Annotated in this window: 51 protein-coding genes and 2 tRNA genes (2 of these 53 running past the window's edge); 21 read left to right on the top strand and 32 right to left on the bottom strand. The window is 63.7% G+C overall.

Going from position 1 to position 56,843, the window contains the following annotated elements; translation table 11 throughout:
* Together ureC and BTN82_RS02710 are read left to right on the top strand one after the other, a co-directional pair.
* Positions 1–936, top strand: partial view of an urease subunit alpha gene (gene ureC, locus BTN82_RS02715; protein WP_075117647.1) — the 3' portion only. Its footprint begins 765 nt before the window's first position; 936 of the gene's 1,701 nt are visible here — the last part of the coding sequence; its start codon lies beyond the left edge, outside the window; the stop codon is at positions 934–936.
* 125 nt (positions 937–1,061) lie between these two features.
* Positions 1,062–2,204: a sensor histidine kinase gene (locus BTN82_RS02710; protein ID WP_075117646.1), complete on the top strand. Its 1,143-nt coding sequence runs from the start codon at positions 1,062–1,064 to the stop codon at positions 2,202–2,204.
* 90 nt (positions 2,205–2,294) lie between these two features.
* On the opposite strand, the gene BTN82_RS02705 is transcribed toward BTN82_RS02710, so the two are convergent.
* Positions 2,295–2,597 (bottom strand): chaperone modulator CbpM, encoded by a 303-nt coding sequence (locus tag BTN82_RS02705; protein WP_075117645.1) that lies wholly within the window; start codon positions 2,595–2,597, stop codon positions 2,295–2,297.
* Positions 2,598–2,638: 41 nt separating this feature from the next.
* Positions 2,639–3,577, bottom strand: coding sequence for a DnaJ C-terminal domain-containing protein (locus BTN82_RS02700; RefSeq protein WP_075117644.1), 939 nt, complete (start codon positions 3,575–3,577; stop codon positions 2,639–2,641).
* Positions 3,578–3,876: 299 nt separating this feature from the next.
* Here BTN82_RS02700 and BTN82_RS02695 point away from each other — a divergent pair, with 299 nt between their 5' ends.
* Positions 3,877–5,142, top strand: coding sequence for an Hsp70 family protein (locus tag BTN82_RS02695; protein ID WP_075117643.1), 1,266 nt, complete (start codon positions 3,877–3,879; stop codon positions 5,140–5,142).
* A gap of 128 nt (positions 5,143–5,270) precedes the next feature.
* On the opposite strand, the gene BTN82_RS02690 is transcribed toward BTN82_RS02695, so the two are convergent.
* From BTN82_RS02690 to BTN82_RS02680, 3 genes are all read right to left on the bottom strand, one after another.
* Positions 5,271–6,281: an AI-2E family transporter gene (locus BTN82_RS02690; protein ID WP_075117642.1), complete on the bottom strand. Its 1,011-nt coding sequence runs from the start codon at positions 6,279–6,281 to the stop codon at positions 5,271–5,273.
* 173 nt (positions 6,282–6,454) lie between these two features.
* Entirely contained in the window at positions 6,455–6,766 is a 312-nt protein-coding gene (locus tag BTN82_RS02685; RefSeq protein ID WP_075117641.1) for a PsiF family protein, read from the bottom strand.
* Positions 6,767–6,837: 71 nt separating this feature from the next.
* Positions 6,838–7,626, bottom strand: coding sequence for an AraC family transcriptional regulator (locus BTN82_RS02680; protein ID WP_075117640.1), 789 nt, complete (start codon positions 7,624–7,626; stop codon positions 6,838–6,840).
* Between the two features lie 95 nt (positions 7,627–7,721).
* Here BTN82_RS02680 and BTN82_RS02675 point away from each other — a divergent pair, with 95 nt between their 5' ends.
* The gene (locus BTN82_RS02675; RefSeq protein WP_075117639.1) at positions 7,722–8,609 is read left to right on the top strand and encodes a DMT family transporter; all 888 of its coding nucleotides are present in this window, start codon (positions 7,722–7,724) and stop codon (positions 8,607–8,609) included.
* A gap of 91 nt (positions 8,610–8,700) precedes the next feature.
* Here BTN82_RS02675 and BTN82_RS02670 read toward each other — a convergent pair whose 3' ends face one another.
* The 3 genes from BTN82_RS02670 to BTN82_RS02660 all read right to left on the bottom strand — a co-directional run bounded on the left by BTN82_RS02670 (position 8,701) and on the right by BTN82_RS02660 (position 10,743).
* Positions 8,701–9,591, bottom strand: coding sequence for an esterase/lipase family protein (locus BTN82_RS02670; RefSeq protein WP_075117638.1), 891 nt, complete (start codon positions 9,589–9,591; stop codon positions 8,701–8,703).
* 198 nt (positions 9,592–9,789) lie between these two features.
* On the bottom strand, positions 9,790–10,095 hold the full coding sequence (locus BTN82_RS02665) for a DMT family transporter (protein ID WP_075117637.1): 306 nt from the start codon (positions 10,093–10,095) through the stop codon (positions 9,790–9,792).
* 9 nt (positions 10,096–10,104) lie between these two features.
* The gene (locus BTN82_RS02660; protein WP_075117636.1) at positions 10,105–10,743 is read right to left on the bottom strand and encodes an FMN-dependent NADH-azoreductase; all 639 of its coding nucleotides are present in this window, start codon (positions 10,741–10,743) and stop codon (positions 10,105–10,107) included.
* Positions 10,744–10,885: 142 nt separating this feature from the next.
* Between BTN82_RS02660 and BTN82_RS02655 the strand changes: the two genes are divergently transcribed.
* Entirely contained in the window at positions 10,886–11,797 is a 912-nt protein-coding gene (locus BTN82_RS02655; protein ID WP_075117635.1) for a LysR substrate-binding domain-containing protein, read from the top strand.
* A 169-nt stretch (positions 11,798–11,966) separates the two neighbouring features.
* Here BTN82_RS02655 and BTN82_RS02650 read toward each other — a convergent pair whose 3' ends face one another.
* On the bottom strand, positions 11,967–14,042 hold the full coding sequence (locus BTN82_RS02650) for an AsmA family protein (RefSeq protein WP_075117634.1): 2,076 nt from the start codon (positions 14,040–14,042) through the stop codon (positions 11,967–11,969).
* Positions 14,043–14,432: 390 nt separating this feature from the next.
* Here BTN82_RS02650 and BTN82_RS02645 point away from each other — a divergent pair, with 390 nt between their 5' ends.
* From BTN82_RS02645 to BTN82_RS02615, 7 genes are all read left to right on the top strand, one after another.
* Positions 14,433–14,813: a hypothetical protein gene (locus BTN82_RS02645; RefSeq protein ID WP_075117633.1), complete on the top strand. Its 381-nt coding sequence runs from the start codon at positions 14,433–14,435 to the stop codon at positions 14,811–14,813.
* Positions 14,814–15,029: 216 nt separating this feature from the next.
* A complete protein-coding gene (locus BTN82_RS02640; RefSeq protein WP_075117632.1) occupies positions 15,030–15,662 on the top strand; it encodes a TetR family transcriptional regulator in 633 nt (210 codons plus the stop codon).
* Between the two features lie 266 nt (positions 15,663–15,928).
* Positions 15,929–16,429: an urease accessory protein UreE gene (gene ureE / locus BTN82_RS02635; RefSeq protein ID WP_075117631.1), complete on the top strand. Its 501-nt coding sequence runs from the start codon at positions 15,929–15,931 to the stop codon at positions 16,427–16,429.
* Complete coding sequence (locus tag BTN82_RS02630; protein WP_075117630.1) at positions 16,426–17,100, top strand: urease accessory protein UreF; 675 nt, start codon at positions 16,426–16,428, stop codon at positions 17,098–17,100. The genes ureE and BTN82_RS02630 overlap by 4 nt, the downstream gene beginning before the upstream one ends.
* 36 nt (positions 17,101–17,136) lie before the next feature.
* Positions 17,137–17,751 (top strand): urease accessory protein UreG, encoded by a 615-nt coding sequence (gene ureG / locus BTN82_RS02625; protein WP_075117629.1) that lies wholly within the window; start codon positions 17,137–17,139, stop codon positions 17,749–17,751.
* A gap of 37 nt (positions 17,752–17,788) precedes the next feature.
* Positions 17,789–18,361 carry a HupE/UreJ family protein gene (locus BTN82_RS02620; protein ID WP_075117628.1) on the top strand — a complete coding sequence of 191 codons (573 nt, stop codon included), beginning with the start codon at positions 17,789–17,791 and terminating at the stop codon, positions 18,359–18,361.
* A 158-nt stretch (positions 18,362–18,519) separates the two neighbouring features.
* Positions 18,520–19,653 (top strand): AGE family epimerase/isomerase, encoded by a 1,134-nt coding sequence (locus BTN82_RS02615; protein ID WP_075117627.1) that lies wholly within the window; start codon positions 18,520–18,522, stop codon positions 19,651–19,653.
* A gap of 111 nt (positions 19,654–19,764) precedes the next feature.
* Here the strand turns inward: BTN82_RS02615 and BTN82_RS02610 are convergent, their stop codons facing one another.
* The 9 genes from BTN82_RS02610 to BTN82_RS02570 all read right to left on the bottom strand — a co-directional run bounded on the left by BTN82_RS02610 (position 19,765) and on the right by BTN82_RS02570 (position 30,885).
* Positions 19,765–20,670 (bottom strand): cation diffusion facilitator family transporter, encoded by a 906-nt coding sequence (locus BTN82_RS02610; protein ID WP_075117626.1) that lies wholly within the window; start codon positions 20,668–20,670, stop codon positions 19,765–19,767.
* A 174-nt stretch (positions 20,671–20,844) separates the two neighbouring features.
* A complete protein-coding gene (locus BTN82_RS02605; protein ID WP_075117625.1) occupies positions 20,845–21,609 on the bottom strand; it encodes an SDR family oxidoreductase in 765 nt (254 codons plus the stop codon).
* Between the two features lie 946 nt (positions 21,610–22,555).
* Entirely contained in the window at positions 22,556–23,275 is a 720-nt protein-coding gene (locus BTN82_RS02600; protein ID WP_075117624.1) for an ABC transporter ATP-binding protein, read from the bottom strand.
* A complete protein-coding gene (locus tag BTN82_RS02595) occupies positions 23,272–24,147 on the bottom strand; it encodes an ATP-binding cassette domain-containing protein (RefSeq protein ID WP_075117623.1) in 876 nt (291 codons plus the stop codon). Before BTN82_RS02595 ends, BTN82_RS02600 begins: the two co-directional genes overlap by 4 nt.
* Positions 24,144–25,439: a high-affinity branched-chain amino acid ABC transporter permease LivM gene (gene livM / locus BTN82_RS02590; protein ID WP_075117622.1), complete on the bottom strand. Its 1,296-nt coding sequence runs from the start codon at positions 25,437–25,439 to the stop codon at positions 24,144–24,146. The genes BTN82_RS02595 and livM overlap by 4 nt, the downstream gene beginning before the upstream one ends.
* Positions 25,440–25,441: 2 nt before the next feature.
* Complete coding sequence (locus BTN82_RS02585; RefSeq protein WP_053259441.1) at positions 25,442–26,356, bottom strand: ABC transporter permease subunit; 915 nt, start codon at positions 26,354–26,356, stop codon at positions 25,442–25,444.
* Between the two features lie 184 nt (positions 26,357–26,540).
* Entirely contained in the window at positions 26,541–27,677 is a 1,137-nt protein-coding gene (locus BTN82_RS02580; RefSeq protein WP_075117621.1) for a branched-chain amino acid ABC transporter substrate-binding protein, read from the bottom strand.
* A gap of 361 nt (positions 27,678–28,038) precedes the next feature.
* Complete coding sequence (locus tag BTN82_RS02575) at positions 28,039–29,322, bottom strand: NAD(P)/FAD-dependent oxidoreductase (protein WP_075117620.1); 1,284 nt, start codon at positions 29,320–29,322, stop codon at positions 28,039–28,041.
* 72 nt (positions 29,323–29,394) lie between these two features.
* Entirely contained in the window at positions 29,395–30,885 is a 1,491-nt protein-coding gene (locus tag BTN82_RS02570; RefSeq protein ID WP_075117619.1) for an aldehyde dehydrogenase family protein, read from the bottom strand.
* A 169-nt stretch (positions 30,886–31,054) separates the two neighbouring features.
* Here BTN82_RS02570 and BTN82_RS02565 point away from each other — a divergent pair, with 169 nt between their 5' ends.
* From BTN82_RS02565 to nadE, 3 genes are all read left to right on the top strand, one after another.
* A complete protein-coding gene (locus BTN82_RS02565; protein ID WP_075117618.1) occupies positions 31,055–31,960 on the top strand; it encodes a LysR family transcriptional regulator in 906 nt (301 codons plus the stop codon).
* 211 nt (positions 31,961–32,171) lie between these two features.
* Complete coding sequence (gene pncB / locus BTN82_RS02560) at positions 32,172–33,398, top strand: nicotinate phosphoribosyltransferase (protein WP_075117617.1); 1,227 nt, start codon at positions 32,172–32,174, stop codon at positions 33,396–33,398.
* 3 nt (positions 33,399–33,401) lie between these two features.
* Positions 33,402–34,229 carry an ammonia-dependent NAD(+) synthetase gene (gene nadE, locus BTN82_RS02555; protein WP_075117616.1) on the top strand — a complete coding sequence of 276 codons (828 nt, stop codon included), beginning with the start codon at positions 33,402–33,404 and terminating at the stop codon, positions 34,227–34,229.
* Between the two features lie 237 nt (positions 34,230–34,466).
* Here nadE and azu read toward each other — a convergent pair whose 3' ends face one another.
* Positions 34,467–34,913 carry an azurin gene (gene azu, locus BTN82_RS02550; protein WP_075117615.1) on the bottom strand — a complete coding sequence of 149 codons (447 nt, stop codon included), beginning with the start codon at positions 34,911–34,913 and terminating at the stop codon, positions 34,467–34,469.
* Positions 34,914–35,263: 350 nt separating this feature from the next.
* Between azu and BTN82_RS02545 the strand changes: the two genes are divergently transcribed.
* Together BTN82_RS02545 and BTN82_RS02540 are read left to right on the top strand one after the other, a co-directional pair.
* Positions 35,264–35,851 (top strand): TIGR00730 family Rossman fold protein, encoded by a 588-nt coding sequence (locus BTN82_RS02545; protein ID WP_075117614.1) that lies wholly within the window; start codon positions 35,264–35,266, stop codon positions 35,849–35,851.
* Positions 35,852–35,919: 68 nt separating this feature from the next.
* On the top strand, positions 35,920–36,099 hold the full coding sequence (locus tag BTN82_RS02540) for a hypothetical protein (RefSeq protein ID WP_075117613.1): 180 nt from the start codon (positions 35,920–35,922) through the stop codon (positions 36,097–36,099).
* A 71-nt stretch (positions 36,100–36,170) separates the two neighbouring features.
* Here BTN82_RS02540 and BTN82_RS02535 read toward each other — a convergent pair whose 3' ends face one another.
* The 13 genes from BTN82_RS02535 to rnr all read right to left on the bottom strand — a co-directional run bounded on the left by BTN82_RS02535 (position 36,171) and on the right by rnr (position 53,950).
* Complete coding sequence (locus tag BTN82_RS02535; RefSeq protein WP_075117612.1) at positions 36,171–36,548, bottom strand: NUDIX hydrolase; 378 nt, start codon at positions 36,546–36,548, stop codon at positions 36,171–36,173.
* Positions 36,549–36,667: 119 nt separating this feature from the next.
* Positions 36,668–37,573, bottom strand: coding sequence for a transglutaminase N-terminal domain-containing protein (locus BTN82_RS02530; protein ID WP_075117611.1), 906 nt, complete (start codon positions 37,571–37,573; stop codon positions 36,668–36,670).
* Positions 37,573–40,059 (bottom strand): circularly permuted type 2 ATP-grasp protein, encoded by a 2,487-nt coding sequence (locus BTN82_RS02525; protein ID WP_075117610.1) that lies wholly within the window; start codon positions 40,057–40,059, stop codon positions 37,573–37,575. The genes BTN82_RS02530 and BTN82_RS02525 overlap by 1 nt, the downstream gene beginning before the upstream one ends.
* 87 nt (positions 40,060–40,146) lie before the next feature.
* Positions 40,147–43,422 carry a DUF2126 domain-containing protein gene (locus BTN82_RS02520; RefSeq protein ID WP_075117609.1) on the bottom strand — a complete coding sequence of 1,092 codons (3,276 nt, stop codon included), beginning with the start codon at positions 43,420–43,422 and terminating at the stop codon, positions 40,147–40,149.
* 172 nt (positions 43,423–43,594) lie between these two features.
* Entirely contained in the window at positions 43,595–44,113 is a 519-nt protein-coding gene (locus BTN82_RS02515) for a hypothetical protein (protein ID WP_075117608.1), read from the bottom strand.
* Positions 44,114–44,224: 111 nt separating this feature from the next.
* Positions 44,225–46,525, bottom strand: coding sequence for a YgiQ family radical SAM protein (locus BTN82_RS02510; protein ID WP_075117607.1), 2,301 nt, complete (start codon positions 46,523–46,525; stop codon positions 44,225–44,227).
* A 225-nt stretch (positions 46,526–46,750) separates the two neighbouring features.
* On the bottom strand, positions 46,751–48,148 hold the full coding sequence (gene dnaB, locus BTN82_RS02505) for a replicative DNA helicase (protein ID WP_075117690.1): 1,398 nt from the start codon (positions 48,146–48,148) through the stop codon (positions 46,751–46,753).
* 122 nt (positions 48,149–48,270) lie between these two features.
* Entirely contained in the window at positions 48,271–48,717 is a 447-nt protein-coding gene (gene rplI / locus BTN82_RS02500) for a 50S ribosomal protein L9 (RefSeq protein WP_075117606.1), read from the bottom strand.
* Between the two features lie 19 nt (positions 48,718–48,736).
* Positions 48,737–49,630, bottom strand: a complete 894-nt coding sequence (locus BTN82_RS02495) for a hypothetical protein (protein WP_075117605.1) — start codon at positions 49,628–49,630, stop codon at positions 48,737–48,739.
* Positions 49,631–49,666: 36 nt separating this feature from the next.
* Positions 49,667–49,897: a 30S ribosomal protein S18 gene (gene rpsR, locus BTN82_RS02490; protein WP_002551829.1), complete on the bottom strand. Its 231-nt coding sequence runs from the start codon at positions 49,895–49,897 to the stop codon at positions 49,667–49,669.
* 28 nt (positions 49,898–49,925) lie between these two features.
* Positions 49,926–50,351 (bottom strand): 30S ribosomal protein S6, encoded by a 426-nt coding sequence (gene rpsF / locus BTN82_RS02485; RefSeq protein WP_075117604.1) that lies wholly within the window; start codon positions 50,349–50,351, stop codon positions 49,926–49,928.
* Between the two features lie 225 nt (positions 50,352–50,576).
* Positions 50,577–51,344, bottom strand: coding sequence for a 23S rRNA (guanosine(2251)-2'-O)-methyltransferase RlmB (gene rlmB / locus BTN82_RS02480; protein ID WP_075117603.1), 768 nt, complete (start codon positions 51,342–51,344; stop codon positions 50,577–50,579).
* Positions 51,341–53,950 carry a ribonuclease R gene (gene rnr, locus BTN82_RS02475; protein ID WP_075117602.1) on the bottom strand — a complete coding sequence of 870 codons (2,610 nt, stop codon included), beginning with the start codon at positions 53,948–53,950 and terminating at the stop codon, positions 51,341–51,343. The genes rlmB and rnr overlap by 4 nt, the downstream gene beginning before the upstream one ends.
* Positions 53,951–54,175: 225 nt before the next feature.
* Between rnr and BTN82_RS02470 the strand changes: the two genes are divergently transcribed.
* From BTN82_RS02470 to BTN82_RS02455, 4 genes are all read left to right on the top strand, one after another.
* A tRNA-Leu gene (locus BTN82_RS02470) sits at positions 54,176–54,262 on the top strand.
* A 166-nt stretch (positions 54,263–54,428) separates the two neighbouring features.
* Positions 54,429–54,515: transfer RNA gene (locus BTN82_RS02465), tRNA-Leu, on the top strand.
* A 206-nt stretch (positions 54,516–54,721) separates the two neighbouring features.
* Entirely contained in the window at positions 54,722–55,747 is a 1,026-nt protein-coding gene (locus tag BTN82_RS02460; RefSeq protein ID WP_075117601.1) for an extracellular solute-binding protein, read from the top strand.
* Positions 55,747–56,843 carry the 5' portion of an ABC transporter permease gene (locus BTN82_RS02455; protein ID WP_075117600.1) on the top strand. 469 nt of this gene lie beyond the right edge of the window, so only the first 1,097 of its 1,566 coding nucleotides appear in the window; it begins with the start codon at positions 55,747–55,749; its stop codon lies off the right edge, out of view. The genes BTN82_RS02460 and BTN82_RS02455 overlap by 1 nt, the downstream gene beginning before the upstream one ends.

The raw sequence follows: 56,843 nt of genomic DNA, 5'->3' as shown, positions 1-56,843 counted from the left end.
GAAACCACCCTCGGCGCGTTCAAGGGCCGCACCATCCACACCTACCACACCGAAGGCGCCGGCGGCGGCCACGCCCCCGACATCATCAAGGCCTGCGGCTTCGCCAACGTGCTGCCGAGCTCGACCAACCCGACCCGGCCGTTCACCCGCAACACCATCGACGAACACTTGGACATGCTGATGGTCTGCCATCACCTGGACCCGAGCATCGCCGAGGACGTGGCCTTCGCCGAAAGCCGCATCCGCCGCGAGACCATCGCCGCCGAAGACATCCTCCACGACCTGGGCGCCTTCAGCATGATCAGCTCCGACAGCCAGGCCATGGGCCGGGTCGGCGAGGTCATCACCCGCACCTGGCAGACCGCCGACAAGATGCACCGCCAACGCGGCCCGCTGCCGGGCGACGGCGCCGGCAACAGCAACTTCCGGGTCAAGCGCTACATCGCCAAGTACACCATCAACCCGGCGATCACCCACGGTATCAGCCATGAAGTGGGCTCCATCGAAATCGGCAAATGGGCCGACCTGGTGCTCTGGCGTCCGGCGTTCTTCGGGGTCAAGCCGACCCTGATCCTCAAGGGCGGTGCCATCGCCGCAAGCCTGATGGGCGACGCCAACGCCTCGATCCCGACCCCACAACCCGTGCATTACCGGCCGATGTTCGCAAGCTACGGCGGCAGCCGCCACGCCACCAGCCTGACCTTTATCAGCCAGGCGGCGCTGGCGGCCGGAGTGCCGCAGCAACTGGGGCTGAAAAAGCAGATCGCGGTGGTCAAGGGCTGTCGCGCCGTGCGCAAGACCGACCTGATCCACAACGACTACCTGCCCGAGATCGAGGTCGACCCGCAGACCTATCAGGTCAAGGCCGACGGCGTGCTGCTGTGGTGCGAACCGGCGGATGTGCTGCCCATGGCGCAGCGCTACTTCCTGTTCTAGCAACCCGGCCGCGAGGGCCGCCCGCCGGTCAGGAAGACCGGCTGCCGCCCCGTGTCGAAACGCCGGAGAGCGGCTAGAATTCGAAACGCGTTTCTCTCTCCAGCAGCCTGAAAGGGTTCCCGGCCATGCGTCTATCCGACTTCATCGTGCAACAGGTTGACCGCATCGTTGACGAGTGGGAGCAGTTCGCCAGGACCATCGCCCCGCACACCGATGCGCTGAGCCACTTGCAACTGCGCGACCACGCCAAGTCCATCCTGCTCGCCGCCGCGCAAGACATGCGCACCGCGCAGAGCGCCAGCGAACAGGAAGCCAAGGCCCGGGGCGAAGGCCCGGAAAACAGCCCGCGCCTCGACGAAGCCGCCGCCAGCCATGGCGCGTTGCGCCATGACGTCGGCTTCGACCTGGTCGAGACGATTGCCGAGTTCCGCCACCTGCGTGCCTGTGTGATCCGCCTCTGGGTCGCCAGCCTGGGGACGCCGGACCTGGGTTATTTCCAGGACATGGTCCGCTTCAACGAAGCCATCGACGAAGCCATGGCCGAATCCACCACGGCCTATGCCGAACAGGTCGCGCGCTCGCGGGATATCTTCCTGGCGATTCTCGGCCACGACCTGCGGGCGCCCTTACAGGCGGTGAGCATGTCCACCGAATTGCTGGCGCGCAAATTTGCCCTGGATACCGAGGCACTGGCGTATGTGGCGCGGATCAAGAGCGGTTCCCGGCATATGACGGCGATGGTCGGCGACCTGCTGGAGTTCGTGCGCAGCCGCCTGGGCAGCGGCCTGCCCATCGAGCCGGCGCCCATGGACCTGGCCAGCGCCGCCAAGGCCGCCATGGACGAAGCCTGCGCCGGCCATCCGGAGTGCACGCCGGTGCTGAGTTTCGAGGGCGACAGCCACGGCATCTGGGATCGCGGGCGCATCGAGCAGATGCTGCAGAACCTGATCGGCAACGCCCTGCAACACGGCGGCGCCAACCGCAGCGTGACCCTGAGCATTACCGGCGGTGCCGAGCAGGTGCTGCTGAGCATCCACAACCAGGGCCTGCCGATTCCCCAGGACGCCCTGGCCACGCTCTTCGACCCCTTGGTCCGCAGCTCCGGCGAAGAGCTCGGCGATACCTCCACCAGCCTCGGCCTGGGCCTGTTCATCGTCAAGGAAGTGATCGACGCCCACCAGGGCAGCATCGAGGTCAGCTCCAGCGAAAGCGCCGGCACCACCTTCAGCGTGACCCTGCCCCGGGTCTCCCGCGCCACGTCGTTGTAGCCCCCAAACCTGTAGGAGCGAGCTTGCTCGCGATGAACGATGACGCGGTGAGCCGGCAGAAACGCGGCGCCCGTGCCGACAGAAAACGGCTCAGTCGATTAGCAGGCGCCCCAGGCGTTGCCTGAGCATACGGTTTTCGCTGCGCAGTTCGCGCACTTCGTCGAGCAGTTCCAGCGCCAGGGCGACGCCTTCCCACTCCAGTTGCAGGTCACGCTGCAGCTTGGCGGCGCGCTTGGCGACCGCCAGTTCGTAGTCGGTGAAGCGCCAGTCCCGCGGCGCCGAGCCGTGGGGATCGAGGATCCCGTGCTCGACGATTTCGATCACGTAGGCGGCCGGCAAATTGGCCACCTCGCAGAACTCTTCCATATCCAGCTGAACGATCAGGGTGCTCATGGTCAGCGACTCCTAGGTTTCAGGTCAGAAGTGGTTGCGGATCAGAAATGCTCCCGCGGGTCGAAGGCGGCCTTCTTCGCCAGTTCCTGCCACAACGCCTTGACGTCATCGCTGGCCGCCTTGGGCATCACGGCCTTGAGCTGCACGAACAGGTAACCGCGCTGCCCCGCCTTGTTCGGCAAGCCATGGCCCTTGGCGCGCATGCGCTGACCGTTCTGGCTGCCGGCCGGAACCTTGAGGTTGATCTTGCCGGTCAGGGTCGGCACCGCGACCTCGGTCCCCAGCGCCAGCTCCCAGGGGGCTAGCGGCAAGGTGATGATCAGGTTCTCGCCCTCGATGTCGAACTTCGGGTGGGGCGCGAAACGAATGGTCAGGTACAGGTCGCCATTGGCCCCGCCGCCGATGCCCGGCGCGCCCTGGCCCTTGAGGCGGATGCGCTCGCCGTCGGTGACGCCGGCCGGGATCTTCACGTTCAGGCTCTTGCTGGTGTTGCTCACGTGCTGGCCCGCGGCGTTGTATTGCGGCACCTGGAAGCTGACCTTCTTCGACTCGGTCGACAGGGTTTCCTCCAGGAAGATCGGTAATTCCATTTCCACGTCCTGCCCTCGGCGCCCGGCGCTGCGAGATTGTCCACCGCCGAAACCCGGCCCACGGTTGCCGAAGATCGAACTGAAGAAGTCCGAAAAATCGCCGCCCTCGCCAAAACCGTCCGCCTGAGCGCGACCTTTCCAGCCCGGCGGGCCCTGGAAGGGTTGGCCGTGCTGGCCATAGCGGCGCAGGTCGTCGTACTCGGCCCGCTTGTCCGCGCTTTTCAGCGCTTCATAGGCTTCCGACGCGTCCTTGAACTTGGCTTCGGCGTCTTTTTCCTTGCTGACGTCCGGGTGGTATTTGCGCGCCAGCTTGCGATAGGCGGCCTTGATCGCCTTGTCGTCCGCGGTCGGCTCCACCCCGAGAATCTTGTAATAGTCTTTGAAGTCCATCTAAGGATCACCATCCGTTATCGATATCGCGCGGCGTGACGTACAGCATGCGCTCCTGGCCAGCCTGCGGGCTGACCGATCTCAATACTTGTGACTCACGCGACGCGGCAGAAGTTTATCGGCAGCTGGCGGCGGTTCTTGCGACCGCCCGATCGCTGCCCGGCCCATGCCTGCAAGTTTGGGGTGAAGAATAGTCTTTCAAGGCTGCCGGCTGCCGATTTAGCGGATAACCGGCCTTCGATTCTGCCAACGACTGGCATACACTGCGCGGCCGTTTTTTTAACCGGAACTCGAAAGACATGAAAAACGCATCTGCGGCCCGTGCCTGCGGTATCGACTTCGGCACGTCCAACTCCACCGTCGGCTGGCTGCGCCCCGGCATGGAAACGCTGATTGCGCTGGAAGACGACAAGATCACCCTGCCGTCGGTGGTCTTCTTCAACCTCGAAGAACGCCGTCCGGTGTATGGCCGCCTGGCCCTGCACGAGTACCTGGAAGGCTACGAAGGCCGGCTGATGCGCTCGCTGAAAAGCCTGCTGGGTTCCAAGCTGATCAAGCACGACACCAGCGTGCTGGGCACGGCGATGCCGTTCAAGGACCTGCTGGGCCTGTTCATCGGCCAGCTCAAGGGCCGCGCCGAAGCCGCCGCCGGTCGGGAATTCGAGGAAGTGGTGCTGGGCCGCCCGGTGTTTTTCGTCGACGACGACAGCGCCGCCGACCAGGAGGCCCAGGACACCCTGGCCGAGGTCGCACGCAAGCTGGGCTTCAAGGAAGTCTCCTTCCAGTACGAACCGATCGCCGCGGCCTTCGACTACGAGTCGACCCTGGAGCGCGAAGAGCTGGTCCTGATCGTCGACATCGGCGGTGGTACGTCCGACTTCTCCCTGGTGCGCCTGTCGCCGGAACGCCGCGACCAGGACAACCGCCACGACGACATCCTGGCCACCGGCGGCGTGCATATCGGCGGGACCGACTTCGACAAGCAACTGAGCTTGCAAGGCCTGATGCCGCTGTTCGGCTACGGCAGCCGGATGAAAAGCGGCGCCTACATGCCCACCAGCACCCACATGAACCTGGCGACCTGGCACACCATCAACTCGGTGTATTCGCAGAAGTCCCAGCTGGCCCTGGGCAGCATGCGCTACGACATCGAAGACACCGGCGGCATCGACCGCCTGTTCAAGCTGATCGAGCAACGCGCCGGGCACTGGCTGGCCATGGAGGTCGAAGAGACCAAGATCGAGCTGACCCACGCCGACCAGCGCACGGTGCCCCTGGACCGGATCGAGGCGGGCCTGAGCGTGGACCTGAGCCGGGCGCTGTTCGAGTCGTCCATCGACAGCCTGCTCGAACGCATCCGCACCAGCGTCACCCAACTGCTCGGCGACGCCAACGTCGGCGTCGGCCAGGTCGACACGGTGTTCTTCACCGGCGGCTCCAGCGGCATCCCGGCCCTGCGCCAGAGCGTCGCGGCGATGCTGCCTAACGCCCGCCACGTCGAAGGCAATATCTTCGGCAGCATCGGCAGCGGCCTGGCGATCGAAGCGAAGAAGCGTTACGGCTGAAAAAGCATTGCCTGTAGCCGCTGCCGCAGGCTGCGATAAGGTCCGCAGGACCTTCCGAGGCCCTCAAGAGCGCGTCCGCTACGCGGCCGATCGCAGCCTTCGGCAGCGGCTACAGGGATAGCGTCAGGTCAGACCAACCCCGCCTGCTTCAACTCGCTCTTCAGATAGGCGTAATAGATCGGCCCGGCCACCACCCCCGGGAGGCCGAACGCCGCCTCGAACACCAGCATCGCCAACAGCAGCTCCCACGACTTGGCGCTGATCTGCCCGCCGACGATCCGCGCGTTGAGGAAGTATTCCAGCTTGTGGATAAAGATCAGGTAGCCCAGCGCCGCCGCCGCAACCCAGATCGACAGCGACAGGCCGACGATGGTGATCAGGGTGTTGGAGATCAGGTTGCCGATCACCGGCAACAGGCCCAGCAGGAACGTCAGCACGATCAGGGTCTTGGTCAGCGGCAGCTTGACGCCGAACATCGGCAGGATCAGCGCGAGGAAGATCCCGGTGAAGAAGGTGTTGAGCAGGGAGATCTTGATCTGTGCGAAGACGATGTTGCGAAAGGCCTGGACCAGCAGGTGCAGGCGGTCGAACAGCGCGGCCGCCAGTGGCTTGCGCTTGGTCACGTCGGGCACGCGCTGCAAGGCGATGATCGCCCCGAGCACCATGCCGATCAGCAAGGTCACGAACATGTGCGCCGCGTCCTTGCCCACCAACTGCAATTCGCTCAGGTGCTTGCTGGCCCAGGCGCCAATGGCCACCTGGAACTCCGCCGCGCTGGCTGGCAAATAGGAATCGAGGAACGGCGGCAACTGGCCGCGCGCCTTGTCGACCACGGTCATGAATTTATCCAGGGACGCGCCCGGGTTTTCCGCTTCGTGCAGCAGGAAACTGATGGCGCCGGCGAACAGCAGCGTCAGCACGCTGACCACCAGGGTGCCGAGCAGGGCCACCGCCAACCAGCGCGCCCGCCGCCCTTCGATCAGCCGTTGCAGTTGCGGGGTGAGCATGTTGACCAGCTCGAACACCAGCAGGCCCGCCAGCAGGCTCGGCAACAACCGCAAGGGAAGTACCAGCAACAGGCCGCCGAAGATTATTACCCAACTGAACAACAACAGATGACGCTGAGAAAACGTTGGCATACAGCCTCAAAACAAACAGCGTGAAAGGATTGGCAGTCTGCCAGCGTTGCACTGGCGACGCGAGCGCACCCGGACCGACAGGCGCGGGTTTGCCGACGATCAACGATACAGGGTGTGTCAGGCAAACCGCCGCCACCGGATCGAAGGCAAACGCGCGCCCGCGAGGGGGATGGTTATTTCTTCTTCAGGCAGGTGCTCATGAAGGCTTTGCGCTCGTCGCCCTTGAGGGCCTTGGTGGTGGCGTCGGCGTTACAGGTCTTCATCTTTTCCTGTTGCGTGGCCGGAACGGCGGCCGCGGCCGGAGCTGCCTTCAGGCAGGTGCTCATGAAAGCCTTGCGCTCGTCACCCTTGAGGGCCTTGGTGGTGGCGTCGGCATTGCAGGACTTCATCTTGTCTTGCTGGGCCTGTTGGGCAGCCGTGGCGGCGAACCCCTGGGAGCAGAGCAGCAGACCGACCATCAACAAAGGGATACGCAGCATCTTCATGGAGTTTTCTCCTTGTTACCGCACCGATGGGTACGGCCTCCAGCGCAGTGTAGACAAACCCTGTTACAGGTTCACCTGTTCTGTAGGCTGGCGCGCCGGTACTGCTCCGGGGTGCAACCGGCCTGGCGCTGGAACATCGCGATAAACGCCGAAGCGCTGCTGTAGCCCATGTCGAACGCCACCTCCTGGATACTGCGCGCGCTGTCCAGGGCCTCGATGGACGCCAGGAAACGCAGGCGCTGGCGCCACTCGCCGAAACTCATGCCCAGCTCGCGCACGAATTGCCGGGCCAGGGTGCGCTCACTGACATGGATCTGCCGCGCCCAGTCGGCCAGCGCGCGGTTATCCCCCGGCGCGGCTTGCAACGCTTCCAGCACCGCGATCAGCGCCGGGCTGCTGGCATACGGCAGGTAGCCGTGGTGCACCGGCGCTTGTTGCAGTTGGTCGAGCATCACCTGGGCCAGGCGATTGTCCGCCGCCTGCTCGGGGATCTGCACGTCGCGCGCGGCGAAGTCCTTGAGGATCGCCTTGAGAATGTCGCTGATGGCCAGGGTGCAAGCCTGCGGCGGCAACGCCCGGCACAGCTCCGGGGCCAGGCACACGGCGCGGTACACGATCGGCTGCGGGCTGTAGAAGCTATGCTCGGTGTCCGGCGGAATCCAGATGGCGTACTGCGGCGGCGCCATGAAACGCTGGCCGGCGATCTCCATGTGCATCACGCCGTGGGCCGAGTACTCCAGGCAACCCCAGGGGTGACGGTGCTCCAGCGCATGGCTGTGGGCGTCGAAATCGGCGTAGCGGAAATACACCGGCGCCGGCAGACCGCTGAAGGGCAGCAGGTCGATGTGTTTTCTGCTCATGTGTCCGGATTCAAGGGCGGGTTGTCTGGTTCGGAGTATAGGCTTGCATCCAGACAGGCGGATAATCGGCGTTCATCAACCTTGTGGTTTTCCCCATGCAATACGCTTATCCATTACTGGCCATTTTTATCTGGGCCGGCAATACCGTCATCAACAAGCTGGCGGTCGGGGCGATCTTCCCCGCGGAGATCGGTTTCTATCGCTGGCTGCTGGCCGGCCTGCTGTTCACGCCCTTCATGCTCAAGCCGGTGCTCGCCCATTGGCCGACGATCCGCCCGAACCTGGGCAAGATCTTCGTCCTCGGCGTGCTGGGCATGGCGGTGTACCAGAGCCTGGCCTACTTCGCCGCGACCCTGACCTCGGCCACCAACATGGGCATCATTCTCTCGTTGATGCCGCTGATGTCGCTGGCCATGGCGATCGCCAGCCTCGGCCAGCGCCTGACCGCCGGGGCCCTGGTCGGGGCGGTACTGTCGTTCGCCGGGGTGCTGGTGGTGGTGTCGTCCGGCAGCCTCGGCGCACTGCTGGAACACGGCGTGAACCTGGGTGACGCGATGATGCTGGTCGCCACCCTGGCCTACGCGATCTACAGCACCCTGCTGAAAAAATGGCAGCTGCGCCTGCCGCCGCTGGTGCTTTTGTACCTGCAAGTGCTGGTGGCCGTGGTGGTGCTGTTCCCGCTGTTCCTGGCCTCGCCGAAAACCGGCCTGACCCTGCACAACATTCCCCTGGTGCTGTACGCCTGCCTGCTGGCGTCGATGCTCGCGCCGCTGGCGTGGATGCAGGCCGTGGTGCGCCTGGGCCCGAGCCGCACCACCTTGTTCTTCAACTTGCTGCCGCTGATTACCGCGCTGATCGCCGCGGTGGTGCTGCGCGAGCAACTGGCGCTGTATCACCTGGTGGGCGGCGTGCTGACCCTGGGCGGGGTGATTCTCTCGGAGCGCTGGACCACGGTGCTCGGGCGCAAGGCCGGTGTCGCCTGAATCGCGAGCGAGCTCGCTCCTACAGGTAGGGCGCTGTCTGTGTAGGAGCGAGCTTGCTCGCGATAAATCCCAAGACCGCCCCCCCTTCTGGCTACACCCCCGCCGCCTTCAACCGCCGCGCATGCTCGACGAACAGCCGGATCGGCTCGGCGCCCTTGCCCACCAGCCCCAGGGATTGGTTGACGATATCGAAGTGGTCCAGCGGGTAGTCGTCGCCGATCACCGTACCCAGGTGCGAGCTGTAGCGCCCGACCATGCCGTCGCATTGTCCGGCCTCGCGGACGAAGCTTTTAGCGAACAGCCGGCAACTGCGGTTGGTGCCGTCGAACAGATTGCGCCCGCGATCGGTCTTGCCCGGCTGCAAGGTGCCGGACCAGGAGTAATAGCGCACCCCATCGACCTCTTCCGGCCCCTGCCCGCCCCAGGTCAGCGGCAAGCCCTGGGGATACTGACGGTTGAACAGCGCCACGCCCTCGCTGGTCAGCGAACGGTGGGAGGCGTGGATATCCGCCGGCAGCTTCGGCCCGCGATAGCCGGTGTCAAGCCAGCCCATCAGCACCGCGATCATGCGCAGGACCAGGCTCAGCACCCGCCCGCGAAAGGTCTCGATGGAATGGTGGCGCTCGATGTAGTCGGCCAGCTCGGAGCCATGGTTGGGCCCGGCCACCGAGGTCACCGAGGCCACCCAGTCCGGGCGTTTGGCCGCGGCGTAGCGGGCGGTGAGCGAGCCCTGGCTGTGGCCGATCAGGTTGACCTTGTCGGCGCCGGTTTCGCGACGGATCTGCTCGATCCGCGCCAGCAGTTGCTCGCCACGGACCTCGGAGGAGTTGAGCGGCGAAACCTGCACCGCGATCACCGTGGCCCCGCCGCGGCGCAACGCCGCCTCGATGCCGAACCAGTAGGAATACAGCACCAGCCGGACAAACCCGAGCATACCGGGGACCAGGACCAGCGGATAACGCGTGGCGAGCTCTTGGGACATGTGGACATCCTTGTGGTCGGGCCGGTGTCGGGAAAACGCCCAAGGCTGGATGCAAGACAGCAGCCAAGAGCATCGACAGCCAAGGTGACAGCTTCGCGACAACTGTATGACATCGCGAGCAAGCTCGCTCCTACAGGCTCGTGAAGCCTCTGCAGGAGCGAGCGTGCTCGCGAAAAATCTCCCGGCCACCCCGACCGGCTACTTCAACCCCGCCACCCCGGCCACGATCAGCCCCACTGACACCAGCTTGACCAACGTCAGGCTCTCTCCCAGCAAGGCAAAGCCGAGAAACACCGTGCCCAGGGAGCCGATGGCCGTCCAGATCGGGTAGGCGACGCTTACCGGCAACTCGCGCATCGCCAGGGTCAGGAAATAGATGCCGCCCACCGCGGCCGCCACCGTCAGCAACGACGGCCACAGGCGGGTGAAGCCTTCGGCGTACTTCATGCCCATGGCGAAGGTGACTTCGAAGGCAGCGGCGATCAGCAAGAACAGCCAGGCCATGTCGCCTCCTCAGAACGTCCGCGCCAGCGTCAGCAGGCGTTGCTCGGCCTCGGCGCATGACACCTCGAAGGTACGCTCGGCCGACTCCTCGCCCTCGGCGGCGACCACCGTCACATCGTCGATGCCAATAAAGCCCAGCGCGGTGCGCAACCAGGGATCGGCGTGGTTCATGGCTTCCAGCTCGCCGCCCGGGCCAAAGTCGAAACCGCCGCGACTGGTGACGATCAGCGCCTTCTTGCCCAGCACCAGCGGCTGGTACTGGGCGATGCCGTTGTCCTGGACCGTGTTGAAGGTCAGGCCCAGGCGCACGATCTGGTCGACCCAGGCCTTGAGGCCGCTGGGCACGCTGAAGTTGTACATCGGCGCCGAGATCACCAGCAGGTCGTGCTCCAGCAACTCGCCCACCAGCACGTCGCTCAGGGCCAGGTCGGCCTGCATCGACAGCGGCCGCGCCTGCGGCTCGGGGTAGAAAGCCGCGGCGACGAAAGCCTCGCTGACGTGGGGCAACGCGGCGCGGCCGACTTCGCGGCGGGTCAGCCGGCCCTGGGGGTGGGCCTCGAGCCAGGCCTGGAGAAAGCGCTCCGTCAAACGTCGCGAATGGGAACGTTCGCCACGGGGGCTGCCATGTACTGCTAGAATTCTGCTCATCTGTCATTCCTCGTCGCGGGTAGGTCAAGGAAGCCTGAAAGGCCTTCCTCGGTGAGGAATAAAGCTATTGATAGCGCTCCCATAGAACAAATGAGCAATAGTTGATCAGGATGAATCCATTTCATCCATAGAGGTGCATCGCATGTTTGCCAACCTGCCGTTGACCGCCCTGCGCGCGTTTGAGTCCGCCTCGCGGCTGCTGAGTTTCAAGGCCGCGGCCGAAGAACTGGCGGTCACGCCCACGGCTATTTCCCACCAGATCCGCGCCCTGGAAAGCTGGCTCGGCGTGCCGCTGTTCCAACGCCTGCCGCGCCAGGTGCGCCTGACCGAATGCGGCGAGCGCCTGTTCCACAGCCTGCACGGCGCCTTGCTGGAAGTGGCGCAGAGCGTCGACAGCCTGCGCCCGCAACGCAGCGGCGCGACCCTGATGCTCTCCACCACGCCGGCCTTCGCTGCGCTGTGGCTGGTGCCGCGGCTGGGGCGTTTCTATGCCCGGCACCCGACCATCAACCTGCGCCTGGACACCAATTGTGAAGTCATCGACCTGCATCAGGACGCGAGCGTCGACCTGGTGATCCGCTACAGCCTGGACGACTATCCGAACCTTCACGGGTTGTGCCTGTTCGACGAGCGCTTCGCCGTCTATGGCTCGCCGGAACAGGTGGCCCTGGCCCAAGAGCGGACGCCGACGCTGATCAGCGTGCGCTGGCACAACTCCAAGCTGTATGCCCACGGCTGGCAGGCCTGGTGCGACAGCGCCGGAGAACGCTGGATGCAGGAGCACCCGGTGGTTCGCGAATACGACGAAGAGCACTACGCCCTGCAGGCCGCCATTGCCGGCCAGGGCCTGGTGCTGGCGAGCAACATCCTGGTCTCGGAAAGCGTGGGCAGCGGCCTGCTGGTGCCCTACCGCCCGCAGATCCACGTCGACGGCGCCGGCTACAGCGCCTTATGCGTACCGGGACGCGAGCGGCATCCGCCGGTGCGGGCGTTTTTCCAGTGGTTGCGTGAAGAAGCCCAGGCGGCCGGGCATCCCCTGCTCACCGCTGGCTGACCGATAGGAACAAGGCGTGCCCGCGACAGCGGCGCCACGGTCACGCCGATCTAGCGCGTCATCGTTCATCGCGAGCAAGCTGCGCTCCGACAACAAGCAGACCGCATACGCCCCTTTAGGAACGAGCTTGCTCGAGATGGCCGCACCGCCGAATGCCTGGCACACCGCGTCAGCGGGTTGGCTTGACGGTGACGGGCGCCTTGCCCGAACGCATCTGTTCGAGCAGCGGCGCGCACTGGTTCGGCTCGCCGCCGCTGGGCGCCACCAGCGCCAGCAAACCGGCCGCCGGCCCGGCGATCACCCCCAGCGCCAGCATGCCGGCGCCGCGCAACATCAGCGGCACGGCCTTGACCCCGGCGGACGGCTTGATGAACTTGCCCTGCACATACAGCGGCGAACGCAGGGAGAACAGACGCATGCCCTTGGACTCCGGGGTGATGGTCAGGTCCAGCTGTTCGCTGGCCATGTTCGCGGTGCCGTCGATGTAGATGATCGCGTTCTCGGTATCGAACACGAACAGGCGGCTGGTGGCCAGGCCGGTCTTGATGCCGAAGTCGGCGGCGGCGCAATTGATCTTCACTTCCTTGTCGCCAAACATCTTGCCGACCACATAGTTGCCGACGTTGAGCCCGGCGATTTCCATCAGGCTGCGGCTGATGGCACCGTCGTTGATCAGCATCTTCAAATCGCCGTTGGCAGTGCCGAGCAGTGCCGCTACCGAGTTGCCGCGTCCGGCGATATCGGCGTCGCCATTGAGCTCGCCGAAGCTGGTTTTCATCGGCTCGAAGGTCGGGAACAGTTGCTTGAGCTTGAAGTTGCGCGCGGTCAGCCGGGCCCGGCCTTCCATCGGCGTGGCCTGGCCGTTGAGGCGGATCTGCGCATCGAGCTTACCGCCGGCCACGCCGAAACGCAGGGGCTCCAGGCTCAGGCGGCCGTCGTCGAGCACCAGGTGGGTGTAGAGGTCGGTGAAGGGCAACTCGGCGCTGTGGACGATACGTTTGCCGGTGAACTCGACATCGGCATCCATATCGCGCCAGCGCTCGGTGCGGAACTCTTCCACCGGCAAGACCTTGTCCGCCGGCTGCTTGCTGTCACCGCCACGGGCTTTCTGCTTGGCATTGGAGTCGGCGCCGATCAGCGGCGCCAGGTCGCTGAACAGCAGTTGATTGGACACCAGCGCACCACTCAGCTTGGGCCGCGGCTGGCTGGCGGCGTAGGTCAGGTTGCCGTGGATGTCGCTGTCGCCGATCTTGCCGTTGAAGTCCTGATAGCTGAACGTCGCCCCGGCCGGATCGCGCAATTGTGCGGAGAGGTGGCCATCGGTGGCGTAGGCCGGCGAGTCCGGCAGGGTCACGCCGGTCAGCGGGTAGAGGTTGCCCAGGCTGCTGCCGGCCAGCTTCAGGCGCAGGTCGAGTGCGCCGAGGTTGAGCGGATCGGTCAGGGTGCCGGCCAGCTCGACGCGGGTGTCGCCGATCTTCGCCTGGGCCTGCAGCGGGAACGGCTTGGCCGCGTCCTGTAGTGCCAGCAGGCCACCGATCTTGCCGGAACCGCTCAGCGCCTGGCCGTGGTATTGGCCCTTGGCCTTGAAGGCAAAAGCATAGGACTGGGGTGCGGAGCCCTTCTCCAGGGCTTTTTTCGCTGCCTTGTCGCCGACGATGTCACTGAACGGAATCGGCTGGCCCAGCGGATCGACCAGCAGGTCGAGACGGGTTTTCAGGCTCTGGTCGTTGAGGGTGATATGGCCTTTGTCGAAACCGATGGCGCCGATGTCCACCACCCAGTTGGAGGGCTCGGCATCCGGGTCTTTCGGGTCGAACTGGAAGGTCCAGTTGGCGCGGCCGTCGGCCAGGCGCTCCAGGGCGGCGTTGGGCTCGGTGAGGTCGATGCGCGGGATGCTCACGCGCTGCGCCAGCAGGGCCAGGGGCGAAATACGCAATTCGACACGCTTGAGGCTGACCATCTGCGGCGCCTTGGACCACTCGGGGTTGCCCAGGGTCAGGTCTTCGGCCACTACATGCGGCCACGGCACCCAGGCGCGCCAGCCGCCCTCGTCGGGCTCACGCTGCCAGATCACCGCCAGGTTGCCGTTGATGGCGAAGGGGCGATGCAACTCTTCGGAGACTTTGGCGTTGAGGGGCGGCTTGATCCGGTTCCAATCGAAGAACGCGATGATCAGTACCAGCACGGCCAGCAGCAGGAAAACGCTACCGACGGTCCAGGCGAGAATTTTACGGGTGCGCGTCATTGCACGGAGCTCCTGGATACCTGACGGGCGCCTGGATAACGACGCCTCGATGAACTGCCGGGGTTGAAATCCACCGGTCATGAAAACTACGACTGACAAACGGCCCGCAGGTTTAACCCGAAGCCGCGAATCGACCACAAAAGCACGGATTTTTCTGACCAAAGCGCCAGCTTAGTGTTACCCCGCGCGCCCTTTTGCGAGGCGCCAATGGGTCGAAAATACCCACCACGGTGCAAAAACCATTCGCGGAAACGCCCGTTCTAGAGCCTTCGGGCGGAACAATCAATTCTGTTGATTATTACCATTGTGTTTATGAACTTTTATATCGATTTAGCGCGCGTAACATTGGCTCCGTACCCACTTTATCGCCCTCCCAAGGAGCAACCCATCATGAAACGCCAATTACTGCTCAGCCTGACCCTCTCGATCCTGGCCGCCAACGCTTTCGCCCTGCCAGCGGCCGAACAGGCTACCCCACAAGTCAAGGCCAGCACTTCGGTATTCACCCAGACCCTGGCGTCCGATGGCGGCGACCGCACCCCACAAGGCCAGACCCTGGCGTCCGACGGCGGCGACCGCACCCCACAAGGCCAAACCCTGGCGTCCGACGGTAGCGACCGTACCCCACAAGGCCAGACCCTGGCGTCCGACGGTGGCGACCGCACCCCACAAGGCCAGACCCTGGCTGCTGACGGCTTCGATCGCACTCCCCTGGGCCAAGCTGTAGCCGAAGGCGGCCGTGATCGCCTGGAAGAGAAAGGTCTGGTGTAAGACGGCAACGACCGTTTGGCCTAATGCAACCCAGCTGTGAGTCAAGCCTATGATGCCTTTACAGAAAAGCCCGGTCCCTGGATCGGGCTTTGTTTTTGCCTGAACCCCGCCTCCCCATCCTGCCCCGCCTCAAGCACGACGCCCTGCCAGGTTCGACGCCGGCAAAGTTGATTTGCTAGAGTGCGCCGCTCTCTCGATCAGAAAGCCAACCAGCCGATGCTGCCCCGCGCCGAACAGAAACAACAGACTCGCCACGCCTTGATGGACGCTGCCCGCCACCTGATGGAATGCGGCCGCGGATTCGGCAGCCTGAGCCTGCGCGAAGTAGCGAAGACCGCCGGCATCGTGCCGACCGGTTTCTACCGGCATTTTGCCGATATGGATCAACTCGGCCTGGAGCTGGTCAGCGAAGTCGGCCAGACCTTCCGCGCAACCATCCGCCTGGTGCGCCATAACGAATTCGTCATGGGCGGCATCATCGACGCCTCGGTGCGGATTTTCCTCGATGTGGTGGCGGCCAATCGCTCGCAGTTCCTGTTTCTCGCCCGCGAGCAGTACGGCGGTTCGCTGCCGGTGCGCCAGGCGATCGCCAGCCTGCGGGAAAACATCAGCGCCGACCTCGCCGCCGACCTGACCCTGATGCCCAAGCTGCAACACCTGAACATCGCCGACCTGACGGTGATGGCCGACCTGATCGTCAAAAGCGTGTTCGCCACCTTGCCGGACATCATCGATCCGCCCGCGCAAGCCCTGCCCGAACACCTCACGCCGCAGGCGAAAATCACCCAGCAACTGCGCTTCATCTTTATCGGCCTCAAGCACTGGCAGGGACTCGGCAGCACGGAATGAGCCCGTCGCGCCGCTGACACCGCACACCTCCCCGCACCTCCCGTCCACCCGCCATAGCCTGCGCTAGAGCGGCGCTTTGCCACGCCTCAAAAAAACGCACGGCGCACCAAGTCAGTGCTATAAATCAGGACAATCTCGGAATTTGTAACAAAATAAAACAGACGCCTGCCCCTTTTTCAGGCACTTGCCGTCTGTTTCCGATCAGACCGGGCGATTGGCAAGGCCCTTGCTCTACCCCTGCATCGCTCATAGCTGGAAGCCTTCACATGCTGGTGATTCATCGCAGAATCGAGCCGCAACCTGACTGGTCCGCCGAGTTGCACCTGACCTTCGAGGCCCGCAGCAAAAGCCGTTTGCGCTGTTTTAGTGCCGACGGCGAAGACGTCGGGCTGTTTCTGGAGCGTGGCCAGCCGCCGCTGCACGACGGCGAATGCCTGCAAGCCGAGGACGGGCGGATCGTACGGGTCTGCGCACGCCCGGAAACCCTGCTGCATGTCACCTGCCGCGATGCCTTCGAACTGACCCGCGCCGCCTATCACCTGGGCAACCGCCACGTCGCCCTGCAAGTCGGCGACGGCTGGCTGCGCCTGCTGGACGACTACGTGCTCAAGGCCATGCTCGAACAACTCGGCGCCAGCACCGCAACCATCGAGGCGCCGTTCCAGCCGGAACACGGTGCCTATGGCGGCGGCCACCATCATTCGCGCCACGGCGACGAAGACTTCAACTACCCGCCGCGCCTGCACCAGTTCGGCGTGCGCCCATGAATCCGGCCTGGGCCTTGCTGCGCCTGGCCAGTCCGCAACTGCCGATTGGCGGCTACAGCTATTCCCAGGGCCTGGAAATGGCCGTGGAACAATCCACCGTCAGCGACCCGCACAGCGCCCGGCGCTGGATCGGCGACCAGTTGCTGCTCAACCTCGCCCGCTTCGAGGCGCCGCTGTTGCTGGCCCATTGTCAGGCCGCGGCGGAGCAGGATTGGGCGCGCCTCTTGCGCTTGTGCGAGGAGCACCGCGCCAGCCGCGAAACCCGCGAACTGCATCAGGAAAGCCGGCAGATGGGCTATTCCCTGCACCAACTGCTGAACGGCCTGCCGGAGCTCGACGCGCCGGCCCGGGCCTTTCTCGAAAGTATCGCCGAGCCGCACCTGGCCCTGGGTTGGGCGCTGGCAGCGCGCGCCTGGCGAATCAGCCCGCAGGATGCCCTGGCCGCCTGGCTGTGGAGCTGGCTGGAAAACCAGTTGGCGGTGCTGATGAAAACCCTGCCCCTGGGCCAGCAGGCCGCCCAGCGCCTGACCAGCGAACTGCTGCCGCTGCTGCAACAGGCCCAGCAACAGGCCACGCACATCGATCCCGAACATTACGGCAGCGCCGCTTTCGGCCTGTCCCTGGCCTGCATGGCCCATGAGCGCCAATACAGCCGCCTGTTCCGTTCCTAGGGCTTTAAGTTAGTGCCTTTTATTTTGGAGAGTCACATGAACACACAACCTCTGCGCGTCGGTATCGGCGGCCCGGTGGGCTCCGGCAAGACCGCCCTGACCCTGGCCCTGTGCCTGGCCCTGCGCGAACGCTACAACCTGGCGGTGGTGACCAACGATATCTACACCCGCGAAGACGCCGACTTCCTGGTGCGCAACGAGGCCCTGGCGCCGGAGCGCATCATCGGCGTGGAAACCGGCGGCTGCCCGCACACGGCGATCCGCGAAGACGCCTCGATCAACCTCGAAGCGGTGGATCAACTGAACCGGCGCTTTCCCGGCCTCGACCTGATCCTGGTGGAGTCCGGCGGCGACAACCTGTCGGCGACCTTCAGCCCGGAACTGTCCGACCTGACCATTTACGTGATCGACGTGTCGGCCGGCGACAAGCTGCCGCGCAAGGGCGGCCCGGGCATCTGCAAGTCCGACCTGCTGGTGATCAACAAGATCGACCTGGCGCCCCTGGTCGGCGCGTCGCTGGAGATGATGAACAGCGACACCCAGCGCATGCGCGGCGGCAAGCCGTTCGTCTTCAGCAACCAGAAGACCGGCCAGGGCCTGGAGGAAATCATTGCCTTTATCGAACGCCAGGGCCTGCTGACCGCGGCCTGATCGCTATTTTCAACCTGCTCAACAAGGAAGCCCATCCATGACACTGCAACGCATTCTCGGCACCCTCGCCCTGCTGCTGACACCCGCCCTGGCCTTCGCCCATCCGGGCCACGGCGACAACGGCCTGATGGCCGGCATCAGCCACCCGATCGGCGGCCTCGACCACTTGCTGGCCATGGTCGCGGTCGGCCTGTGGGCCGCGCAGCAACAGGGCGCGGCACGCTGGGCACTGCCCTGCACGTTCGTCGGCACCATGCTGGTCGGCGGCGTGCTGGGCTTTGAAGGTTTGAACCTGCCGGCCCTGGAAAGTGGGATCGCCGCGTCGGTACTGGCCCTGGGCCTGGCCGTGGCCCTGGCGGTGCGCCCGCCGCTGAGCCTGGCGCTGGCCGCCACCGCGCTGTTCGCCCTGTTCCACGGCGTCGCCCACGGCCTGGAGCTGCCGGACATGTCCAGCCCCTGGGCCTACGCCGCCGGTTTCGTCGCCGCGACTGCGGCGCTGCACGCCGCTGGCTATGCGGTGGTACGCGTACTGCCCCAGGCCGCGGCACCGCTGGTGCGTGTGGCGGGTGCCGCGTCGGCCGCCACCGGCGTATGGCTGCTGGCAGGCTGACGCAACACCTGTAGGAGCGAAGCTTGCTCGCGATCCAGGCAACACGCAGTGTTGCCTGGAATGCATCGCGTGCATGCTTCGCGCCTCCCCTCCCACGGCCCCCACACCTTCTCTGCTACCATGTCGCGCATTCCACCCTGCCGTGACGACGCCAGCCAATGTCCAATGCTTCCACCTCCCCTTCCCTGTCTGAATCGACCGCCCTGTTTTCGGCCGCGCAGCAGCATTTTCACAGCGTGATCGTGCCGCTCTGGCAGGGACCTGGCTGGAACCCCGAGCTGGCGCTGCCCTTCGAGGCACTGGACGCCGACAACGCCCCGCTGGCGCCGCAACGGTACCGGGCCATGGCCTGCGCCCGGCAGCTGTACCTGTTTTCCAGCCTGATCGGCGACGCCCGCACCCCGCTCGCGGCGGAGCGGGCGGCGACGCTGTTCCGTTCCCTGCAACGGCACTTCCACGACGCCGAGCACGGCGGCTGGTTCTACAGCATCGATGCCCAGGGCGCGCCGCTGGACCGGCGCAAGGACCTCTACACCCACGCCTTCATCATCTTCGCCTGCGCCCATTACTGGGCCAGGGTCCGCGAGCCGCTGGTGGAGTCGGTGCTCAATGCCGCGCTAAAGGTGGTGACCGAGCGTTTCGCCAGCGACGACGGCCTGTACGAGGCGGTCCTCGCCGAGGATTGGTCGTCCCTGGCCAGCGGCCCCTTGCAGAACCCGCTGATGCACCTGGCCGAAGCCTTCCTCGCGACCCTGGCCGTGCGTGACGACGCCGCCGTGCGACACTCGCTGCTGGACCTGTGCGACGCCCTGCAACAGCGCTTCGTCGAGCCGCGGCACGGGGTGATGATGGAAAAACCCCTGGGCGCTGTGGATAACTGGTTCGAGCCGGGGCATCAGTTCGAGTGGTTTTTCCTGCTGCAATCCTCGTCCTTGTTGCGCAGCAGCCCCCTGCACGCCTCGTTGGAGCAAGCCTTTGCCCATGCCGAACAGGTTGGGGTGGACAGCCGCAGCGGCGCGGTGAGCGCCATGCTGGACATCGACGGCGGTGTGCTCGACGCCACCCAGCGTATCTGGGCCCAGGCCGAATACCTGCGCGCCCTGACCTTGCGCCCGGACAGCGCCGCGCGCCTGCAGCGCCAGTTGCAGGGGCTGCAACAACACTTCCTGCACGCCAAGGGCTGGAACGAGTGCCTGGACGCCAACGGCGTACTCAGCCGCCGGGACATGCCGTCGACCACGCCGTATCACCTGGCGACCTGTTATCTGGGCCTGGCTGAATACTTCGGCTGATCTTCCAGACACTATCGCGAGCAAGCTCGCTCCTACAAAGAAACAGGCATTCTCCTGTAGGAGCGAAGCTTGCTCGCGATCGAGCGCCTGCGCTCGGGGCTCAGAAATGCCTCAGGCAATCCACTTGCGGTCGCCGGTAAAGCTGATGGTCAGCCAGCGCGCGGCGTCGGCCTGGCCGAGGGCTGTGGATATCTCTTCGCGCAACGCATCCAGGGTCGCCACGCTGTGCAGCGGATATCCCGCTGGCAACACGATGTGGATCTCGATGAACCGCGCCCGGCCATGCTTCTGCACATACGAGATGTAGTCGGCGAAGCCGTGTCGTACCTTGGCCTCCTCCATCACCCCGCGGACCTTGTCGTCCAGCTGGTCCGGAGCGATGCCCAACACATCGCGCAGGGCCGGCCGGAGGATCTTGAATGCCGGCGGCAACATGCTCAGGGCCAACACGATCAGGATCAGCGGGTCGACATAAGCCGCCCATTCGCCGTGTCCGTACTGCTTGAGCAGCAAGGCCGTGACGAAACTGATCAACAGCCCCACCGAGAGCATGGCGTCCACCAGCCAACTGATGTTGTCGAACTGGATCAGCGACGACTTGAGCTTACGGTTGCGATGCCGGACGTAGAAGAAATAGCCGAACTCGACGACGGTGAACACCGCCGCGTAGACGATCACCAGCCCCAGCTCGATCTCGCGTCCGCCATTGATGATGCCGAACACGCCGTTGAGAAACGCGTAGATGGCGATCAGCAGCAGGAAGCTGCCCTCGATCAGCAGCACCATGGGTTCCAGGTGCCAGAAGCCGAACTGGAAGCGGTGGTTGCTTTCCTTGGCGATCAGCTTGGCGGTGATCAGCATCAGGACCTTGATGAAGGTCGCGATCAGCGAAAAAAATCCATCGAACAGGATGGATTGGGCGCCAGAAACAAAACCTGTGACGATCCCGGCGATCGCCACGGCGAACATCAGGATGGTCGATTGCTTGAGCAGTGCCTGCTCACCTCGGTTACTCACGATTCCTCCTATCGAACTTCAAAAACGCCGCCTCGTGTGAGGCGGCGGCGAAATTTCCGGCGGGGATTCTAACCTGTCAGGGCTGACCACAAGCTGAAACGACTCAGCTTATGTGTATCCGAGTACAACTGTAGCCGCTGTCGAGCTCGCGAAGCGGTGGCCGGGCAATCCGTATCAGCCCTTGTTGCGCTCGATGGCGAAGCCGGCCCAGGTCTGGCTGACCGGCATCAGTTCCAGGCTGTTGATATTGACGTGGGCCGGGGTGTTGAGCACCCAGAAAATGGTATCGGCGATGTCCTGCGGCTGGATCGGCTCGGCACCGGCGTAGGTGGCGTCGTAACGCTCCTGGTCGCCCTTGAAGCGCACCAGGGAGAACTCGCTTTCGCACAGGCCCGGCTCAATGTTGGTCACCCGTACCCCGGTGCCTTGCAGGTCGCAACGCAGGTTCAGGGAGAACTGTTTGACGAACGCCTTGCTCGCGCCATACACGTGGCTACCCGGGTACGGGTAGTTGCCGGCGATGGAACCCAGGTTGACGATGCCGGCGCCGCGGCCGTGGGCGATCAGCCGGGGCAGCAACAGGCGGGTGCTGTACATCAGGCCCTTGATGTTGGTGTCGACCATGGTGTCCCAGTCGTCCAGGTCGCACTTGGGCGCCGGATCGACGCCCAGGGCCAGGCCGGCGTTGTTGATCAGCCCGCGCAGCTTGGCGAAGGACGGCGGCAGGTTGGCAATGGCGGCTTCCATGGCCTTGCGGTCACGCACATCGAGCACCAGGCCGTGCACTTCGGTCTGCTTCGACAATTCGGCGCACAGCGCGTCGAGACGATCCTGGCGACGTCCGGTAAGCACCAGCGACCAGCCGGCCTCGGCAAAACGACGGGCACAAGCTTCGCCAAAACCGGAGGTCGCGCCGGTGATAAACAGGGTGGAAGTCATGGTGTTCTCCTTGCTGGGCGTCGAGCCGCCGTGGAAATAGAAAATCGTTTCGCAGCATGCCCGGCCTGAATCGCAGCGGCAACCGGAGGTTGTTCCGCTGGAATGAATACCGCCTGTCCTTGTAGCCGCTGCCGCAGGCTGCGATCGACCTCGAAGAGGGCGTGCTCTTCGAGATCGCTGAAGGCCCTGCGGGCCTTATCGCAGCCTGCGGCAGCGGCTACAGGTGGCGCGCTGTACAAAAAACGCTCAACCCACGCAAAGCCCCGGCCCTTCTGGCCTGTAGCCATATGCACGCACCTTATCCACAGTCCGGTCCACAGTCTTTGGGGGCAAGTGCAAAAAGCTGCACGCCGCTGTCCACAGGGCCTGCAGGCGGTTTTAGAAAGTTTTTTGCTTGACCCGGGCAACGCGTCCATGCCGCACGCCCCGCCCCAGGTGACCGGGCGGTCAACCATGGGATGGCGTCAAGCCAGTAACTACGCCGCCTGGGCGACTCTTTCCAGAGTTTAATCACAGACTTATCCACAGGCTTGTCCAGGCTGTTTCCAGCCCTGGGCTGCGACAATAAAAAGGTTGACAAGTACAGCTCGCGGTTCGGCAAAACAGCCTGATCAAAAAACAACCACACGTCTGCAAGCCACGCGGTTCAAGGCATGCAGCCAGCTACTCCCACGTTACCCACAGCCCGCTCCACAGCAAACGGGGACAAGTCAAAAGCCTGGTAAAACAACTATTTGCAGCGGCTTTATGTCGCGTTTCGCGAGCTTGCGCTGAAGGTTTTCCACAATTTCCGCTGTCAGCTGTGGACAAGGCCATTTATTCCTCCTTTCCTGTAGGAGCGTCGACCGGCTGCTCCTACAGAGAGGGGATTGCAAGGATCGGGTGTGGATAAAAAAATGCCCCGGCGGCGCGGGCCGGCGGGGCATTTTTTATCCACAACAGACCGCTAGTGGCCGCCAAGATAAGCGTTGCGCACCTCCTCGTTGACCAGCAGCTCCTTGCCGGTGCCGCTCAGGCGAATCTCGCCGTTGACCATGACATAGGCCCGGTCCGACAGCTTCAGCGCGTGGTTGGCGTTCTGCTCGACCAGGAAGATGGTCATGCCGGTGGCCGCCAGTTCGCGCAGGGTGGCGAAAATCTGCTTCACCACGATCGGCGCCAGCCCCAGGCTCGGTTCGTCGAGCAACAGCAGCTTGGGACGGCTCATCAATGCCCGGGCGATGGCGAGCATCTGCTGCTCGCCGCCGGACATGGTCATGGCCCGCTGGGTCCGGCGCTCCTTGAGCCGCGGGAACAGCTCAAACATGCGCTGCATGTCTTCGCTGGCGTACTTGTCGCCGATGGGGATGGTGCCCATCAGCAGGTTTTCCTCCACCGTCATGTCCGGAAACACCCGCCGCCCTTCCGGCGACTGGGCGATGCCGTTGGAGGCGATGTAGTGCGAGGACTTGTGGGTGATGTCCACGCCGCGGTAGAGGATCTGCCCGGACTCGGCCCGCGGCTGGCCGAAGATCGACATCAGCAGCGTGGACTTGCCGGCGCCGTTGGAGCCGATCAGGCTCACGGTTTCCCCTTCGTTGATGTGCAGCGAGACTTTCTTCAGGGCCTGGATCGGCCCGTAGTACACGTCCAGGTCCTTGAGCTCGAGGATAGGTCCAGTCGTCATGCCAGCTCCTCTTCGTCCGCACCCAGGTAGGCGGCAATCACTTTCGGATCGTTGCGGATCGCTTCGGGCCCGCCCTCGGCGATCACGTTGCCGTGGTCGAGTACCACGATATGGTCGGAAATACTCATCACCATGCCCATGTCATGTTCGATCAGCACCACGGTCAGGTCGTGCTCGTCGCGCAGCAGCCGGATCATCGCGCTGAGCGCTTCGGTTTCCTGGGGGTTGAGGCCGGCGGCCGGTTCGTCGAGGCAGATGATCTGCGGCCGGGTGCACATGGCCCGGGCGATCTCCAGGCGCCGTTGCTGGCCGTAGGACAACTCGCCGGCCAGGCGGTTGGCGCAGTCCACCAGGTCCACCACTTCCAGCCAGTAGAAGGCGTGGTCCAGCGCATCGCTTTCAGCCTTGCGGTAACCCTTGGTATTAAGGATGCCGGCCAGCAGGTTGCGGTTGACCCACATGTGCTGGGCCACCAGCAGGTTCTCCAGCACCGACATTTCCTTGAACAGGCGAATGTTCTGGAAGGTCCGCGCCAGGCCCGCCCGGTTCACCAGGTGGGTGCCGCCGAACATCTTGTAGAACAGCCGGCTGGCGAAACGCCTTGGCGAGACAAAGTCGCTCGCGCGAAACGGCTCGCCCAGCAGCTTGATGACATTGGTCGGCGTACCGCGGGTATTGAGGGCGATATGCCCGCCCGTGGCCTTGTAGAAACCGGTCAGGCAGTTGAACACCGTGGTCTTGCCAGCGCCGTTGGGGCCGATCAGGGCGAAGATCGAATTGCGTTTGACCTGCAGGCTGACGTCGCTCAGGGCCTTGATGCCACCGAAGTGCATCATCAGGTTCTCTACCTTCAGGATGACTTCATCGCTCATGACGCGCTCCTCTCGGTCATGGCGCCCTTGCGCGGGGTCACGCCAGTACGGCTGATACGAATCAGGCCGCGGGGTCGCCAGATCATCATCAGCACCATGAGGATGCCGAACAGCAGCACCCGGTACTCGGAGAAGCTGCGCAGCAACTCCGGCGCCACGGTCAGCACGAACGCCGCGATCACCACGCCCACGGTCGACCCCATGCCGCCCAGGACCACGATGGCGAGGATCAGCGCCGACTCGAAGAAGGTGAAGGACGAAGGGTTCACGAAGCCCTGGTAGCTGGCGAAGAACACCCCGGCCAGGCCCGCGGTGGACGCGCCGATGGTGAACGCCGAGAGCTTGACCAGCACATGGTTCAAGCCCATGGCGCGGCACGCGATCTCGTCTTCACGCAGCGCTTCCCAGGCTCGGCCGACCGGCATGCGGGTCAGGCGATGCTTGATGTAGAGCACCAGCAGCACAACGATGAACAGCACGATGTAGATGAACAGGAACTTCAGGTTGGGGTTGTATTCCAGGCCGAAGAACTCATGGAACGGCACCCCGCCATCCTTCGCCCGCCGCCCGAACTCCAGGCCGAAAAAGGTCGGCGACGGCACCGGCATGCCGTTCGGGCCGCCGGTGAAGGACAACCAGTTGTTGAGGATCAGGCGGATGATCTCGCCGAAACCCAGGGTCACGATGGCCAGGTAGTCGCCGTGCATGCGCAACACCGGGAAACCGAGGATGCACCCCGCCAGCGCCGCGGCGATGGCCGCCAGCGGCAGCACGCTCCAGAAGCCCAGGCCGAGGTACTGGTAACCCAGGGCCAGGCCGTAGGCGCCGATGGCGTAGAACGCCACGTAGCCCAGGTCGAGCAGCCCGGCCAGGCCGACCACGATGTTCAGGCCGAGGCCGAGCAGCACGTAGATCAGGCCGAGGATGACCACGGTCAACAGATACTTGTTGGCGAAGAACGGGAAGACGATAGCGATCACGATCAGCGCCGGGATGATCCAGCGCAGCCGCGACTTGTAGTCGGGCGGCCGCACATGCACGCCGGAGCCGGTGCTTTCGAAGCCCTGGAGGATCTTCAACCCCTTGGGCGTCTGCAGGAACAGGCTCAAGGCGAAACGGCCGGCCATCACGATCGCCACCAGCCAGCCGACGCGAGCCGGTTGCAGGTTGAAGCTGTAGCCATCCAGGACCACGCCCACGATAGGGCCGAACACGATCAGCGAGATCAGCCCCGCCAGCACGGCGTCGATGACGCTCTTTTTGATATCAATCGGTTTATTGGCAGCAGACATACTTATACCTTCGCCACGAGTGGGCGACCCAGCAGGCCTTGGGGACGGAAGATCAGAATCAGCACCAGCAGCGAGAAACTGAACACGTCTTTGTAGTCGGAGTTGATCAGACCGGAGAACAGCGACTCGGAGATCCCGAGGATGATCCCGCCGAGCATCGCCCCGGGCAGCGAACCGATGCCGCCGAGCACGGCCGCGGTGAACGCCTTGATGCCGATGACGAAGCCGGCATAGAAGTCGAACGTGCCGTAGTTCATGGTGATCAGTACGCCGGCCAGCGCGGCCATGGCGGCGCCGATGATGAACACGTAGGAAATCACCCGGTCGGTGTTGATCCCGAGGATCGAGGCCATCTTGCGGTCTTGCTGGGTAGCCCGGCACATGCGACCGAGCTTGGTGTACTTGATGATGTAGGTAAGCAACGCCATGCCGGCGAAAGCCGCCACCAGGATGAAGATCTTGGTGTAGGTGAGCTGGACGAAACCGGTCCCGATGTCGACCTTCCAGGCGCCGGCCAGCAGCGTCGGCACACCTTGTTGCTTGGCGCCCTGGCTGATCTGCGCGTAGTTCTGCAGGATCAGCGAGATCCCGATGGCGCTGATCAGCGGCGCCAGGCGGGTGGAGTTGCGCAGGGGCTTGTAGGCGACGCGCTCGATGACCCAGCCATAGATCCCCGTCACGACGACGGTGAAGACCAGGGTACCGAGAATGAGCAGCGGGAAGGATTCGATGCCGAAATAGGCCAGCAGAGCGAGACTGATTGCCGCGAGGTAAGCGGAAATCATGTAAACCTCGCCATGGGCGAAGTTGATCATGCCGATGATGCCATAGACCATTGTGTAGCCGATGGCGATCAGACCATAGACCGACCCGAGGGTCAGCCCATTGATCAGTTGCTGCAGGAAAATACCATCCATAACGCAATCTCACGCAGTTGAGAGACTGCACACCTCGGATACGACGGCCTGGGGTTCAACCACCCGCGCAACACAACAGTTGTGCAGCTCTACGAGAAAAGACAGGTACTGCACGGACACGCAAGCGGCAGGCCCGCGCCCTCCCCCTTGAAGGCAGGAGGGTCGGCCTGCTCAAGCGCTCATGTCACTTCTGTTTTTCCAGCTGGTGGTATTTGCCGTCCTTGTCCCACTGGTAAACCACGTAGTCGGAAATCTTCAGGTCGCCCTTGGCGTCCCAGGTCTTCTCGCCCATCACAGTCTTGACCGGGTTGGCCTTGAGCCACTTGGCGGCATCTTCGCCCTTGTTGGATTTGGCGCCGCCGAAGCCCGCGGCCAGGGCCTGGATCGAGGCATAGGCGTACAGGGTGTAGCCCTCAGGCTCGGTGCCGGCCTTGCGGAAGGCATCGACCACAGTCTTGCTGTCCGGCAGCAGGCGCGGGTCGGCGCCGAAGGTCATGTACACGCCCTCGACGTATTGCGGACCGCCAGCGGTGGTCACCAGTTCGTCGGTGACGATGCCGTCGTCGGACATGAACTTGACGTCTTTGAGGCCCTGCTCGCGCAGTTGGCGAACCAGCGGGCCGGCTTCCGGGTGCAGGCCGCCGAAGTAGACGACGTCGGCGCCGGCGGCGCGGATCTTGGTGACCACGGCGCTGAAGTCTTTCTCGCCGCGGGTCAGGCCTTCGTACAGCACCGGGGTGACGCCGCGCTTGGTCAGTTGGGCCTTGGTGGCATCCGCCAGGCCCTGGCCGTAGGTGTCCTTGTCGTGCAGCACCACGACTTTCTTGCCCTTGAGCACATCGACGATGTAGTCGCCGGCAACGATGCCCTGCTGGTCGTCGCGCCCGCACATGCGGAACATCGCGGAGAGGCCGCGCTCGGTGACCTGCGGGTTGGTGGAGCCCGGGGTGATGGCGATCACGCCCGCGTCGCTGTAAACCTCGGAAGCCGGGATGGTCGACGACGAGCAGAAGTGACCGACCACGCCGGCGACCTTGTCCTGGTCGACCAGACGGTTGGCCACGGCCACGGCCTGTTTCGGCTCGCACGCGTCGTCGCCCTTGACCAGGACGATCTTCTCGCCATTGACCCCGCCCTTGGCGTTGATCTCGTCAGCCGCTGCCTGTGCACCCTTCATGTACTGCTCGCCAAATGCCGCGTTGGCACCTGTCATGGGACCCGCTACGCCGATCTTGAGGTCGGCCTGAGCAAACGCAGAAACACCCAACGCAGCTGCCACTGCGAGGGCCAGAAAGCCTTTCTTGTAAAACGTCTGGGACATGAGGTGGTGCTCCAAGGTTTTTTAGTTGGCACTGCGACTTCACCGAATGCTCAGAGCAAGGGCCGTGCCATTGGTTTTTTATTCTGAAAAAAGTCGCTCTTTTATTGTTATTTCGACTGTTTCGAGCCCTTTTTCATTGGGCGTGCAACCGTCTAAACCGCGGAAGGTGAAACCCTGCAAAACATCAGGCGCAACCAGCCCGCGCCATCATTGCAACCGCGGTGCAAATCAACGTGCAACCAGCCTGTAACAGCCTGCGTAACCGAACTGCACACTGCTGGTGCAGGACTGCTACGCCCCGCACCACTACAGGCTAGTCGCTGCGCTGAAAAGCGCCGCATCCAGCAACATCTTTCCTCTGTCAGATCACAATCCGCAGGCACTGGCCCGCGTGATACAGCGAGAATCCGGCCTCGTACAGGCAGCTGCGCAAGCCCACGCCGGCCAGGGGCTGCATGGGGGCGAAGGGAATCGGCAGCGCTTGAGGATTTCCGTTACACAGGTAATCGGCGAAGGCCTTGCCGACTACCGTGCCCGTAGTCACGCCCCGGCCGTTGTAGCCGGTGACCGCCACTAAACCGGGCGCTGGCTCGAACAGGCGCATCAGGTGGTCGGGGGTAAAGGCAATGCAGCCGGTCCAGGTGCATTCCCATTCCACCGCCTTCAGGTAGGGGAAGTAATGCTGCTGCACCCGGTCGGCCCAGGCCTTGAGGAACCAGGCCGGTTTCTGGTTGCCGTTGCCCAGGCTGCCCAGCAACAGGCGGCCGTCGGCGTCGCGGCGGATGCTGCTGAGCACCTGGCGGGTGTCCCAGGAACCCTGGCCGCCCGGCAGGATCCGCTGCGCCGCGTCGTCGGTCAGCGGTTGGGAGGCGACCTGATAGTAGTAGCCGGGGAAGAAATTGCGCCGCAGTTCGGTCCAGTCGCCCTCGGTGTAGGCGTTGGAGGCGATCACCACTTGCTCGGCCAGCACCGAGCCCTGCGCCGTCTGCACCGACCAGCGCTGGCCCTGGCGCTCAAGGCGGCTCACCGGCGAATGGTCGAACAGTTGGCCGCCGAGATCGACCGCGGCCTTGGCCAGGCCACTGACATACGCCATCGGGTTGAGCGTGCCGGCCCGGCGGTCGAGCAAGGCGGCGGCGATCTTCTGGGTTCCCGTGGCCGCTTCGCAGGCCGCGCCGGTCAACAGTTCGACCGGCGCGCCGCGACGTTTCCATTGTGCTTCGCGGCTGCGCAGGTCGGCCTCGCCGCGGGCGTTGTGCGCCATGTGCAAGGTGCCCTCGCGGCGCAGCTGGCAGTCGATGCGGTATTTGTCGACCAGGCTGAACACCAGGGCCGGCGCGGCCCCCAGCATGCGGTTGAGCTGGCTGCCGACCGCCTCGCCGAAACCGGCTTCGATCTCGTCCGGGGGGATCCACATCCCGGCATTGACCAGCCCGACATTGCGCCCCGAACCGCCGTGGCCGGTGCGATGGGCTTCCAGCACACAGACCCGCTTGCCCTGCTCCAGCAGGTGCACGGCGGCCGACAGGCCGGTAAACCCGGCGCCGATCACGCAGACGTCCACCGTGACCTCGCCCCTGAGCGGTGTGCTGTCAGGCCTTTGCGGCGTCAGTTTTTCCCATAAGCATTCTTCGCGTAACGGCATTGCCAGACTCCGAAATCAACGAACCACAGACCATGAACCAGCACCTCCGCTGTAGGGCGCATTCAATGCCGATCAGTCGAAGGTAATACCCTGGGCCAGCGGCAACTCCAGCGAGTAGTTCACGGTATTGGTCTGCCGGCGCATGTAGGCGCGCCAGGCATCGGAACCGGATTCGCGACCGCCGCCGGTTTCCTTCTCGCCGCCGAACGCGCCGCCGATTTCCGCGCCACTCGGGCCAATGTTGACGTTGGCGATACCGCAGTCGCTGCCCACCGCTGACATGAACTGCTCGGCTTCGCGCACATCGGTGGTGAAGATGCAGGACGACAGGCCTTGCGGCACGGCGTTGTTCAAGCGCAGCGCCTCGGCGAAATCGCTGTAGCCGACCACATAGAGAATCGGCGCGAAGGTCTCGCTGCACACCACGTCGCTCTGCTCCGGCATCTCGACGATCGCTGGCGACACGTAATAGGCGTTGGGGAACTGGTCCTGCAACTGACGCTGGCCGCCGAACACCCGGCCGCCTTCGCTCAGGGCCTGCTCCAGCGCGTCCTGCATGTTGTCGAAACTGTGCTTGTCGATCAGCGGGCCGATCAGGTTGCCTTGCAACGGATGGCCGATACGCACCTTGGAATAGGCGGCCTTGAGCCGGGTGACGATTTCTTCCTTCACCGACTCGTGGGCAATCAGTCGGCGCAACGTCGTGCAGCGCTGGCCGGCGGTGCCGACGGCGCTGAACAGGATGGCGCGCACGGCCATGTCCAGGTCGGCGCTCGGGCCCAGAATCATCGCGTTGTTGCCGCCCAGTTCGAGGATGCTGCGGGCGAACCGTGCGGCGACTTTCGGCGCCACTTCGCGGCCCATGCGGGTGCTGCCGGTGGCGCTGATCAGGGCCACGCGCGGATCGTCCACCAGCGCTGCGCCGGCGTCGCGGCCGCCGATGATCACCTGGCTCAGGTAGTCGGGGGCGTCGCTGAAGTTCTTCAATACACGCTCGAACAGCGCCTGGCAGGCCAGCGCGGTCAGCGGGGTCTTTTCCGAAGGTTTCCAGATCACCGGGTTGCCGCAGACCAGCGCCAGGGTGGTGTTCCAGGCCCAGACCGCGACCGGGAAGTTGAACGCGCTGATCACCCCGACGACACCCAGCGGGTGCCAGGTTTCGCGCATATGGTGGCCTGGACGCTCGGAGGCGATGGTCAGGCCGTACAGCTGGCGCGACAGGCCGACCGCGAAGTCGCAGATGTCGATCATTTCCTGCACTTCGCCCAGGCCTTCCTGGGTGATCTTGCCGGCTTCCCAGGACACCAGCTCGCCCAGGTCGGCCTTGTATTCGCGCAACACTTCGCCGAACTGGCGCACCAACTCGCCGCGGCGCGGCGCCGGCACCTTGCGCCACAGCGCGAACGCATGCTCCGCGCGACTGACCTGCTGCTCCACCTCGGCCGCGCCCTGCCAGTTCACCAGGCCGATGCGGCTGCCGTCGATCGGCGAATGCACGGGCTGCGTGCCCGACTGATACAGGGCCGGGTTCACACCGAGACGATCAAGCAATGCGGCAACCATGGGTCACTCCTTACAAATGGACAGCAAAAGTCGTAGCTGCGGACACAGCCATTCAGGACTGTAGTTGTAGCCGGCCCGAGACTTGCCAACAAACGACGATTAGGCGAGATATCATTCCGTTTATTCATGCTGCGCAGGCGGCAGCCGAGACAAGAACAAGGAACCCTCGATGCTGAATAAACGCTACCTGCCCTCGATCACCGCCCTGCAGTGTTTCGAGGCCGTCACCCGGCACCTGAGCTTCACCCGCGCCGCCGAAGAGCTGAACCTGACCCAGAGCGCGGTCAGCAAGCAGGTCGCGCAGCTCGAAGAGCTCTTGCAGCACCTGCTGTTTCGCCGGGTGCGCCGGCGCCTGCAACTGACCCCGGCCGGCGACCTGTACCTGGTGGAAGTGCGCAAGATCCTCTCGCAGATCGAGATGTCGACCCACTACCTGCGCTCCTACGGCGGCGAGACCGAAGTCTTGCGCGTGTCCACCCCCTCGACCTTCGGCGCGCGCTGGTTGGTGCCGCGTCTCAAGGGCTGGCGCATGCGCCACCCGCAGATCCATCTGGACCTGTGCAACGAGCAGGAAGCCGACGACCTGCTCCAGGGCCGCAGCGACATGGCGTTCTATTTCGGCCAGGGTTCGCGCCCCGGCACCGAGTGCCTGAAGCTGTTCGGCGAAGAACTGGTGGCGGTCTGCGCCCCCGGCAGCCTGCCGGATACGCCGTTCACCGAGCCGACGCAACTGGCCGAGCTGGTCTTGTTGCAACTGGCCTCGCGCCCCCAGGCCTGGCACGACTGGTTCGACAGCCAGGGCTACCACACCGAACACAGCTATCACGGCCCGCGCTTCGAAACCTTCTACATGTGCATCCGCGCCGCCCAGGTCGGCTGCGGCGTGGCCCTGCTGCCGCGGTTCCTGGTGGAAGAAGAACTGGCCGAGGGCAAGCTGGTGCTCGCCTGGAACCACGCCATGCCCAGCCGCGACGCCTACTACCTGGCCTACCCGGAACACGCGGCCGAAGTGCCCAAGGTGCGGGATTTCATCCGCTGGATGCTGGAGCAGATCGACAGCCCCGCGGCGCCCTGACAGGCGCCATCGCGAGTAAGCTCGCTCCTACAGGGGGCAACATGATCCTTGTAGGAGCGAGCGGGCGGCGAACCGTCTTGCTCGCGACAGGGCCAAAGAGCCCAAGCAAAAAACGCTGGCAAAACCCTCGATGGATATGCGCCACTACTGCCTTCACTGAAAAAGCTGCAAAGCCGCGCCCTTTAGCGCGGCCAGCCTGGAGATTCCCGTTATGAGCGAGAGTGTGTTTGCCGATCGCATCGTGCAGAACCTGCTCGACACCGACTTCTACAAATTGACCATGATGCAGGCGGTGCTGCACAACTACCCCAACGTGGAAGTCGAATGGGAATTCCGCTGCCGCAACAGCGAAGACCTGCGCCCTTACCTCGCGGAGATCCGCTATCAGTTCGAGCGCCTGGCCGACCTGAGCCTGAGCCCCGATCAACTGGGTTTCCTTGAGCGCATCAGTTTCCTGAAGCCGGATTTCCTGCGTTTTCTCGGGCTGTTCCGCTTCAATCTGCGCTACGTCCATACCGGCATCGAGAACGGCGAGCTGTTTATCCGCCTGCGTGGGCCGTGGCTGCATGTGATTCTGTTCGAGGTGCCGATGCTGGCGATCGTCAGCGAGGTGCGCAACCGCTATCGCTACCGCGAGACCGTCCTGGAACAGGCCCGCGAACAGCTGTACCGCAAATTCGACTGGCTGACCGCCAACGCCAGCGCCGATGAATTGTCGCAGTTGCAGGTGGCCGATTTCGGCACCCGCCGGCGCTTCTCGTACCGGGTCCAGGAAGAAGTGGTGAGCGTGCTCAAGCATGACTTCCCCGGGCGTTTCGTCGGCACCAGCAACGTGCACCTGTCCCGCGAACTGGACATGAAACCCCTGGGCACCATGGCCCATGAATGGATCATGGCCCACCAGCAACTGGGGCCGCGGCTGATCGACAGCCAGATCGCCGCCCTCGACTGCTGGGTCCGCGAATACCGCGGCCTGCTGGGGATCGCCCTGACCGACTGCATCACCACCGACGCCTTCCTCAACGATTTCGATCTGTACTTCGCCAAGCTGTTCGACGGTCTGCGCCACGACTCGGGGGATCCGATCGTCTGGGCGGAAAAAGCCATCGCTCGCTACCTCAAGCTGGGGATCGAGCCGATGAGCAAGACCCTGGTGTTCTCCGACAGCCTGACGCTGCCCAAGTCGCTGGAGATCTTTCGCGCGCTGCTCGGCCGGATCAACGTCAGCTTCGGTATCGGCACCAACCTGACGTGCGATATTCCCGGTGTCGAGCCGATGAGCATCGTGCTTAAAATGACCGCCTGCAATGGCCAGCCCGTCGCCAAGATCTCCGACGAAGCGGGCAAGACCCATTGCACGGATCCCAACTTCGTCGCTTATCTGCGCCACGTTTTCCAAGTACCTGCCGCCCTTTCTGGCACATCAAGCAAGGAGTGAATCATGCAAGCCGTACAGCGTGAGATTGCTGAACAGCTCAAGGTCCAACCGCCTTTCAAGGACCAGGCCGATCTCGAGGCGGAAGTCGCCCGGCGGGTCGCCTTCATCCAGAAATGCCTGCTCGATTCCGGGCTCAAGTCCCTGGTGCTGGGCATCAGCGGCGGCGTCGACTCGCTGACCGCCGGCCTGCTGGCCCAGCGCGCAATGCGCGAACTGCGCGAGAGCAGCGGCGATGCTAGCTATCGCTTCATCGCCGTGCGCCTGCCCTACGACGTGCAGTTCGACGAACATGACGCCCAGGCCTCGGTGGATTTCATCGAACCCGACGAGCGCCATACCGTGAACATCGGCCCCGCGGTCAAGTCCCTGGCCAATGAAGTGGCGGCCTTCGAGGGCCATCAGGCGGTGGCGCGGGACTTCGTCCTCGGCAACACCAAGGCGCGCATGCGCATGGTCGCGCAGTACACCATCGCCGGCGCCGCCCACGGCCTGGTGATCGGCACCGACCATGCCGCCGAAGCGGTGATGGGCTTCTTCACCAAGTTCGGCGACGGCGCCTGCGACCTGGCGCCGCTGAGTGGCCTGGTGAAAAACCAGGTACGGGCCATTGCCCGGCATTTTGGCGCGCCGGAATCGCTGGTGGAGAAGATCCCCACCGCCGACCTGGAAGACCTGTCGCCCGGCAAGCCGGACGAGGCCTCCCACGGCGTGACCTATACCGAGATCGATGCCTTCCTGCACGGCCAGCCGGTGCGCGAAGAAGCGTTCAAGATCATCTGCAACACCTACAACAAGACCCACCACAAGCGGGTGATGCCGTTCGCGCCTTGAGGTGACGGAGGCCATGCAAAAGCCCGCCGGGGGAAGCCCTCGGCGGGCTTTTTGTTTTGGGGGTGGCTGGGCGGACGCTATCGCGAGCAAGCTCGCTCCTACAGAGGGCAGCGAGCGCCCTGTAGGAGCGAGCGGGCGGCGATCCGTCTTGCTCGCGATGAACGATGGCGCGGACTGTCTGCCCGCCCACAAAAAAGCGCCCCGAAGGGCGCTTTTTCATCACACGGGATCAACCGATCACTTCAGCACCACGGCGCCTTTCATCATCGAGTTGTGGCCCGGGAACGAGCAGAAGAACTCGTAGCTTTCGCCAGCGGTCAGCTTCGATACGTCGAAAGTCACCGAGTCTTTCTCGCCAGCGCCGATGATCTTGGTATGGGCGATGACGCGAGTGTCGCCTTCTTTCAGGTAGTTCTTGTCGATGCCGGCAGCCATGCCATCGGTGGCGATAGCGGCCATGTCCGCGCTTTTGCTCAGCACCCAGTTATGGCCCATGACGTTCTTCGGCAGGCTGCCGGAGTGGGTCAGGTTCACGGTGAAGGTCTTGCAGCTCTTGTCGATGGTGATTTCCTTCGTGTTGAAGGACATCTGGTCGGTGGAGTCGACATCGACCTTGCATTCGGCGGCCATCAGCTGGCTGCTGGCCAGTGTCAACAGGGATACCGCGACGAGTTTGGCAAACATGGTGAATCTCCAAGGCAGGGTTAACAAAATCCATCTGAAATCCATGGGGGTGAAGACTGCCTGAATTTTTCGCAAGTTCCTATGATTTACATCAAGAAATTGTATACAACTTTGCGCTATCGACCTGATCGAGAGAATCAAACAGCCTGTGGCCGGCTCCGGGCCTATGCTCGGCGCACCTCACCAACGGAGTGTCCGCCATGCACCTCAACAGCCTGTTCCGCAGCTTGCTCGCCGCCTACGCCTGTGGCGCCAGCGGTACCTACGAGAACCCCACGCGCGAGGATTGACCCTTGGAGCGCGCCCGGCCAGCCATTACTCTGTGTGCCTCACCGACCCCGGAGCAAGGCATGCCTTTAACATCTGTCTGTGTATTCTGCGGTGCCAGCACCGGCACCCACCCGGCTTACCGCGAAGCGGCGCAGGCCCTCGGCCGCCAGCTGGCCGAGCGCAAGCTGACCCTGGTCTACGGCGGTGGCGCCGTCGGCCTGATGGGCATCGTCGCCGACGCGGCCCTGGCGGCCGGCGGCGAAGTCATCGGCATCATTCCCCAGAGCCTCAAGGACAAGGAAATCGGCCACCCGGGGCTGACACGCCTGGAAGTGGTCGACGGCATGCACGCGCGCAAGGCGCGCATGGCCGAGCTGAGCGACGCCTTTATCGCACTGCCGGGCGGCCTGGGCACGCTTGAAGAACTGTTCGAGGTCTGGACCTGGGGCCAGTTGGGTTACCACGCCAAACCGCTGGGCTTGCTGGAGGTGAATGGCTTCTACGAAAAACTCACGGGTTTTCTCGATCATATCGTCGGCGAAGGCTTCGTCCGCGCTCCGCACCGTGACATGCTGCAAGTGAGCGAGTCGCCGCAGGATCTGCTGGCTGCGCTGGAGTCCTGGCAACCCACGGTAGTGCCAAAATGGGTCGATCAGAAACCCGACTAACCACCAAACTCCGATAACCGGCAGAATACGCGCCGCTCAACCTCACCTTCGACCCCAGAGGATCGCCCATGGCCAAACCCAATTACTCCTTCGCCAAACGTCAACGCGACCTGGCAAAGGAGCAGAAGAAAGAGGAAAAGCTGCAACGCAAGAAAGCCGCCGCCGAAGAAGCCAGCGCCCCGAGCCCGGATGCGGAAGGTGACGTGGCCGTCGACGACGCAGCAGACGATCAGGCTCCCCGGGCCTGAGACCCGCCGGGCCCGACTCCGATCAGGCCTTCAAGGATCTGTGTCCAGGGCCGGCATTCCACTGCTGGCCCTCACAGCCCCAAAGCTTTGACAATCGACTCGCGATACCCCCGCGGCAAATTGGCCGGCAATTCGTCCGCGGCGAACAGGCCGATTGCCTTGTGCTCATGGCTGACGGTCGGCACGAAACCACCCATCAGCCGGCAGCGATAGGTCGAAATGAACACGTGCTTGCCGGGGATAACCTCGAACAGATACGAGTCCAGCGGCTCGCCCACCACCACCTGCACATCCAGTTCTTCCTCGATCTCCCGCGCCAGGCACTGCGGCGCCGTTTCCCCCAGTTCGATCCGCCCGCCGGGCAGCTCCCACTCGTCGCGCTCGTTGAGCATCAGCACCACCAGGCCTTCGGGAGACTGCAACACGCCCTTGATCGATACCGCGAACATAAGAAACTCCTGTCATTCCTGATGTAGCCACTGCCGCAGGCGGCGATAAGGTTCGAAGCACCTTCCTGTGGCCTTAAAAGCCCGGCCGCTACGCGCCCGGACGCAGCCTGCGGCAGCGGCTACAGGGAAATGTTTTCGCCCAAGGGCATCACGGTGACCCGCACTTCCGGGTCGTGGCTGCCGCCGCCGAGAATCACCCCGCGCAACGGCGACACATCGGAAAAGTCCCGGCCCCAGGCCAGGGTGATGTGCTCCAGCGCCGGCTGCACGTTGTTGGTCGGGTCGAAATCCACCCAGCCGAGCACCGGGCAGAACACCGAGACCCAGGCGTGGGAAGCGTCGGCGCCGATCAACCGAGGCTGCCCCGGCGGCGGCTGGGTCAGCAGGTAACCGCTGACATACCGCGCCGCCAGCCCGCGGGAGCGCACACATGCCAGCATCAGGTGGGCAAAGTCCTGGCAGACCCCGCGCCGACGCTCCAGCACCTCCACCAGCGGCGTCGCCACCTGGGTGGCTTCGGCGTCGAAGGTGAACTCGCTGAAAATCTTTTCCATCAACGCCTGGACGCCGAGCAACAGCGGCCGGCCGGCGGGAAAACAGCTTTCGGAGAACTCGACGAAGCTTTTCTTCAAGTGCACGTAAGGCGACTCGAAACGGTAACGGCACGCCTCCATCACGGGCGCGGACAGCGGCTGGCTGCTGTAGGTCAATGCGCTGCGGGTGGCGTCCCAGGGCAGCGACAAGGCGAAGTCCAACGTTGGCCTCGCCAGCACCTCCACCGTCAGTTGCGCGTTGACCAGCAGCTCGTCGTGCGGCCGCTCGAACGCCAGCCGGGTCAGCGGGTTGCCGAACACATCCAGCTCGTCGCGGCGGGTGGTGGGCTCCGGGCTGATCAGCAGCTCCTGGCGGCTGCACTGCTGCCAGGTGCAGGCGCGGGGCCACAGGTGCGCCAGTTGCTGGGCCAGGGAAACCGGGCTGTCGTAGTGGTAATGGGTATCGTGAAAAATCTGGTAGTGGGCGCTCATCAGACGGACACCGTTTGTTGGCTGACATCGTCGACATGGGCGAAATGCCGCAGCGCCAGGCGATCGGAAACCTGCCCGCTGGCATCGGCAATTTCCTGCAGCAGGTCGGCCAGGCCTTCGAGTGCCGCGCGCACGCCGGACTCGCCGAACAGCGGGTTTTCCAGACACCCCAGGTCGAAACGCCCCAGGCGCCCCACCAGTTTGGGCAAGCCGGACTCGCGCGGCACGCCGAAGTCGTCGTGCAGGCGATTGAGGGTCCGGGTCACCAGCTTCAACTGGAACAGCACCGCGTGGGGGTTCTGCTCGTCGAGCAGCAACAGGTCGAGCACCGGGATCAATTGCGCCACCGCCAGGTAGCGCGAACGGTAGGTGATGCTGCTGTTGCCCAGCTCCAGCAGCCACTCCAGGCCAGCCTGGTCGAATGCGCTAGGGTCGCGCAGGAAGGCCGCCAGGCTGCTGCTGAGGAACTGCAAACGTTCGAGGCGCCGGCCGATCATCAGGAAGCGCCAGCCCTCGTCGCGGGTCATGTCGTCCAGGGCAAAACCCGACAGCGCCGCCAGGGACATCACCAGGCGGTTGAGGAAATCCAGCAGTTCGCCAAAGTCCGGCTCGCGGGCTTCCAGCGCCAGCGCTTCGCGCTGCAACTCCACCAGCGCCTGCCAGTTCTCCCGCGAGAGCTTGCCGCGCACCTGGGACGCCGCCCACTGCAACCGCTGCAAGTTGGAGCGCAGGCTGAACGACCAGTCGTCCCCGAGCAGAGCCGCCAGCAGGCGCTCGGGCAATTCGCCTTCGTCGGGCAGCAGCATCAGGCTTTTGCCGAGGCCGACCGCCGCCTGCAAGGCCTGCGGGTTATCGCCGTCGACATAACGCGCCAGCATGATGCGCAGCAGCCGCGCGCTGCCGTCGCAGCGCTCGCAGTAACGGCCGAACCAGAACAGGTTTTCCACCACCCGCGACGGCAGGTACGGATCGCGCCGCACCAGATCGCGCACGCCGATGGTCCGCTGGCCTTGCCACTGTTCACCGCTGGGAGAACGCTCGCCCAACACCCAGGTGTCCTTGCTGGCGCCGCCGCGCTGCATCGAGACCACTTCGGCATCGGCCTCGGCGGCCACCCGGGTCAGGCCTCCCGGCAGCACGCGATAACCGTTGCGGCTGGCCACCGCGTAGACCCGCATGCCGATGGCCCGAGGCTGCAACTGCCCGTCCTCGGCCTGCCAGACCGGTGCCTGGGACAGCTGGGCCAACTCCTGGGCGACATAGGCGTAAGGCCGCGCCCGCATCCGCTCGGCCAGGGCCTGGCGCTCTTTCTCGTCCAGGTCGCGGCCGAACACCGGGGCAAAACTCTGGGACGGAAAGGCCGGCTTGATCAGCAGTTCCGGCAGTTTTTCCAGGGCCTGGGCCAGCACCGGCGCCTCGCCGCACCACCAGGTGGCGATGGACGGCAGGATCAGCTCTTCGCCGAACAGGTGCTGGCTGATCTTCGGCAAGAACCCCAGCAGCCCCGGCGACTCCAGCACGCCGCTGCCCAGGGCGTTGGCCACCAGCACCCGGCCGCGCCGAACCGCCTCCAGCAGCCCCGGCACGCCGAGGGCCGAGTCGGTACGCAGTTCCAGCGGGTCGCAGAAGTCGTCGTCGAGCCGGCGCATGATCGCGTGGACCCGCCGCAGGCCGCTCAGGGTCTTGAGGTAGACCGTGGCATCGCGCACGGTCAGGTCGTTGCCCTCCACCAGCGGATAACCGAGCTGGCGCGCCAGGTACAGGTGCTCGAAATAGCTCTCGTTGAAGCGCCCCGGCGTCAGCAGCACGATCAGCGGCGCTTCGTCGTCCCGCGGCGCCTGGCGAGCCAGGGTTTCCTGCAGGGTGCGGAAGAACCCGGCCAGATGCTGCACCTGCAAGTCGCGGTACAGCTCCGGAAAGGCCCGCGACACGATCATGCGGTTTTCCAGGGCGTAACCGGCCCCCGACGGCGCCTGGGTCCGGTCGGCGGTGACCCACCAGCGCCCGTCCGGGGTGCGCGCCAGATCCACCGCATACAGGTGCAGGAAGGCGCCATCCGGCGGCGCGATACCCTGGCAGGGCCACAGAAAGTTGTTATGGCCGAAGACCAGCTCGGCCGGCAGCAACCCTTCGCTGATCAACCGCTGGGGGCCATACAGGTCGGCCAATACCGCGTTGAGCAAACGCGCGCGCTGGGCGATCCCGGCCGACAGCTGCTGCCACTCGTCGGCGGCCAGCACGTGGGGCAGCAAGTCGAGCTCCCACGGGCGGTCGGCGCCCTTGGGGTCGGCATAGACGTTGTAGGTGACGCCGTTTTCCTGAATCTGCCGGGCCAACAGGGCCTGGCGCTGCATCAACTGCGCCGGGGCGCTGCGCTGCAACTGGTCGAACAGCCGCCGCCAGTGCGGGCGCACCGCGCCGCTGGCGTCGAGCAGTTCGTGATAGGTACCCGCCGTCAGCGGGTAATGGTCAAGCGGGTCAGGCATGGAAAGCTCGGCAGACGGCAAGGTCGATCAGATTAACGCAGACACATGACACCCGGATATGCGAAACCTCCGGGCGTCGCGTCTGCTTTAGAAACGTCGCAAATCGAGTGTCATCGGCAACTCGTCGTTGATCGTCAAGCTCGGCACCGCCAGGGTGCCGGGGCTGTGCCCAAGGCGGAAGAAGCGCGCCATGCGCCGGCTTTCGGCCTCGTTGGCATTCACCGGCAGGCTGTCGTAGTTGCGCCCGCCGGGGTGGGCCACATGGTATTGGCAGCCGCCCAGGGAACGCTGCATCCAGGTGTCGAGCAGGTCGAACACCAGGGGGGCGTGCACGGGAATGGTCGGCTGCAGGCAGTTGAAGGGTTGCCAGGCCCGGTAGCGCACCCCGGCGACGAACTCGCCGACCCGCCCGGTGGGCTGCAACGGCACCGCGACACCGTTGCAGGTCAGCAGGTAGCGCTGTGGCGCCAGCCCGCTGAGCTTGACCTGCAGGCGCTCCAGCGACGAGTCGACGTAACGCACCGTGCCGCTGCCGGAACCCTCCTCCCCCAGCACATGCCAGGGTTCCAGCGCCTGGCGCAGTTCCAGCTCGACCCCGCCCACCGCGTAATCGCCGACCTTGGGGAAGCGAAATTCCAGGTGCGCGGCGAACCACTCGGCCCGCAGCGGGTAACCGGCGGCGTTGAGCTCGACGATGACATCGGCGAAATCCTGCTCGATGAAATGCGGCAGCAGGAAGCGGTCGTGCAGCTCGGTGCCCCAGCGCGCCAGCCTGGCCGGCGCATAGGGTTCTTTCCAGAAACGCGCCACCAGGGCCCGCAGCAGCAGTTGCTGGGTCAGGCTCATGCGCGCATGGGGCGGCATTTCAAAGGCCCGCAGCTCCAGCAAACCGAGGCGCCCGGTGGCGCCGTCCGGCGAGTACAGCTTGTCGATGCAGAACTCGGCGCGGTGGGTGTTGCCGGTCACGTCGATCAACAGGTTGCGCAATAAACGATCGATCAGCCACGGCGGGCATTCCTCGTCCGGCGCGGGCATCTGCGCGAAGGCGATTTCCAGTTCGTACAGCGCATCGTTGCGCGCTTCGTCGATCCGCGGCGCCTGGGAGGTCGGGCCGATAAACAGCCCGGAGAACAGATAGGACAACGACGGGTGGTTGTGCCAATAGCTGATCAGGCTGCGCAGCAGGTCGGGGCGGCGCAGGAACGGCGAATCCGCCGGCGTGGCGCCGCCCAGCACGAAATGGTTGCCGCCGCCGGTTCCGGTGTGGCGCCCGTCGATCATGAATTTTTCGGTAGTCAGGCGAGTTTGCCGGGCCTCTTCGTAGAGAAACTCGGTGCGCTCCACCAGCTCGTCCCAACTGGCGGACGGCTGCACGTTGACCTCGATCACGCCCGGGTCCGGGGTGACGCGGAAGTTGCTCAGGCGCGGATCGCTGGGCGGCTCGTAGCCCTCCAGCAACACCGGACAATGCAGCGCTTCGGCGCTGGCTTCAATGGCGCTGACCAGCTCCAGGTAATCTTCCAGGCGCTCCAGGGGCGGCATGAACAGGTACAAGCGCCCGCCCCGCGCCTCGGCGCAGAACGCGGTACGGGTCAGCCAGTCGGCGGACTGGTCGACCTGGGGCACCCGCTCGTCGGCTTCGGCCGCTGCGCCATGGCTGTTCAACCGGGCGCTGTCCGGCAGCTCCGGCAGGTCCTGGTTCGGATCAGTGGGGTGTACGTAGGGGTATTCCGCCGCGGTCACCCAGGGCTGGGAGGCCAACGGCAGGCGATACCCCAGGGGCGAATCCCCCGGAATCAGCCGGCAATGGCTGTCGCGCAGGTACCAACGGCCGCTCTGCCACTGGTCGCCCCTGGCGGTACGGGCCAGCGGCAGCACCTGGCCGATGACCTTGTCCAGGCCCTGGCTGAAGACCTTGCGCAAGCGCGCTCGCTCCAGCTCGTCGGCCAGCCGCGAGTCCTCGGCCGTGACGTTCTGCGGCAGGGCGCCCTCGCGCCACAGGTAGTAGAAGTTGTCTTCGTAGGCCGGGAACACGAAGCGCGGCGGCAGCTTCAGGCGCTGCGCGACGCTGGCCAGGAAACGCCCGGCCAGCTCGCTGTCGGCGCCGTAGTCCTCCTGTTCGTCGGCGATCAGCGCAGCGTTGTGCCAGATCGGCACGCCGTCGCGGCGCCAATAGCAGTTCAGCGACCAGCGCGGCAACTGCTCGCCCGGGTACCACTTGCCCTGGCCGAAATGCACCAGGCCCTTGGGCGCGTAGTGGTTGCGCATGCGCCGGAACAGCTCGGCGGACAGCCGGCGCTTGTCCGGCCCCAGGGCAGCGGTGTTCCATTCGGCGCCGTCCGGGTCGTCGATAGACACGAAGGTCGGCTCGCCGCCCATGGTCAGGCGCACGTCGCCGGCCAGCAGGTCGGCATCGATCTGCCGGCCCAGGGCCTGGATCGCCAGCCATTGCTCCTCGGTGTAGGGCTTGGTGACCCTCGGCGCTTCCCAGACCCGCTCCACGGACATCTCGTGGCTGAACTCGCAGTCGCAAGGCTCGACCACGCCGCTGATCGGCGCCGCCGAGGACGGATCGGGGCTACAGGCCAGAGGAATATGGCCTTCGCCGGCGAACAGCCCGGACGTGGCGTCCAGGCCGATCCAGCCGGCGCCCGGCAGGTACACCTCGCACCAGGCATGCAGGTCGGTGAAGTCGACCTCGGTGCCGGACGGACCGTCGAGGGCCTTGACGTCGGCGGTCAGCTGAATCAGGTAGCCGGAAACGAAGCGCGCGGCCAGCCCCAGGTTGCGCAGCAGTTGCACCAGCAGCCAGGCGGAGTCGCGGCACGAGCCGGACGCCTTGCCCAGGGTCTGTTCCGGCGTCTGCACGCCCGGCTCCAGGCGGATCAGGTAACCGATGTCTTCGCTCAGGCGCTGGTTCAGCCCCACCAGGAAATCCACCGCGGGCATCGGGGTACGGTCGATACCGTCGAGGTAGGCCTTGAATGTCGGCGTCAGCGGCAGGGTTTCCAGATAAGGCGCCAGCTCGCGCTGCTCGTCGGCGGCATAGGCGAAGGGAATCTGCTCCGCATAGGGTTCGAGGAAGAAGTCGAATGGGTTGAAGACCGCCATCTCCGCCAGCAGATCGACCTCGATCCGCAATTCGTCGGTCTTTTCCGGGAACACCAGGCGCGCCAGGTAGTTGCCCTGGGGGTCTTGCTGCCAGTTGATGAAATGCTGCTCGGGCTGGACCTTCAGCGCGTAGGAAAGAATCCGCGTGCGGCTATGGGCCGCCGGGCGCAGGCGCACGATCTGCGGGCCGAGTTCGACCGCGCGGTCGTAGCGGTAGTGCGTGACATGGTGCAATGCGACATGGATCGACACGGCGTGCCTCCTGCGGGCCTGAACGTAGCTGAAAGCGCGCAAGACTTATGCCAGGGCTCCCGCCCCGGCACTTTGCCGAACCGCTGCTGGCAGTACAGCACCAAAAACGAGCGACGCTCGCCCCGGCGTGCGCAGGCTTGCACATAAATGTGGCGACAGGATGTAACCGGGTTCAGCGCCGCCGTTTCAAGCCGGTTTCCAGCTGCCGCAGGCGCCGGCGTTTGCGCGCCGCCACTTGCAGCACCTTGAGCCCGCGCTGATAGCGCCGGGTGCTCATCAGGTAGAGGCCGCCCAGGGGCAGGCACAGGACAACGGCCGGAAACAGCCGTTGGCGGGAGTCCAGCAGTGCCAGCACCGCACACGCCAGGCAGAACACCAGTGCGCCAAACAACGCCCAGGCCCCGCGCGGGTATCCGCGGATCACCAGCAGGAAACACAGGCTCAGCAGCAGGCCGGCACCCAGCATGCTCATCGCGGCGTAGTTGGCGACCTGGAAGTCATGGGGGAAATACAGCGCCGGCACCTGCGCCGCCGTCAGCGAAAGGCTGAAGACCGCGAGCATCATCACGGCGATGTGGATCGTGCCGAAACGCCATACATAGGGTTGCCAGGCAAGCCATTCGGCGGTCTTGAGGCGCAGCAGCTGTTCTTCGAGCTGCTGGTGCTGCTGGGTTTTCCTGCGACGCGACACGCACTTCTTCCTTGAGTCGGGGCCAATCCTGGCATGCACCTTAGCAAACCCCGCCGCCACAATGCACAACGCCAACCCTGGGGTTGGCGTCGGCTTTTTCGGGCAATGGCCTTAGCGCGGCACGACCGGTTTGCGGGCTGGCTTCTTGCCTTTGCCCTTGGCTGCATCGGTACGCTCCTTGGCGGCCTGCTTGTTGCGGGCCATCGCGGCGGCCTTGGCCTGTTCGCGTTTGTCCCACGGGTTGCTGCCGTCGCTGCCGCGCGGTGGCAGGCCGGTGTGCTGGGTGAGAATCCGGGTGGTGTCCTTGGCCACCTTGTGGCTGCCGGCCGGCGTCGAGTTCTTGCGCCGGGCGCTCTGGTAGCTGTCGGTGGACGGCTGGTTCAACGGAATCAGCTGGTTCTTGCCCGGCCCGATCAGGTCGCCGCGGCCCATGCGCAACAGGGCCTCACGCAGCATCGGCCAGCCTTTGGGATCGTGATAGCGCAGGAACGCCTTGTGCAGGCGGCGCTGCTCCTCGCTCTTGACGATGGTCACGCCGTCGCTCTTGTAGGTGACCTTGCGCAGCGGGTTCTTGCCCGAGTGGTACATGGCGGTGGCCGAGGCCATCGGCGACGGATAGAACGCCTGCACCTGGTCGGCGCGGAAACCGTTGCCCTTGAGCCACAGGGCCAGGTTCATCATGTCTTCGTCGGTGGTGCCCGGGTGCGCGGCGATGAAGTACGGAATCAGGTACTGCTCCTTGCCTGCTTCCTTGGAGTACTTCTCGAACATCCGCTTGAACCGGTCGTAGGTCCCGATGCCCGGTTTCATCATCTGGTTGAGCGGGCCTTCCTCGGTGTGCTCCGGGGCAATCTTCAGGTAGCCGCCGACGTGGTGGGTCACCAGCTCCTTGACGTATTCCGGCGACTCGACCGCGAGGTCGTAGCGCAGGCCGGAAGCGATGAGGATCTTCTTCACCCCTGGCAGGGCACGGGCACTGCGGTACAGCTGGATCAGGGACGAATGGTCGGTATTCAGGTTCGGACAGATGCCGGGGAACACGCACGACGGCTTGCGGCACGCGGATTCGATTTCCGGGCTCTTGCAGGCGATGCGGTACATGTTCGCGGTCGGGCCGCCAAGGTCGGAAATGACGCCGGTAAAACCGGGGACCTTGTCACGAATTTCTTCGATCTCGCGAATGATCGATTCTTCGGAACGGTTCTGGATGATCCGCCCTTCGTGTTCGGTGATCGAGCAGAAGGTACAGCCACCGAAGCAGCCGCGCATGATATTCACCGAGAAACGGATCATGTCGTAGGCCGGGATTTTCTCCTTGCCGTACACCGGGTGCGGGATGCGCTGATATGGCATGCCGAACACGTAGTCCATCTCTTCGGTGGTCATCGGGATGGGCGGCGGGTTGAACCAGACGTCGATCTCGCCATGCTTCTGCACCAGCGCACGGGCGTTGCCCGGGTTGGTCTCCAGGTGCAGCACGCGGTTGGCGTGGGCGTAGAGCACCGGATCGTTGCGCACCTTTTCCATGGACGGCAGGCGTATCACGGTCTTGTCCCGGGTCATGCGCGGGCTGGCCAGGATCTGCACCACCTTGGCTTCCTGGGGATCGTCCACCGGGCCCTTTTCCTGCTCGATGGCACAAGCCTGGGTGTCCTGGGTGTTCACGTACGGGTTGATGATCTTGTCGATCTTGCCCGGACGGTCGATCCGCGTGGAGTCGACTTCATACCAGCCCTGCGGTGTATCGCGGCGAATGAACGCGGTACCGCGCACATCGGTGATGTCTTCGATCTTGTGCCCGTAGGACAGGCGCTGGGCAACTTCGACGATCGCCCGCTCGGCGTTGCCGTAGAGCAGGATGTCGGCGCTGGCGTCGATCAGGATCGAGTTGCGCACCCGGTCCTGCCAGTAGTCGTAGTGGGCGATGCGGCGCAGGGACGCTTCGATGCCGCCGAGGACGATCGGCACGTTCTTGTAGGCTTCCTTGCAGCGCTGGCTGTACACCAGGCTGGCGCGATCCGGACGCTTGCCGGCCAGGCCGCCAGGGGTGTAGGCGTCGTCGGAACGGATCTTCTTGTCCGCGGTGTAGCGGTTGATCATCGAGTCCATGTTGCCGGCCGCGACGCCGAAGAACAGGTTCGGCTCGCCGAGCTTCATGAAGTCGTCTTTGGACTGCCAGTTCGGCTGGGCGATGATCCCGACACGGAAACCCTGGGCCTCCAGCAGCCGGCCGATGATCGCCATGCCGAACGACGGGTGATCGACGTAGGCATCGCCGGTGACGATGATGATGTCGCAGGAATCCCAGCCGAGCTGATCCATCTCCTCCCTGCTCATCGGCAGGAAAGGTGCTGGCCCGAAACATTCGGCCCAGTACTTGGGATAGTCAAATAACGGCTTGGCTGCTTGCATGTCGATGACCGGTATAGGTGTAGAGAGGGGCGCGTTTATTTACAGAGAAATTCGCGGGCGCGGAATATAGCACAAAAAATGACCAATTCCGACGACTATGGTCGGAAATCGGCGGCGCCTTCATCGCGAGCAATCGAGCGTCGACCGGCTGCTCCTACAGAGTGCAACACCGCTCTTGCAGGAGCGAGCTTGCTCGCGATGAGGTCGTATCAGGTCCGACGGCTGTTATTCGTCGTCGTCGAAGTTGTAGCTGCCCGGCGCGAGGTTCTCGAAACGGGTGTACTTGCCGATGAACGCCAGGCGGATAAAGCCGATGGGGCCGTTCCGCTGCTTGCCGATGATGATTTCGGCGATGCCCTTGTGCTCGGTCTCGGGGTGATACACCTCGTCCCGGTACACGAACATGATCACGTCGGCGTCCTGCTCGATCGCTCCGGATTCCCGCAAGTCAGAGTTCACCGGGCGCTTGTTCGGGCGCTGTTCCAGGGAACGGTTGAGCTGGGACAACGCCACCACCGGGCAGTTGAATTCCTTGGCCAGGGCCTTGAGGGAACGGGAGATCTCGGAAATCTCGTTGGTCCGGTTGTCGCCGCTGGAGCCGGGAATCTGCATCAGCTGCAGGTAGTCGATCATGATCAACCCGATATCGCCGTGCTCGCGCACCAGGCGCCGGGTCCGCGCGCGCATTTCCGACGGGCTGATGCCGGCGGTGTCGTCGATGAACAGCTTGCGATCGTTGAGCAGGTTGACCGCCGAGGTCAGGCGCGGCCAGTCGTCGTCTTCCAGCTGGCCGGAACGGACCTTGGTCTGGTCGATCCGCCCCAGGGACGACAGCATACGCATGATCAGCGATTCGCCTGGCATCTCGAGGGAGTACACCAGCACCGCCTTGTCGCTGCGCAGCACGGCGTTTTCCACCAGGTTCATCGCAAAGGTGGTCTTACCCATCGACGGACGGCCGGCGACGATGATCAAGTCGGCCGGTTGCAAGCCGCTGGTCTTCTCGTCGAGGTCGGTGTAGCCGGTGGACAGGCCGGTGATCGCATTATCGGTGTTGAACAGGGTATCGATACGGTCGATGGCCTTGGTCAGCAGGTCGTTCACCCCGACCGGACCGCCGGTCTTCGGACGAGCCTCGGCGATCTGGAAGATCTGCCGCTCGGCTTCGTCGAGGATCTCTTCGGCGGTGCGGCCTTCGGGGTTGAAGGCACTGTCGGCGATCTCGGTACTGATGCCGATCAACTGACGCAAGGTGGCGCGCTGACGGACGATCTGCGCATAGGCCTTGATGTTGGCCACCGACGGCGTGTTCTTCGCCAACTCGCCGAGGTAACCCAGGCCGCCGACCTGGGACGTCTGGCCTTCCTTGTCCAGTTGCTCGGACAGGGTCACGACGTCGATCGGCATGTTCTGATCGGCCAGCTTGGCGATCGCGCGGAAGATCAAACGGTGGTCATGTCGATAGAAATCGCCGTCGGATACTTGATCCAACACGCGTTCCCAGGCGTTGTTGTCCAGCATCAGACCACCGAGCACGGCCTGTTCGGCCTCGATGGAGTGCGGCGGCACCTTCAGGGCGGCGGTTTGCAGATCGTATTGCTCGGGAGCGGAGATATCGTTCATGGCCACTTGGAATTCGAGGGTGAAAATCAGGATCGGCAGAAAGACAAAGGGCACGACCTGTGAACAGGATCGTGCCCGATGTTACCGGCAAGCACCCGAGGGTGCCAGCCGACAAGTGCTGCTTAAGCTGCTACCACGACAACGCGTACGGTGGCTTCAACTTCGGCGTGCAGGTGCACGGCTACGTCGAATTCGCCTACGTTGCGGATGGTGCCGTTCGGCAGACGAACTTCGCTCTTCTGCACTTCAACGCCGGAGGCGGTCAGTGCGTCAGCGATGTCGTGGGTGCCGATCGAACCGAACAGCTTGCCTTCGTCACCAGCGGTGGCAGTGATAGTCACTTCCAGCTCAGCCAGTTGGGCAGCGCGGCTTTCAGCCGAAGCCTTGCGGTCTGCAGCCAGTTTTTCCAGCTCAGCGCGACGCTCTTCGAACGCGGCCAGGTTGGCAGCGGTCGCAGCGGTAGCTTTGCCGTAAGGCAGCAGGTAGTTACGGCCGTAACCAGCCTTAACGTTCACTTTGTCGCCCAGGTTGCCCAGGTTGGCGACTTTTTCCAGAAGGATCAGTTGCATGTGAAAATCCTCTTAACTTTTAACCTTCACCGTTCGCGCTATCTGCGTCTTTCGGCGCAAAACGACCGCGAAAATCAATCAGGCTGTCGACAATGGCTAACACCACGAGCAACGGATAGATCAGCTGCATGAACAGCAACAGCGTTACGTACAACCCCACCAGCCAGAACCTGGCCAGTCGCCCTTGCGCCACCAGCCCGTGAATCAGGGCCAGCCCGGCGAACACCAGCGGTACGCTGCACAACGGCGTCAGCATTGCCATCTGCGGACCGAAGTTCGGTCCCAGCAGCATGCAGGCCAGCAGCAACATCGCCAGTCCCAGCGGGAGTCTGATGGCGCGAAACTCGCGCCCAAAACCACCCGGGTTGTACAACAACGCCTGCCAGTAGCGCCCGACAATCAGGCTCAGCACACTGACGATCTGCAACAAGGCCGCTATCAGGCCGGTCAGGACCGGTGCGATCAGTGAGGCGAGACGAGCCCGCTCTTCAACCGACAACTGCTGGTAGAGATCACCGAGGGCCAGCGGCAGGATTTTTACCAACTCCTGCGAGAGCATCTCGATCTGGGGGCGGTAAGCCACACCCAGCACTCCAGCAAACACCAGGCCCAGCGCTATGCTGACCAGCAGCACACGGTTCCAGGATTCGCTTGCGCGCAAAACCAACGCAAGGCCCGAAGACCCGAGCAGCACCATGAGTGCGCGTGGATCTGCGGAATACAGCCACCAGAACAAAGCCGGCAGCAATCCCAGGACAAGCACGCCAAGGGCGTCGCTCAAACCGCGCCGCAGGAGCACCAGGCTCCCCGCGGCAGCACCCAACCAATACAGCAACGGCAATGCCGCACATCCGGCCACTACCAGAGTGGCCTGCATACGACCGCGCATGATGAACTCAGCTAAGGCGCGCATGCATTCAATCCCTTACTACTTGTCGACGACCCGGTCTCAGCGGCCGTGGCTGTCGGTGTAGGCCAGCAGGGCCAGGAAGCGGGCGCGCTTGATAGCGGTGGCCAGCTGACGCTGATAACGAGCTTTGGTACCGGTGATGCGGCTTGGAACGATTTTGCCGGTCTCGGATACGTAGGCTTTCAGAGTGTTGAGATCTTTGTAATCGATCTCCTTCACGTCTTCAGCGGTGAAGCGGCAGAATTTACGACGACGGAAGAAACGTGCCATGTAATTGGCTCCTCAAAAGGTCCGTGGATTACTCGTCAGCGTTATCGCTGGCGTCGCTGTCATCACCATCAACGCCATCGGCGCTGTCGGAGTGCTCAGGACGGTCGCGACGCTCACGGCGCTCACTGCGGTTTTCTTCAGCCTTGAGCATCTCGGATTGGCCGGTAACGGCTTCTTCGCGACGGATGACCAGGTTACGGATCACTGCATCGTTGTAACGGAAGTTGTCTTCCAGCTCAGCCAGGGCTTTGCCAGTGCACTCAACGTTCAGCATCACGTAGTGAGCCTTGTGAACATTGTTGATTGCGTAGGCCAGTTGACGACGGCCCCAGTCTTCCAGACGGTGGATTTTGCCGCCGTCTTCTTCGATCAGCTTGGTGTAACGCTCAACCATGCCGCCGACTTGCTCGCTCTGGTCAGGGTGGACCAGAAAGATGATTTCGTAATGACGCATGAATGCTCCTTACGGGTTGTAGCCTGCCGCTCAAAAGCGGTCAGACAAGGAGTGAATGACACTGGTGTGTCTTGCCAGAGATAGGCACATATGCGCCTGCCGCAACGGCAAGGGGCGCAATTGTAGAGAAGGGGAAACAGCGACGCAAGGCAATTGGTGATTATTTGAACAATCGGGCACAACACCCGCAAACCTGTAGGAGCGAGCAAGCTCGCTCCTACAAAATCAGGCCTTCTTGATACCAGCCTTGGCCTTGGCCGCCCGCTGACGCGTGGCCTCGAACAGGCACACGCCGGTCGCCACGGACACGTTGAGACTGCTGACGCTACCCGCCATTGGCAGCCGCACCAGGAAATCGCAATGCTCGCGCGTCAAGCGACGCATGCCCTTGCCTTCAGCGCCCATGATCAGGATGGTCGGCCCAGTCAGGTCCTGGTCGTACAGTTCCTGCTCGGCTTCGCCGGCGGTACCGACGATCCACAAGCCGCGTTGCTGGAGTTTTTCCAGGGTACGCGCCAGGTTGGTCACAGCCACCAGAGGAATCACTTCCGCAGCGCCGCACGCCACCTTGCGCACGGTCGGGGTCAGGGTCGCGGACTTGTCCTTTGGCACCAGCACCGCCAGCGCTCCCGCCGCATCGGCGGTGCGCAGGCAAGCGCCGAGGTTATGCGGATCGGTCACGCCGTCCAGCACCAGGAGCAGCGGCGCGCCCTCGGTGCGGTCGAGCAACTCGTCGAGCATCGCCTCGCCCCAGACCTGGCTCGGGCTTACTTCAGCCACGACCCCCTGGTGAACGCCTTCGACCCAGGCATCCATTTCGCGCCGCTCGGCCTGACCGACGGCTACGCGGTTCTGTCCAGCCAGCTCCACCAGCACCTGCACCCGCGGATCACTGCGGCCTTCGGCCAGCCAGACCTGCTTCACGCGCTTGGGATGGTGACGCAGCAATGCCTCTACAGCGTGCACGCCGTAGATCTTTTCCAACTGACTCATGACTTGGCCTTGGGTTTACGCGCCCCGCCGCTTTTCGACGCAGGACCTGCGCCCGCTTTTGGCGGACCTTTACGATGTTTGCTCGGCTTGCCGGTGGCCGCGGGCTTTCCGGATTTGCCCCCGGGCGCCGCCTTACCGCCGCTCTTGGCTTCCGCCAGCAACGCCTTCTTCATTTCCCGACTTTTGCGCACTTCGGCGTTTTTTGCCGCCGCATCGCTGGAACGATAAGCCTCGGCCGGTTTTTCCTTGGCCGAAGTACGGCGCCCAGCCTTGGCCGGAGCCGGCTCGGCAGCAGCCTTGGCTGGTGGAGCGTCGACCGCACCGCGCTTCTTGCGACCGATCGGTGCGCTGATGGTTTTTTCCGCCATCTCGAAGTCGATCTTGCGCTCGTCCAGATCGACGCGCATGACCCGAACCTCCACGCTGTCACCCAGGCGGAAGCTGCGACCGGTGCGCTCACCCGCCAGACGGTGATGCACTGGGTCGAAGTGGTAGTAGTCGCCCGGCAGCGCCGTGACATGCACCAGACCTTCGACATAGATATCGGTCAGCTCGACGAACAGGCCAAAACCGGTCACCGCGGTGATCACGCCCGGGAACGATTCGCCGACGCGATCTTTCATGAACTCGCACTTGAGCCAGTTCACCACGTCGCGGGTCGCTTCGTCGGCACGACGCTCGCTCATCGAGCACTGCTCGCCAAGCTGCTCGAGGGCCGCCTCGTCATACGGATAGATACGCGCCTTAGGAATGGTCATCGCACCCGCACGACGCACGTGAGGCGTGTTCTGCTTGGAATGGATGACACTGCGAATCGCCCGGTGCGTCAGCAAGTCCGGGTAACGACGGATCGGCGAGGTGAAGTGGGTATAGGCTTCGTAGTTCAGGCCGAAGTGGCCCTGATTGTCAGCGCTGTACACCGCCTGGCTCAACGAACGCAGCATGACAGTCTGGATCAGGTGGTAATCCGGACGATCCTTGATGGTTTCCAGCAAGGCCTGGTAGTCCTTCGGCGTCGGGCCATCCTTGCCTTTATGCAGGGACAGGCCGAGTTCGCCGAGGAAGGCACGCAGCTTTTCCAGACGCTCCGGCGGCGGGCCGTCGTGAACGCGATAAAGCGCAGGTATTTCGTGCTTCTTGAGGAATTCGGCGGTGGCCACGTTGGCCGCCAGCATGCATTCCTCGATCAACTTATGGGCATCGTTGCGGGTGGTCGGCCGAATTTCGGCGATCTTGCGCTCGGAACCGAAGATGATCCGGGTTTCCTGGGTCTCGAAATCGATCGCACCGCGGGTATGACGAGCACCGAGCAACACCTTGTACAGCGCATACAGCTGCTTGAGATGCGGCACAACGTCGGCGTACTCACTACGTAGCTGCTTGGCGTCGCTGGTTTTCGGCTGTTCGAGGATGGTGCTGACCTTGTTATAGGTCAGGCGCGCCTTGGAGTGGATCACCGCTTCGTAGAACTGATAGTCAGTCATCTCGCCGGTTTTGGAGATGGTCATCTCACAGACCATGGCCAGACGATCGACTTTTGGATTCAACGAGCACAGGCCGTTGGACAACTGCTCCGGCAGCATCGGCACCACGCGCTCGGGGAAGTACACCGAGTTGCCGCGCACCTGGGCTTCGGCATCCAGCGCCGAGCCGATCTTCACGTAACTGGAAACGTCGGCAATCGCCACATACAGCTTCCAGCCGCCGCTGAACAGGCGCAGCTTGCCAGGCTTGGCTTCGCAGTAGACCGCGTCATCGAAGTCGCGAGCGTCTTCACCGTCGATGGTGACGAACGGCAAGTCGCGCAGGTCGATGCGCTTTTCCTTGTCCTTCTCTTCGACTTCCGGCTTGAGCTTGCCGGCTTCCTTCAATACCGCCTCAGGCCAGACATGAGGAATATCGTAGGTGCGCAAGGCAACGTCGATTTCCATGCCCGGGGCCATGTAGTTGCCCACGACCTCGACCACGTCGCCTTGCGGCTGGAAGCGCGGAGTCGGCCAGTGGGTGATCTTCACCTCGACGAACTGACCGATCTTGGCACCGGCGTTACGCCCCGGAGTCACCAGCACTTCCTGCTGGATCTTCGGGTTGTCGGCCACCACAAAACCAATGCCGCCCTCTTCGAAATAACGACCGACGATGCTCTCGTGAGCACGGGACACCACTTCGACAATCACGCCCTCACGACGACCACGGCGATCCAGGCCGGAAACCCGGGCCAACGCACGGTCGCCGTCAAACACCAGGCGCATCTGCGCCGGGCTCATGAACAGATCGTCGCTGCCATCATCGGGAACCAGGAAGCCAAAGCCGTCGCGATGCCCGCTGATGCGGCCGAGGATCAGGTCGAGCTTGTCCACCGGTGCATAAGTGCCGCGGCGGGTGTAGATCAGTTGAGCATCGCGCTCCATGGCGCGCAGGCGGCGACGCAGGGCTTCGATCTGGTCTTCGGTGGTCAGACCAAACTCTTCGACCAGCTGCTCGCGATTAGCAGGCGAACCCCGGTCAGCAAGGTGCTGAAGGATCAGTTCGCGGCTAGGGATAGGGTTTTCGTATTTTTCCGCTTCACGAGCGGCCTCGGGGTCGAGGGACTGCCAATCGGCCATTAGATAAATTTCACCTTGTCTATATGCGGGTTAGTTTGGCATACGCGTATTGAAACGGGAAATTTCAGGCTCAGACAGGCTCTGAAAAGTCCTTTAGAAGCACCGGAAGCATCTGTCAGAAGCCGTCGGCGATTTTTTTCCATTATTTTCAAGATCAGGGGTTTACAGCTCAAAAGGTGGTCCGTATAGTGCGCGCCATCGACGACGCAGACGCATCTCGATATTGCCCAGATGGTGAAATTGGTAGACACGCCAGCTTCAGGTGCTGGTGGCCGCAAGGCCGTGGAAGTTCGAGTCTTCTTCTGGGCACCATATTCAAGCTTCACAGCGCTGCCGTGAAGCTTAACAAAAACCCGCGAAAGCGGGTTTTTGCATTCTAAGTGTTTGATTTATTAAATCTAAGTCAAAACAGGGCTTTACAGATCCAAAGACGCTCCGTATAGTTCGCCCCATCGACAGCGGCAACGCTGCTGATATTGCCCAGATGGTGAAATTGGTAGACACGCCAGCTTCAGGTGCTGGTGGCCGCAAGGCCGTGGAAGTTCGAGTCTTCTTCTGGGCACCATATTCAAGCTTCATGGCATTGCTGTGAAACTTCACAAAAACCCGCGAAAGCGGGTTTTTGCGTTTCCGGGACTCAAGAATCCCACCTCCCACCTCCTCGACCTCAAGCCCGCTCAAGTCCCTGCTCCTCCCCAAAAGGCACATGAGAAACAATATCGTTTATGATTGTTACAAGTTTTTGCGGCACAACAGTGAGGAACCCTGCGAATGATGTTTAGAAACACCACCCTTCCAACATCCCTTCTGCGTGGCTTGACTATCACTTTGCTGGGCCTGGCCCTGGCATCTCCACTCACCCAAGCCGCCGACCCGGTTTCCCTGACGCTCTACAACGGTCAGCACAAGGAAGTCGGCGATGCCATCGCCAAGGCTTTCGAAGCCAAGACCGGCATTCACGTCAACGTGCGCAAAGGCAGCAGCAACCAGCTTGCCAGCCAGGTCGTGGAAGAAGGCGAGCGCTCGCCCGCCGACGTGATCTATACCGAAGAGTCGCCGCCTCTGAATAAACTCGGCGAACAAGGCCTGCTGGCCAAAGCCGACGCAACGACTCTTGAAGTACTGCCCAAGGATTACGTTGCCGGGAACGGCACCTGGATCGGCATCACCGCTCGCGTTCGCGTGGTGGCTTTCAATCCAAAGCTGATCGACGAAAAAGATCTGCCTGCGTCCGTGATGGAGTTTTCCCAGCCGCAATGGCAAGGCAAGGTCGGCTTCGTTCCCACCAGCGGCGCCTTTCAGGAACAGGCTGTAGCCATCATCAAACTGCATGGAATGGACGCCGCCGAAGAATGGCTGACGGGCCTGCGCGCCTTCGGCAAGACTTACAGCAATAACATGGTGGCCTTGAAGGCGGTGGAAAACGGCGAAGTCGCCACCGTACTGGTGAACAACTATTACTGGTTCGCCCTGCAACGCGAGAAAGGCCAACTGGACTCGAAGCTGCACTATTTCACCGGTGGCGATGCCGGCGGACTGATCACTGTCTCCAGCGCGGCCGTACTCAAATCCAGCAAGCACCCCAAGGAAGCCCAGCAATTTCTGGCCTACATGGTCAGCGAGGAAGGACAGCGCGTGATCACCCAGACCACTGCTGAATATCCACTGCGCAAAGGCCTGGAATCGGATCGCGGCCTCAAGCCGTTCAACGAACTAGAGGCACCGAAAGTCACTCCGGCCGACCTTGGCAATGCCGAAGAGGCCCTGGAGCTGGAACGTGAAGTCGGCTTGAACTGATGAGCACATCGCTGCCCGCCCCGGCCTCGCCCGCGCGCCACATACCCAGGCGCAAGAGGCCATCGATCTGGCTGCTGCTCCCGGTCCTGCTACTGGTCGGACTCAGCCTGCTGCCCTTGCTCTATGTCGGCATCAAGGCCTGGCAGGCCGGCTGGGCCGAAGCCCTGCATCTGTTGTGGCGACCCTATGTATTCGGCCTGCTGCGCAACACCCTGCTGCTGCTCATCGGCGTGACAGCCACCTGCGCCATCGTCGGCCTGTCCCTGGCCTGGCTGCTGGAACGTAGCGATTTGCCGGGGCGGCGCCTCTGGGGCGTGATCCTGTGCCTGCCTTTTGCCGTACCCGCTTTCGTCAGCAGCTTCACCTGGGTTTCCCTCAGCGCCAGCTTCGAAGGCCTGGGCGGAGCGATCCTGGTCATGAGCCTGTCCAAGTATCCGCTGGTGTTCCTGCCTGTCGCGGCCACCTTACGCAATCTCGACCCTGCCCTGGAAGAGTCGGCCCGCACCCTCGGACAGAACCGCTGGGGTGTGTTCTTCAAGATCACCCTGCCCCTACTCTGGCCATCGCTGCTGGCCGGCTCGCTATTGATCGCCCTGCACATGCTGGTGGAGTTCGGCGCGCTGTCGATCATCGGCCTGCAAACCTTCACCACGGCGATCTATCAACAGTTCGAACTGGAGTTCAGCAACGCCAATGCGGCCATGCTCTCCGCCGTACTGCTGGTACTTTGCCTGGCCTTGTTGTGGTTGGAACTGCGGGTTCGCGGCAAAGGCCGCCATGTACGCATCGGCCAAGGCGCAGCCCGGCATGCCGAACAGGTGCGCCTGGGCCAATGGGCCATTGGCGGACAGTTGTATTGCGCGCTGCTGGCGCTGATCGGCAGCGGCATTCCGCTGGGCATGCTGGCTTACTGGCTGGCGGTCGGTTCGTCGGCCGCGTTCCCGGTGGCCGCCATTGGCGAGGCGCTGTTCTCCTCCCTGGCACTGTCACTGGGCGGCGCAGCGCTGTGCCTGGTTCTGGCGGTCCCGGTCGGGCTGCTGGTGGTGCGCTATAAAGGCCGCCTGGCGCTCTGGGCCGAGCGCCTGCCTTATCTACT

This window comes from Pseudomonas chlororaphis, from assembly GCF_001921865.1.
In the GTDB taxonomy this organism is placed as follows: Bacteria; Pseudomonadota; Gammaproteobacteria; order Pseudomonadales; family Pseudomonadaceae; genus Aquipseudomonas; species Aquipseudomonas chlororaphis_D.
The sequence above is the reverse complement of the archived record's forward strand: the minus strand, read 5'-3'. Positions and strand labels throughout refer to the sequence as shown.

Bases quoted from the DNA above. Each gene is read 5' to 3' on its own strand.
- BTN82_RS02710 (WP_075117646.1), top strand. From the start codon at position 1,062: ATGCGTCTATCCGACTTCATCGTGCAACAGGTTGACCGCATCGTTGAC.
- BTN82_RS02705 (WP_075117645.1), bottom strand. From the start codon at position 2,597: ATGAGCACCCTGATCGTTCAGCTGGATATGGAAGAGTTCTGCGAGGTG.
- BTN82_RS02700 (WP_075117644.1), bottom strand. From the start codon at position 3,577: ATGGACTTCAAAGACTATTACAAGATTCTCGGGGTGGAGCCGACCGCG.
- BTN82_RS02695 (WP_075117643.1), top strand. From the start codon at position 3,877: ATGAAAAACGCATCTGCGGCCCGTGCCTGCGGTATCGACTTCGGCACG.
- BTN82_RS02690 (WP_075117642.1), bottom strand. From the start codon at position 6,281: ATGCCAACGTTTTCTCAGCGTCATCTGTTGTTGTTCAGTTGGGTAATA.
- BTN82_RS02685 (WP_075117641.1), bottom strand. From the start codon at position 6,766: ATGAAGATGCTGCGTATCCCTTTGTTGATGGTCGGTCTGCTGCTCTGC.
- BTN82_RS02680 (WP_075117640.1), bottom strand. From the start codon at position 7,626: ATGAGCAGAAAACACATCGACCTGCTGCCCTTCAGCGGTCTGCCGGCG.
- BTN82_RS02675 (WP_075117639.1), top strand. From the start codon at position 7,722: ATGCAATACGCTTATCCATTACTGGCCATTTTTATCTGGGCCGGCAAT.
- BTN82_RS02670 (WP_075117638.1), bottom strand. From the start codon at position 9,591: ATGTCCCAAGAGCTCGCCACGCGTTATCCGCTGGTCCTGGTCCCCGGT.
- BTN82_RS02665 (WP_075117637.1), bottom strand. From the start codon at position 10,095: ATGGCCTGGCTGTTCTTGCTGATCGCCGCTGCCTTCGAAGTCACCTTC.
- BTN82_RS02660 (WP_075117636.1), bottom strand. From the start codon at position 10,743: ATGAGCAGAATTCTAGCAGTACATGGCAGCCCCCGTGGCGAACGTTCC.
- BTN82_RS02655 (WP_075117635.1), top strand. From the start codon at position 10,886: ATGTTTGCCAACCTGCCGTTGACCGCCCTGCGCGCGTTTGAGTCCGCC.
- BTN82_RS02650 (WP_075117634.1), bottom strand. From the start codon at position 14,042: ATGACGCGCACCCGTAAAATTCTCGCCTGGACCGTCGGTAGCGTTTTC.
- BTN82_RS02645 (WP_075117633.1), top strand. From the start codon at position 14,433: ATGAAACGCCAATTACTGCTCAGCCTGACCCTCTCGATCCTGGCCGCC.
- BTN82_RS02640 (WP_075117632.1), top strand. From the start codon at position 15,030: ATGCTGCCCCGCGCCGAACAGAAACAACAGACTCGCCACGCCTTGATG.
- ureE (WP_075117631.1), top strand. From the start codon at position 15,929: ATGCTGGTGATTCATCGCAGAATCGAGCCGCAACCTGACTGGTCCGCC.
- BTN82_RS02630 (WP_075117630.1), top strand. From the start codon at position 16,426: ATGAATCCGGCCTGGGCCTTGCTGCGCCTGGCCAGTCCGCAACTGCCG.
- ureG (WP_075117629.1), top strand. From the start codon at position 17,137: ATGAACACACAACCTCTGCGCGTCGGTATCGGCGGCCCGGTGGGCTCC.
- BTN82_RS02620 (WP_075117628.1), top strand. From the start codon at position 17,789: ATGACACTGCAACGCATTCTCGGCACCCTCGCCCTGCTGCTGACACCC.
- BTN82_RS02615 (WP_075117627.1), top strand. From the start codon at position 18,520: ATGTCCAATGCTTCCACCTCCCCTTCCCTGTCTGAATCGACCGCCCTG.
- BTN82_RS02605 (WP_075117625.1), bottom strand. From the start codon at position 21,609: ATGACTTCCACCCTGTTTATCACCGGCGCGACCTCCGGTTTTGGCGAA.
- BTN82_RS02600 (WP_075117624.1), bottom strand. From the start codon at position 23,275: ATGACGACTGGACCTATCCTCGAGCTCAAGGACCTGGACGTGTACTAC.
- BTN82_RS02595 (WP_075117623.1), bottom strand. From the start codon at position 24,147: ATGAGCGATGAAGTCATCCTGAAGGTAGAGAACCTGATGATGCACTTC.
- livM (WP_075117622.1), bottom strand. From the start codon at position 25,439: ATGTCTGCTGCCAATAAACCGATTGATATCAAAAAGAGCGTCATCGAC.
- BTN82_RS02585 (WP_053259441.1), bottom strand. From the start codon at position 26,356: ATGGATGGTATTTTCCTGCAGCAACTGATCAATGGGCTGACCCTCGGG.
- BTN82_RS02580 (WP_075117621.1), bottom strand. From the start codon at position 27,677: ATGTCCCAGACGTTTTACAAGAAAGGCTTTCTGGCCCTCGCAGTGGCA.
- BTN82_RS02575 (WP_075117620.1), bottom strand. From the start codon at position 29,322: ATGCCGTTACGCGAAGAATGCTTATGGGAAAAACTGACGCCGCAAAGG.
- BTN82_RS02570 (WP_075117619.1), bottom strand. From the start codon at position 30,885: ATGGTTGCCGCATTGCTTGATCGTCTCGGTGTGAACCCGGCCCTGTAT.
- BTN82_RS02565 (WP_075117618.1), top strand. From the start codon at position 31,055: ATGCTGAATAAACGCTACCTGCCCTCGATCACCGCCCTGCAGTGTTTC.
- pncB (WP_075117617.1), top strand. From the start codon at position 32,172: ATGAGCGAGAGTGTGTTTGCCGATCGCATCGTGCAGAACCTGCTCGAC.
- nadE (WP_075117616.1), top strand. From the start codon at position 33,402: ATGCAAGCCGTACAGCGTGAGATTGCTGAACAGCTCAAGGTCCAACCG.
- azu (WP_075117615.1), bottom strand. From the start codon at position 34,913: ATGTTTGCCAAACTCGTCGCGGTATCCCTGTTGACACTGGCCAGCAGC.
- BTN82_RS02545 (WP_075117614.1), top strand. From the start codon at position 35,264: ATGCCTTTAACATCTGTCTGTGTATTCTGCGGTGCCAGCACCGGCACC.
- BTN82_RS02540 (WP_075117613.1), top strand. From the start codon at position 35,920: ATGGCCAAACCCAATTACTCCTTCGCCAAACGTCAACGCGACCTGGCA.
- BTN82_RS02535 (WP_075117612.1), bottom strand. From the start codon at position 36,548: ATGTTCGCGGTATCGATCAAGGGCGTGTTGCAGTCTCCCGAAGGCCTG.
- BTN82_RS02530 (WP_075117611.1), bottom strand. From the start codon at position 37,573: ATGAGCGCCCACTACCAGATTTTTCACGATACCCATTACCACTACGAC.
- BTN82_RS02525 (WP_075117610.1), bottom strand. From the start codon at position 40,059: ATGCCTGACCCGCTTGACCATTACCCGCTGACGGCGGGTACCTATCAC.
- BTN82_RS02510 (WP_075117607.1), bottom strand. From the start codon at position 46,525: ATGCAAGCAGCCAAGCCGTTATTTGACTATCCCAAGTACTGGGCCGAA.
- dnaB (WP_075117690.1), bottom strand. From the start codon at position 48,148: ATGAACGATATCTCCGCTCCCGAGCAATACGATCTGCAAACCGCCGCC.
- rplI (WP_075117606.1), bottom strand. From the start codon at position 48,717: ATGCAACTGATCCTTCTGGAAAAAGTCGCCAACCTGGGCAACCTGGGC.
- BTN82_RS02495 (WP_075117605.1), bottom strand. From the start codon at position 49,630: ATGCGCGCCTTAGCTGAGTTCATCATGCGCGGTCGTATGCAGGCCACT.
- rpsR (WP_002551829.1), bottom strand. From the start codon at position 49,897: ATGGCACGTTTCTTCCGTCGTCGTAAATTCTGCCGCTTCACCGCTGAA.
- rpsF (WP_075117604.1), bottom strand. From the start codon at position 50,351: ATGCGTCATTACGAAATCATCTTTCTGGTCCACCCTGACCAGAGCGAG.
- rlmB (WP_075117603.1), bottom strand. From the start codon at position 51,344: ATGAGTCAGTTGGAAAAGATCTACGGCGTGCACGCTGTAGAGGCATTG.
- rnr (WP_075117602.1), bottom strand. From the start codon at position 53,950: ATGGCCGATTGGCAGTCCCTCGACCCCGAGGCCGCTCGTGAAGCGGAA.
- BTN82_RS02460 (WP_075117601.1), top strand. From the start codon at position 54,722: ATGATGTTTAGAAACACCACCCTTCCAACATCCCTTCTGCGTGGCTTG.